Source organism: Burkholderia sp. Ac-20344 (assembly GCF_017104975.1).
Lineage (GTDB): Bacteria > Pseudomonadota > Gammaproteobacteria > Burkholderiales > Burkholderiaceae > Burkholderia.
Genome location: NZ_JAAGPP010000039.1, coordinates 1 through 57671, shown reverse-complemented (window position 1 = coordinate 57671; position 57671 = coordinate 1). Strand labels below are relative to the sequence as shown.

The following is a 57671-nucleotide window of genomic DNA, read 5'->3' as shown; positions in this document are numbered from 1 at the left end:
CGGCCGGCAACTGGATCAAGGTCGTGCAGCGTGTGCCGGTCGTGATCGCGCTCGAGCCGCGCGATCTCGCCGCGCATCCGCTGCGCGTGGGGCTGTCGATGCGCGCGACGGTCGACACGCACGACCGCAACGGGCACGCGCTCGACAGCGAGCCGCCGACACCGGCCGTCAGCACGCGCGTGCACGACGGCGTCGCGAGCGACGCAGAACGCGCCGCCGCCGCGATCATCCGGGAAAATCAGGGCGGGTAGCGCCTGCCCACGGGAAGGGAGGCCGGTCGCCAGGATCGGCCCGCCCCGGCGCGTCCCGCCACGCGCGCAACCTTCCCGTCGTTTCCCGCCCGACTTTCGCCTTTCCGCCATCGATGTCGGCGCCGTTCAAACGCGTGTCGCGTTTGAGACATCGGCGCCCCTGCCTCCCGGACTACTCTCGAACAGCACGTTGCGCGTGCGCCGCATGAGCCGGCGTACCGCGGCGTCATCCAACGAGACATGGAGACAATACGATGAGCAGCAATCGAGGTGTCGTCTATCTTGGGCCGGGCCAGGTCGAAGTCCAGAAAATCGATTATCCGAAGATGGTCGATCCGAGCGGCCGTGCGATCGGCCACGGCGTGATCCTGAAAGTGGTCAGCACGAACATCTGCGGTTCCGACCAGCACATGGTGCGTGGCCGCACGACCGCGCCGGTCGGCCTCGTGCTCGGTCACGAGATTACGGGCGAGGTGGTCGAGATCGGCCGCGACGTCGAGACGCTGAAGCTCGGCGATCTCGTGTCGGTGCCGTTCAACGTCGCCTGCGGCCGCTGCGCGATGTGCAAGGACACGCATACGGGCGTGTGCCTGAACGTGAACCCGTCGCGTGCCGGCGGCGCCTACGGTTACGTCGACATGGGCGGCTGGATCGGCGGCCAGGCCGAGTACGTGCTCGTGCCGTACGCGGATTTCAACCTGCTGAAATTCCCCGACCGCGACCAGGCCATGGCGAAGATCCGCGATCTGACCTGCCTGTCCGACATTCTGCCGACCGGTTATCACGGTGCGGTGAGCGCGGGCGTGAAGCCGGGTTCGACGGTCTATATCGCGGGTGCGGGCCCGGTCGGGATGGCGGCGGCCGCATCGGCGCGCCTGCTCGGCGCGGCCGTGACGATCGTCGGCGACATGAACGCGGAACGTCTCGCGCATGCGCGGGCGATGGGGTTCGAGACGGTCGACCTGTCGAAGGATGCATCGCTCGGCGAGCAGATCGAACAGATTCTCGGCGTGCCCGAGATCGACTGCGCGGTCGACTGCGTCGGCTTCGAGGCGCACGGCCACGGTTCGTCGGGCCACTCGGAAGAAGCGCCTGCGACGGTGCTGAACTCGCTGATGGAAATCACGCGGCCGGCCGGTGCGATCGGCATCCCGGGCCTGTACGTGACGGACGATCCGGGCGCGAAGGACAAGGCCGCCCAGCACGGCAGCCTGAGCATCCGCTTCGGCCTCGGCTGGGCGAAGTCGCACTCGTTCTTCACGGGCCAGACACCGGTGCTGAAGTACAACCGCAACCTGATGCAGGCGATCCTGTTCGACCGGCTGCCGATCGCGAAGATCGTCAACGTCGAAGTGATTTCGCTCGACCAGGCGCCGGAAGGCTACAAGAAGTTCGACGGCGGCGCGCCGCGCAAATTCGTCATCGACCCGCACGGGCTGCTGGCGGCGTAACGCGACCGACCACCACGCGGTAATCGAAGGGGCCGGGGCGTTCAAGCGCCTCGGCCCTTCGTGCGTTCGGGAAGCGTGCGCTCAGTGCCCGCGATCGAGCCGGGCGAGAAGCTCACGCGTGAACGATCGACCGGGCGGCATTCGTCCGGCTCCGTTCACGCGGTGCGCTCCATCGCGGCGTCGTACTGACCGCGGCAGGCCGCACCGTTCAGGCGTGCGCGCAGCAGCAGCGCCTCCTGCGCGGCGCGTACGTTGGCCGCCTGTCCCTTCCACGCGGCCAGCGGCGGCTCCTGCAGCGCGCGTCCATATGAAAAGCTCAGCAGCCACGGCCGCCCGGCAAGGCGATTCATCGCGTCGAGATGCGCCGTCGCTTCCTCGGGCGTCTGTCCGCCGGACAGGAAGAAGATGCCGGGCACTTCGGCCGGCACGGTGCTGCGCAACAGGCGCACCGTCGCCTCTGCGACTTCGGCGGGGGCCGGCTGTGCGGTGTGCGTGCTGCCCGCGACGACCATGCTCGGTTTGAGCAACATGTGCGCCAGCACGACCCGGTGCCGGTGCAGCGCGTCGAACACGGCGTGCAGCACGGCGTCGGTCACTTGCGCGCAGCGGCCGATCGAATGATCGCCGTCCATCAGTACTTCCGGCTCGACGATCGGCACGACACCGGCCTCCTGGCAGATCGCCGCATAGCGCGCCAGCGCTTCGGCGTTGGCCTTGATCGCCGCATGGCCCGGCAGCGTGGCGGACACGTTGTACACCGCGCGCCATTTCGCGAACCGTGCGCCTTGCCGCTGGTAGCCGTCGAGGCGCTCCGCCAGCCCATCGAGCCCTTGCGTGATTTCGTCGCCGGGCGCGAGCGCGAGCGGAATCTTGCCCGCGTCGACCTTGATGCCGGGCACGATCTGCTGGCGAGCGGCGAGTTCGGGCAACGGCGTGCCGTCGTTCGCACATTGCCCGAGCGTCTCTTCATACAGGATCACGCCGCTGACGAATTCACCGAGGCCCGGCGTCGACAGCAACAGGGTGCGCCATGCGCGGCGGTTTTCTTCGGTCGATTCGACCCCGATCGTCTTGAAGCGCTTCGCGATGGTCGGCCCGCTTTCGTCGGCCGCCAGCAAGCCTTTGCCATCCTGAACGAGTGCCTGGATCGTCGCCTGGAGTGCGCTCTCGGTGCTCATGGAATTCCTCCGCTGAAACCGCCACGCGGCCGTGCCGGCCGCCCGCTGTTCACTTCGTCACTTCGTCACGCCGCCTTCCGATTTCATTCTTTGTCGCGCACCGGCCAGAACGCAAGGCGCGTGCCGCGCCTGATCGGCACGCGTTCGGGTGGCATCGTCCATGCCCGGGCCGGTGCGTGCGGGCCGGTGCGTGTGCCGTTGCCGCGAGGCCAGTGCACCGATGGTCTGCATCGCGTGTTCGACCGCGGGCGTCCACGGTCGGCCGTCGTTGACGCGCACGGATGGAAATCACGCGACCGGCCGTTTTTGCCGTGGGGCGCGGAGCAGGGTATGCGCGCTCAGTGGCCGCGATAGAGCTGCGCGATTTGCGTATTGCCAGTGGTGGTGCGTCGTGTATGCGCGGTGTGCAGGCGCACGCGGCGGGCTGCGTGAGCGCGATGCCCGGAAGCGTGGTTGCCTTTCCCGTCCGTCACGCGAACCGTGCCGGCGTGTAGCCGGTCGGGCGCGCGTATCGGCGGCGCGGCTTGTGCAATCACCGTCCGTCCGGCGGATTCGCCAGCATCCGGGTTGCTCGGTCGGGCGGGCGTCACCCGCGTTCCGTCAGTCGAATGAAACGGATAGACGGGTGCCGGCAAGACCGGCAGCACGGGATCGTTCGACGCGTACGGGCCGGCATTGGGCGCCGTTGCGACCGAATCAGTCGAACCGCGACAAACGGGATCGACCTTGCACGTCCGGTCGACCGTCACGTAGCCGCCGACCAGCAGCACGAGCGTCAGCATGCTCAGGATCGGCGCGCTCGACGCGCGCGGCCGCCGGAACGCCGCATTGCGAAGCGCCCGCGCGACGCGAGACGACCACGTGTGAAAGGAGTGCGCCGCATGCTTGGCATGCGTGTCGTCCGATGCACCGCGAATCGGATCGAACGGCCCGTTCCACTGGCCGCAGACGGGGCAGTGCTCGAGCGCGCGGAACGCCACGAAGCCGCATTCCCTGCAGCGGCAGCAGGCGGTGCGCCGCGCTTCGACTCGCGCGTTCAGGAGCGCGCGCCAGCCATCGCGCGCGCGGATTGTGTGGTTGGGCAGGACTCGCATCGCACGAAGCGGGCGGGCGGCGTCAACGGGGCGAACGTTCGCCGGTCGTCACGATCCTTTCCTGCAAGGCAGGCGATCGGCCCGTGCCGGAATCCGGCGGAGCGTGCGTCGTCGATCGTCGTTCGCATGCGGTGCTCATGGGATTCTCCGTGACGTCGGGTGCGCGGAACACGTTCGTCCGTGGTGGCCTACCGCTTCATTCTTGGTCGCCCGCTAGTGAAACGCAAGGCACAAGCAGCCCGCCGCGATTCGTCGGATCCGCACTAGCCGTTCGGTCGCTGCCGGGCCGCGAGTGTTCCGATGGTCTCCATCGCATGCTCGACGGCGGGCGTCCACGGCCGGCCGTAATTGAGCCGAAGATAGCGGCGAAATCCGCCGGTCGCGGAAAAGATCGGCCCCGGCGCGATGCTGACGCCGCTTTCCATCGCGTCGTCGAACAGGTGCATCGCGTCCACGCGCGGCGGCAGTTCGATCCACAGGAAATACCCGCCGCGCGGCGCGAACACTTCGGTGCCGGCCGGAAAATACGCGTGCACGGCCGCCAGCATCTGCGCCTGGTGCGCGGCGAGATTGCGGCGCAGCTTGCGCAGGAAGCGGTCGTATGCACCGTCGCGCAGGTAGCTCGAGATCGCCATCTGCGCGGGCACGTCGGCCGCCGGCGCGCTCGCGCCTTTTGCCTGACGGATCTGCCGCACGTAGCGTCCGGCCGCGACCCAGCCGATCCGGAATCCGGGCGCGAGGCATTTCGAGAACGAACCGCAATGCAGGACGAGCCCGCTGTCGTCATACAGTTTGGCGGGGCGCGTGGGTGCCGTCCCGAAATGCAGCTCGCCATACACATCGTCCTCGATCAGCGGCACGTTGCGTGCCGCGAGCAGGTCGACCAGCGCGCGCTTGCGCTCGTCGGTCAGCGTCGCGCCGGTCGGGTTGTGGAACGAGGTCATGAACCAGCAGGCACGCACCGGATGCGTGTCGAGCGCTTGCTCGAGCGCGTCGAGGTCGAGGCCGGTGCGCGGGTCGACCGGAATCTCGACGGCCTTCAGGTGCAGGCGCTGTACGGCCTCCAGGGCTGCATGGAACGCGGGTCGCTCGATCGCGACGATATCGCCCGGGCGGGTCAGCGCCTGCAGGCTGAGCGTCAGCGCTTCGAGCGCGCCGGTCGTGATGACGATCTCCTCCATCGGCAACGCCGCGCCTGCCTTCAGGTAGCGCAGCGCGATCTGGCGGCGCAGCCCGTCGTGGCCGGGCGGCGCGCCGGACAGCAGGGCCGTGCGATCCATGTTGCGGGCCGCCGACGCCATTGCGCGCCACAGGCTGCTCATCGGGAATAGCGAGTAGCTGGCGAAGGCCGAGCCGAGCGGAACGATGCTCTCGCATTTGAGGGAGTCGAGCAGGCGGAACAGCGCATCGTCGTTGTCGACTGGCGCGGTAGCCGGTTTACGGGGCGGTTCGTGGCCGAACCGCACGTGCCTGTCTTCGAGGTTCGCAACGAAATATCCGGACCGGGCGCGCGCGACGATCAGACCCTCGCTTTCGAGCGCGTAGTACGCGCGAAACACGGTGGACGGGCTCACGCCATACGCGCGACAGGCGGCGCGTACGGTGGGGATGCGCGTACCGGCCGCCAGGTCGCCGCGCCGGATGGCCTCGGCGATCGTCTGTGCCAGCGCCGCATATCGCTTCATGCTGCCCCCCGGCCGCTCGAAGCCTCGCTGAAAAAAGAGTAGCACGGCACCCGTCGCGCGCAATCCCGTCGACGCTGATTCGTATGTTTTGGGTGGCCTCTGATCCTTTTCTTTCGTCTGACAAGCGGGCATCCTAGCGCACGCTTTGTTCCCGATGTCCGATCGATACGGAGTCCACGCCACCCCGCGGTGTCCGTAGCGCCCGCGCATCCCGTGCGGGACCTTGTCTGCGGCGTCCTCCTTACCTTACCCGGAATCATTCAGCGTGAAATCGAAGACCCTTATTGCGGGCCTGATGGCCGGCCTCGCCCTCGGCGTGTCCGGCGGCGCGGCACAGGCCGCCTGCATCAGCAATCCCGCCGCCCAGCCGAACGCGACGTTTCCCGCCGCACTGACCGGCAAGCTCGTCTATCACAGCTACGTCAAGTACGGCGACGGCACGAGCCAGCTGTTCCTCTACGACTTCTCGGCCCATACGCTGACGCAACTGAGCAAGAGCACGTGGGGCATCACCGACCCGATGAACGGCGTGTTCAGTCCCGACGGCAAGTGGCTTGCATTCATGGGCATCCGCAACGGCGCATGGAACGTGTTCATGCTGCAGCTCGGCGCCGGCACGCCGCCCGTCAACCTGACCAACAGCACGGGCGCCACGCGCAACGAGGATCCGAAGTTCAGCGCGGACGGCAAGACGCTCGTGTTCAAGCAGAACGGCGACGTCAAGCAGGCCACGCTGTCGTACACGAGCGCGGGGCCGGTGTTCACGTCGGTCATGAGCCTGACGAACGCGCCATCCGGCGCCGAATATTCGATGCCGTTCCTTGCGCCGGATGCGAGCGCCGTGTACTACGCGACCGGCACCGGCGCGAACATGGGGCTGATGAAGCGCACGCTCGCGACCGGCGCGATCGCCACGTTCGATGCCCCGGCCGGGCTGCAGACGTACTACCCGATCGTGCGTGGGGACGGCATGGTGTTCTATGCGCGCTGGAAGGACAGCGGCCAGGCCGACCAGATCTATACGAAGACGGCGGACCCGGCGTCGACGCCGAACGCGTTGCCGATCAACGACTGCGTGAGCAACAACTCGGATCCGGCGCCGGTGAGCGGCACGAACTACGTGTTCTTCTCGTCGACGACGGCGGGCGGCTATCAGCTCTACGTCGGCGACGTGACGACCGGCCAGCGCTGGAGCCTGTCGCAGTTCGGCGTGAACGCCGACACGACGAAGGCCAAGCTCGGGGCGAGCTACTACGGCGGCCCGGCCGCCGCGCAGCCGACCCTGCTGTCGCAGGGCCACCCGGCTGCCGCGTCGGCGAGCTACAACGCATCGCTCACGCCCGACAAGGCGTTCGACGGCAACACCACGAGCACGCGCTGGGATTCACCGGAAGGCACGGGCGTCGATCCGCAATGGATCTCCGTGGATCTCGGTGCGACGAAGAGCATCAGCAGCATCGATCTCTACTGGGATGCGGGCGCGCTCGTCTACCAGATCCAGACGTCGAACGACAACGCGAACTGGACGACGATCTACTCGACGAACAACGGCGTGTCGTATGGCCACGTGACGCTGCCGAACCTGAACGTGCATGGCCGCTATGTGCGGATGTATGGCACGAAGCGCGCGACGCAGTGGGGCTACTCGCTCGACGAAATGCAGGTGTGGGGATCGTAAGCGCAAAGAAAAAGCGACCGTCGAGGTCGCTTTTTTTTCATGCGTCGATCGCTGCGCCGCTCACGCATGCAGCACATGCGCCGGAAAGACGGGGCTGGCGCTCGACGCACCCTGCGCAAGCGGCGCGACCTGCTTGCGGCGCTCGCGGGTCGGCGCGACGCCGAACGCATCGCGATAGCTCTTGCTGAAATGGCACGCCGACTGGAAGCCGCACGCCATCGTGATGTGCATGATCGACATGTCGGTCTGCAGCAGCAGTTCGCGCGCGCGGCGCAGCCGCAGCGTCAGGTAGTAGTGCGTCGGCGTCATCCCGAGGTGTTCGCGGAACAGGCGCTGCAGTTGCCGCTGCGACATGTTCGCGAGCCGCGCGAGCTCCTCGCGCGACAGCGGCTCCTCGATGTTGTTCTCCATCAGCGAGATCACTTCGAACAGCGACTTGTTTGCGGAGCCGAGGCGCGCGACGAGCGGCATGCGTTGCTGCGCGCTCGTGTCGCGTACGTGTTCGACGATGAACTGCTCGGCGATCTGCGTGACGCGCGGGGTGCCCACGCGCGCGGCGATCAGGTTCAGCATCATGTCGAGCGGCGCGACGCCGCCCGTGCACGTGATGCGGTCGCGGTCGATCACGAACAGTTCCTTCAGGAAGCGCGTGTCCGGAAACTCCTCCTTCAGCGCCGACATGTTCTCCCAATGGATCGCGCACGCATAGCCCGCGAGCAGCCCCGACTTCGCGAGCGCATAGGTGCCCGTGCACAGGCTGCCGAGCGGTAGCCCCATGCGCGCGAAGCGGCGCAGTGTCGACAGATGGGCGGCCGTGGTCGCGCGTTGCACGTCGACGCCGCCGCACACGAACACGATGTCGGGCTGCCCCACGCATTCGGCCGGGCCGGTGTCGACCGTCAGGCCGTTGCTCGCGGTAACCGGGCCGCCCTCCGGGCTGATGACCGACCAGCGGTAGAGCGGCTGGCCGCTCAGGTAGTTCGCCATCCGAAGCACCTCGATCGCATTGGTGAACGCGATCATCGTGAAGTTCGGTAACGGCATGAACGCGAAGTGGGACAGCGACGCTGTGCGGTCGGGCGACATGGGGAGCGTTCCTTGAATCTCTAATAGCTTTTGTGCCCGGGGCACGGATCGGGCAACGATATTGTGTGAGTCAGCGCAACAAGCGTGCCATACGGCTAAACCCTAGATCCATACGTCGTCTGGCCGGAAGTCGCATGCTGCACTGCACCGAATCCGGGACGCGGTGCACCCCGGCCGGGCGGCAATCGCACCGCTGGCGTGCCAGTTCATAGGTGAACTGCCGGAGGCGGTTTGCTTGGTCATCCGAAAAAGCACGACCGGTCACTTGTATAAAACGGACGCGGATGGCGGAAAAGGCAAAGAACGCGTCTAAATTCATCAATCCGCCGAAAATCCGAACGACAAGAATAGAGCCGTCGGCAGCCTTGTACTGGACGAGCGGGAAACCCAGGCAGGGCGGGCCTTGAGCTTCGGTTTCAGCCCCTTATTCTTCGTCACGGACGCACTATGTCGAACACCCAGCCTTTCTTCTCGCAGCCCCTCGCCGAGCGCGACGCGCCGGTGCGCAGCGCCATCCTGAAGGAACTCGAGCGTCAGCAGTCGCAGGTCGAGCTGATCGCGTCGGAAAACATCGTGTCGCGTGCCGTGCTCGAGGCGCAAGGCTCGGTGCTGACCAACAAGTACGCGGAAGGCTATCCCGGCAAGCGCTACTACGGCGGCTGCGAGTTCGCGGACGAAGTCGAGGCGCTGGCGATCGAGCGCGTGAAGAAGATCTTCAACGCCGGCTATGCGAACGTGCAGCCGCACTCGGGCGCGCAGGCGAACGGCTCGGTGATGCTCGCGCTGGCGAAGCCGGGCGACACGGTGCTCGGCATGTCGCTGGACGCCGGCGGCCACCTGACGCACGGCGCGAAGCCGGCGCTGTCGGGCAAGTGGTTCAACGCGGTCCAGTACGGCGTGAACCGCGACACGATGCGGATCGACTACGACCAGGTCGAAGCACTCGCGCACGAGCACAAGCCGAACCTGATCATCGCCGGCTTCTCGGCATACCCGCGTGCGCTCGACTTCGCACGCTTCCGCGCAATCGCCGACAGCGTCGGCGCGAAGCTGATGGTCGACATGGCGCACATCGCCGGCGTGATCGCCGCGGGCCGCCACGCGAACCCGGTCGAGCATGCGCACGTCGTCACGTCGACCACCCACAAGACGCTGCGCGGCCCGCGCGGCGGCTTCGTGCTGACCAACGACGAGGAGATCGCGAAGAAGATCAACTCGGCCGTGTTCCCCGGCCTGCAGGGCGGCCCGCTGATGCACGTGATCGCCGGCAAGGCCGTCGCGTTCGGCGAAGTGCTGCATGCGGACTTCAAGACCTACATCGACAACGTGCTCGCGAACGCGCAGGCGCTCGGCGAAGTGCTGAAGGCGGGCGGCGTCGATCTCGTCACGGGCGGCACCGACAACCACCTGCTGCTGGTCGACCTGCGCCCGAAGGGCCTGAAGGGTGCGCCGGTCGAGCAGGCGCTGGAGCGTGCGGGCATCACCTGCAACAAGAACGGCATTCCGTTCGACACCGAGAAGCCGACCGTCACGTCGGGCATCCGCCTCGGCACGCCGGCCGGCACGACGCGCGGCTTCGGCGTCGCGGAATTCCGCGAAGTGGGCCGCCTGATCCTGGAAGTGTTCGATGCGCTGCGCGCGAACCCGGAAGGCGACCACGCGACCGAACAGCGCGTGCGCCGCGAGATCTTCGCGTTGTGCGAACGCTTCCCGATCTACTGATCCGACCGACCCGACAATACTGGAGCAACACATGAGCACGCTGCATCAAGACAGCATCATCATCGACGGGCTGAACATCTCGAAGTTCGAGAAGCCGGTGTTCGAAGACATGCGCAAGGGTGGCATCACCGCCGCGAACTGCACGGTGTCGGTGTGGGAGAACTTCACCAAGACCGTCGACAACATCGGCGTGATGAAGAAGAAGATCCGCGACAACAGCGAGCTGCTGACGCTGGTGCGCACGACGGAAGACATCTTCCGCGCGAAGAAGGAAGGCAAGACCGGCGTGATCCTCGGTTTCCAGAACGCGCATGCGTTCGAGGACAACATCGGCTACATCGAGGCGTTCGCCGACATGGGCGTGCGCGTCGTGCAGCTCTGCTACAACACGCAGAACCTGGTCGGCACCGGCTGCTACGAGCGTGATGGCGGGCTGTCGGACTTCGGCCGCGAAGTGATCACCGAGATGAACCGCGTCGGCATCATGGTCGACCTGTCGCACGTCGGCGGCAACACGTCGTCGGAAGCGATCGCGTTCTCGAAGAAGCCGGTGTGCTATTCGCACTGCCTGCCGTCGGGCCTGAAGGAGCATCCGCGCAACAAGAGCGACGAACAGCTGAAGGAGATCGCCGATGCGGGCGGCTTCGTCGGCGTGACGATGTTCGCGCCGTTCCTGAAGCGCGGGATCGAAGCGAACATCGACGACTACATCGAGGCGATCGACTACGTCGTGAACCTGATCGGCGAAGACGCGGTCGGCATCGGCACGGATTTCACGCAGGATTACGCGAAGGAGTTCTTCGACATGCTGACGCATGACAAGGGCCGCTATCGCCAGCTGACGAACTTCGGCAAGATCATCAACCCGGACGGTATCCGTACGATCGGCGAATTCCCGAACCTGACGGCCGCGATGGAACGCCACGGCTGGAAGGAGTCGCGTATCCGCAAGATCATGGGCGAGAACTGGGTGCGCGTGTTCAAGGACGTGTGGGGCGCGTAAGCGCCGCGAACGCCAGACCGCTTTACCGCTTCACCGTTAGCGATTCAACAAAAAAAATCGGGACGTGCCTGCGCAAGCCGCGCAGGCACGCGGACGATGTCGCGCCTGCGCACTGAGCCGCGCGGCCAATTTCCTCACGGAGTCACCACGATGCAACCGCAACTGCCGATCAACGTCGATCCCGATACCGGCGTCTGGACCACCGACGCGCTGCCGATGCTGTACGTGCCGCGCCACTTCTTCACGAACAACCACGTCGCTGTCGAGGAAGCGCTCGGCGTCGAAGCGTATGCCGAGATCCTCTACAAGGCCGGTTACAAGTCCGCCTACCACTGGTGCGACAAGGAAGCGAAGCTGCACGGTCTGACCGGCATGGCCGTGTTCGAGCACTACCTGAAGCGCCTGTCGCAGCGCGGCTGGGGGCTGTTCTCGATCATCGAGGCCGATCCGGCCAGCGCGCGCGCGAAGATCGAGCTGCGCCACTCGTCGTTCGTGCTCCAGCAGCCGGGCAAGGAAGGCAAGCTCTGTTACATGTTCGCGGGCTGGTTCGCCGGCGCGATGGACTGGGTCAACGACACGACGCCGGAAGGCAAGGGCGCACCGCGTGCGCAGTCGAAGGAAGTGCAGTGTGCGGCCGAGCATCACGACCACTGCGTCTTCGAAGTGTCGCCGATCGCGCACTGATGCGCTGACGTAACGGCACAGCAACACACAACACCCGCAACACGAGACATTCGAACGCCAGAGGTCGCCTGCGATGCGTTATCCCCACCTGTTCAAACCCATGCAGCTGAACCAGCTGACGCTGCGCAACCGGATCGTCAGCACCGCGCACGCGGAGGTGTATGCCGAGCCGGGCGGCCTGCCGGGCGACCGCTATATCCGCTACTACGAAGAAAAGGCGAAGGGCGGCGTGGGCCTCGCGATCTGCGGCGGCTCGAGCCCCGTGTCGATCGACAGCCCGCAGGGCTGGTGGAAATCGGTGAACCTGTCGACCGACAAGATCATCGATCCGCTCACGCGCCTCGCCGACACGATGCACAAGCACGGCGCGAAGATCATGATCCAGGCGACGCACATGGGCCGCCGCTCGTCGTTCCACGGCGAGCACTGGCCGCACCTGATGTCGCCGTCGGGGGTGCGCGAGCCCGTGCACCGCGGCAACGCGAAAATCATCGAGATCGAGGAAATCCGCCGCATCATCGGCGATTTCGCGGCCGCCGCGAAGCGCGTGAAGGCCGCCGGCATGGACGGCATCGAAATCTCGGCCGCCCACCAGCACCTGATCGACCAGTTCTGGAGCAAGCGCTCGAATCATCGCACCGACGAATGGGGCGGCAGCCTCGAGAACCGCCTGCGCTTCGGCATCGAGGTGCTGACGGCCGTGCGTGAAGCGGTGGGCAAGGACTTCTGCGTCGGCCTGCGGATGTGCGGCGACGAATTCCACGAGGACGGTCTCGATCACGAAGCGCTGAAGGAAATCGCGCAGGCGATGTCGGAGACGGGCCTGATCGACTACCTGAGCGTGGTCGGCTCGGGCGGCGATACGCACAACACGATCGCCAACTGCATGCCGCCGATGGCGCTGCCGCCGGAGCCGTTCGTGCACCTCGCGGCCGGCATCAAGTCGGTGGTGAAGATTCCGGTGATGCACGCGCAGAGCATCCGCGATGCGGGCCAGGCCGAGCGTCTGCTCGCGACCGGCATGATCGACCTGGTCGGCATGACGCGCGCGCAGATCGCCGATCCGCACATGGTGATCAAGATCCGCGACGGCCGCGAGGACGAAATCAAGCAGTGCGTCGGCGCGAACTACTGCATCGACCGCCAGTACAACGGCCTCGACGTGCTGTGCATCCAGAACGCGGCGACGTCGCGCGAATCGACGATGCCGCACATCATCGAGAAGTCGCGCGGCCCGAAGCGCAAGGTCGTGGTGGTCGGCGCGGGCCCGGCGGGCCTCGAGGCGGCGCGTGTCGCGAAGCTGCGTGGCCACGACGTCGTGCTGTTCGAGAAGAACGCCGAAGTGGGCGGGCAGGTGATGATCGCCGCGAAGGCGCCGCAGCGCGAACAGATGTCGGGGATCATCCGCTGGTTCGACATGGAAACGAAGCGCCTGGGCGTCGACCGCCGTCTCGGCGTGGCCGCCGACGAGAAGATGATCATGGCCGAGAAGCCGGACATCGTCGTGCTCGCGACGGGCGGGTCGAGCTTCACGTGGCAGGTGCCAGCCTGGGGCGTGGCCGAAGGGCTCGCCGTCAGCTCGTGGGACATCCTGACCGGCAAGGTCGAGCCGAAGCAGAACGTGCTGCTGTTCGACGGCGTGAGCACGCATGCGGGCGCCGGCGTGGCCGACTTCATGGCGAGCCGCGGCTCGAAGGTCGAGGTCGTCACGCCGGACGTGAAGGTGGCCGACGATTGCGGCGGCACGACGTTCCCGATCTTCTATCGCCGCCTGTATGCATTCGGCGTGATCCCGACGCCGAACACGATGCTCGATCGCGTCTATGAAGAGGACGGCAAGATGATCGCCGTGCTGCGCAACGAGTACACGGAAGAACTGGAAGAGCGCGCCGTCGACCAGGTGGTGATCGAGAACGGTTCGTCGCCGAACGACGAGCTGTACTGGAAGCTCAAGCCGGAATCGGTGAACCGCGGCCAGATCGATCCGCACACGCTGTTCGCGGCCGAGCCGCAGCCGTGCCTGTCGGAAGAACTCGGCAACGGCCGTTTCCTGCTGTTCCGTGTCGGCGACTGCATCTCGATGCACAACGTCCACGGGGCGATCTACGACTCGCTGCGTCTCGTGAAGGATTTCTAAACGATGAACCCGTCCTTCCTCATTACCGCCCTGTTGTGGCTGTCGGTGGCGGGGCTCGCGTTCGCGGTCGCGAAGCGCTCGTCCTACTGGCGTCTGGGCCGGGCCACCGCGCCCGGCGCGTTCGGCGTCGCGAACCTGTTCGCGATCCCGAAGCGCTACTTCGTCGACCTGCACCACGTGGTCGCCCGCGATCCGTACATCGCGAAGACGCACGTCGCGACGGCAGGCGGCGCGATCGGCGCACTCGCGCTGGTGTTCGTCAACTACGGCCTCGCGATCTACTCGCCGTGGCTCGACAAGCTGATCTTCCTGTCGGCGCTCGCGATGCTGGTCGGCGCGGTGTTCGTGTGGCGCCGCCGCGCGGCCAAGGACGTGCCGGCCCGCCTGTCGCGCGGCCCGTGGAATACGCTGCCCTGGCTGCTCGGCTCGTTCGCGCTCGGCCTCGTGCTGTTCATGCTGGTACCGACCGGTGCGATGTCGGGTGCATTCGCGGTGCTCTGCGCGCTGCTGATCGGCGTCGGTGCATTCACGATGACGGTTGGCGCCGCGAAGGGCGGCCCGATGAAGCATGCGATCGCCGGCCTGCTGCACCTGGCATTCCACCCGCGCCAGGAGCGCTTCGCAGCCTCGCGCGAATCGTTCACGGGCAACGGCACGGCCACGCCGCCGACCGCGCTGAAGCTGCCGGACATCGAGCATCAGGAGTACGGCGTCGAGAAGCCGGTCGAATTCCGCTGGAACCAGCTGTTGAGCTTCGATGCGTGCGTGCAGTGCGGCAAGTGCGAAGCCGCGTGCCCCGCGTTCGCGTCGGGCCAGCCGCTGAACCCGAAGAAGCTGATCCAGGATCTCGTCGTCGGGATGGCGGGCGGCACCGATGCAGCGTACGCGGGCAGCCCGTCGCCGGGCCTCGCGGTCGGCCAGCATCGCGGCGAGCCGAACGGCCCGATCGTGTCGGGCCTGATCGAAGAGCAGACGCTGTGGTCGTGCACGACCTGCCGCGCCTGCGTGCAGGAATGCCCGATGCTGATCGAGCACGTCGATGCGATCGTCGACATGCGCCGCAACCGCACGCTCGTGCATGGCACGGTGCCGGGCAAGGGCCAGGAAGTGCTCGCGAACCTGCGCGAGACGGGCACGATGGGCGGCTACGATACCGCCGCGCGCTACGACTGGTCGGTCGACCTGAGCGCGCCCGTCGCGCAGCCGGGCAAGCCGGTCGACGTGCTGTTCGTCGCGGGTGAAGGTGCGTTCGACATGCGCTACCAGCGCACGCTGCGCGCGTTCGTCAAGGTGCTGAACAAGGCGGGCGTCGACTATGCGGTGCTCGGCTCGACCGAAACCGATACGGGCGACGTCGCACGCCGGCTCGGCGACGAAGCAACGTTCCAGCAGATGGCGAAGCGCCTGATCGGCACGCTCGGCACGCTGTCGTACAAGCAGATCGTGACGGCCGACCCGCACGTGATGCACAGTCTGCGCAACGAATACCGTGCGCTCGGGCTGCGCGTGACGGTCAAGCACCATACGACCTACCTCGCCGAACTGGCCGACAGCGGCAAGATCGTGCCGAAGGCCGTCGAGGCGCTGCAGGAGAAGCGCACCACGTATCACGACCCGTGCTACCTCGGCCGCTACAACGGCGAGACGGAAGCGCCGCGCAAGCTGCTGAAGACGATCGGCATCCAGGTCGTCGAGATGGAGCGCAACGGCATGCGCGGCCGCTGCTGCGGCGGTGGCGGCGGTGCGCCGCTGACCGACATCCCGGGCAAGCAGCGCATTCCCGACATCCGCATCGCCGATGCACGCACGATCGGCGCGGACGTGGTCGCGGTTGCGTGCCCGAACTGCACGGCCATGCTCGAAGGCGTCGTGGGCCCGCGCCCCGACGTGCTCGACGTCGCCGAACTCGTTGCCGCCTCGCTGGAGTGAATCGATGAACACGATCAAACGAATCGATCCGCGCCGGCCGTTCATCATCACGGCCGCGGGCCTGAAGCGCATCACGCTCGGCGAGGAAGGCAGCGCCGATGCGAACGCCGCGCACGGGGCCGCGCACGGTCATGGCGCAGCGGCCGCGAAGCCGCGGCGCGCGGTGCAGGACCCGAAGCACGTGATGCTGGTGGTCGCGCACAGTGAACGCGGCGCACTCGACGATCATTCGCGGCAGGCAATTGCCGCCGCTGCCTTGCTCGCCGACGCGCAGACCGAAGTCGCGCTGCTCGCGTTCGGCGAGCTGAAGGACGACGTGGCCGAACTGGGCGTCGACAAGCTGCTTGAACTCGCCGGCTTCGATCGCCGTGCGTTCGACCCTGAAAGCGAATTGCAAGCGCTGCAGGCATGCGCTGCGGCACTCGCGCCGAAACACGTGTTCGTGCCCGACAACGCGACGGGCGACGGCGATCTCGGCCGGCGTTACGCGGCGGCCGCCGGCGCGAGCGTCGCGACCCACGTCGTCGAGATCGACGCGAAGCATGTCGGCGCGTATGCGCAGGCCGGGCGCGCGTTTGCCACCCGTGCGCTGCCCGACGTGATCCTGCTCGCACAGAACGCGGTCGACGCGAAGCTGCCGTTCGTCGGCGCAGGCGAGCGTCTTGCCACCGATTTCATCCGCCCGGCGCATGACGCCGTGCAGCCGTACCGCGATCTCGGTCTCGACGAAATCGACGCGGCCCAGGTCGCGCTCGAAGAAGCCGATTTCATCGTGTCGGCCGGCAACGGCGTGTCCGACATCGGCGCGTTCGAGCGGCTGGCCGGCGTGTTCGGCGCGGCGATCGGCGCGAGCCGCGTCGCGGTCGACAACGGCCACTTCACGCGCGACAAGCAGGTCGGCGCAACCGGCAAGACGGTCGAGGCGAGCGTGTACATCGCGTTCGGCATCTCGGGCGCGGTGCAGCACCTGCAGGGGATCAAGGACTGCCGCCACGTGATCGCGGTGAACCTCGACGGCAGCGCGCCGATCGCGAAGCGCGCGAACCTGACGGTGGTGGGCGACGCGCAGGGCACGATTGCCGCGCTGATCGAACAGGTGCAGGCCGCGCGCGCCGCGCGTGGCGAGTCGCCGACCGCGGTCGGCAATCGTGAACCGGAAGGAGTTGCCGCATGAACGCCCCCCGCCCCTTGCAACGCATCGCGGTGCTCGTGTCCGTCGGCCGCCATCCGGTGAGCGGCATCGCGCGCTATAGCCGCAACGACGCGGCCGCGCTCGAAACCGGCCGCCAGCTCGCGGAGCGGCATCGCGCGAAGCTCGACGTGATCCATGCGGGCGACCCCGCGAATGCGGCGCTTGCCGACTATCTCGCGCTCGGCGCACGGGAGGTCGAGGTGCTGGCCTGCCGCGACGGCGACGATGCCGTGCATGCGCTCGCCGCGCGCGTCGAAGGCTACGACCTCGTGCTGACCGGCACGCGCGCCGAGGGCGCGTACGACACCGGCATGCTGCCGTATCGCATCGCCGCGGCGCTCGGCTATCCGCTGGTCGGCTCGGCCGTCGACGTGACGGTCGACGGCGGCCGTGCGGCCGTCCGGCAATTTTTGCCGAAAGGGCTGCGGCGGCGTGTCGACGCGGCGCTGCCGGCCGTCATCGCCGTCCATCCGCTCGCCAATGCCGAGCCGCGCTACGCGTATGCGAGGCTGCGCGCCGGCGCGATCCGGCCCGCGCTCGCGGCGCCCGGCGCAGATGCCGACGCGGCCGCGTGGACGGTCGGTCCGGTCGAGCGTAAACCCGTAAAGCTGGTCGCCGCCGAGAAGCGCTCCGGGCATGCCCGGATGCTGTCCGCGACGACGACCGAAAGCCGCGGCGGCAACGTCGTAAATGAAGGGAGTTCGGTCGAAAAAGCACAAGTGATCCTCGCGTATTTGCGCGAGCATCAGCTCATCGACTACTGATTTTGATGCCTGTCGGCAAGAACCCAGGGATGCAAGGAATCCGGAGCAAACGATGAAAGTATCGGCAGACATTCGTGCACTGATCGAGCGGCGCAAGGAAGGCCACAGCCTCGAGGCACCGTTCTACACGAGCGAGGACATCTTCGCGCTCGACATGGAGGCGATTTTCCGCCAGCACTGGATCCAGGTGGCGATCGAGCCGGACATTCCCGAGCCGGGCGACTACGTGACCGTGGAACTGGGGAGCGATTCGATCCTGATCGTGCGTGACGACGACATGGCGATCCGCGCGTTCCACAACGTGTGCCGTCACCGCGGCGCGCGCCTGTGCAACGAAGACAAGGGCTCGGTCGGCAACATCGTGTGCCCGTACCACAGCTGGACCTACAACCTGACGGGCCAGCTGATGTTCGCCGAGCACATGGGCGAGAAGTTCGACCGCTGCAAGCACAGCCTGAAGTCGGTGCACGTCGAGAACCTCGCGGGCCTGATCTTCATCTGCCTCGCCGACGAGCCGCCCGCCGACTTCGCGCAGCTGCGCGCCGAGATGGAGCCGTACCTGCTGCCGCACGATCTGCCGAACACGAAGATCGCCGCACAGATCGACATCATCGAGGAAGGCAACTGGAAGCTCACGATGGAGAACAACCGCGAGTGCTATCACTGCGTCGCGAACCATCCGGAGCTGACCATCTCGCTGTACGAATACGGCTTCGGCTACCAGCGCTCCGACGCCAACGCCGAAGGCATGGACGCGTTCGCGGAAACCTGCGTGCGGCGCGGGAAGGAGTGGGCCGAGATTGGCCTGCCGTCCGCCGAGATCGAGAAGCTGCTCGACGTGACGGGTTTCCGCACGCAGCGCCTGCCGCTCGATCGCCACGGCGAATCGCAGACGCTCGATGCGAAGGTCGCGTCGAAGAAGCTGCTCGGCGGCTTCGACAAGGCCGACCTCGGCGGGCTGTCGTTCTGGACGCAGCCGAACTCGTGGCACCACTTCATGAGCGATCACATCGTGACGTTCTCGGTGATCCCGCTGTCGGCCGGCAAGACGCTCGTGCGCACGAAGTGGCTCGTGCACAAGGACGCGAAGGAAGGCATCGACTACGACGTGAAGAACCTGACGGCCGTGTGGAACGCGACCAACGACCAGGATCGCGCGCTCGTCGAATTCTCGCAGCGTGGCGCGACCAGCAGCGCGTACGAGCCGGGCCCGTATTCGCCGTTCACGGAAGGTCTCGTCGAAAAATTCTCGGCCTGGTACATCGGCCGGCTCGCCGAAAAAACCGGCGAATAAGCGGAGTCTGACATGATGCGAGATGCGGCCAACTTCGAGTCGACGGACAGCCGGGTGACGCGCCCGGCGTTCTGGAACGCCCTTCCCGAGCGCTGGACGAGCGACGTCGAGGAAACGCTGGTGTGCTGCCACGTGCGGCAGGAAACGCACGACGTGAAGAGTTTCTTCTTCCGTTCGCCGCAAGGCCGCTCGTTCTCGTTCGAGCCCGGGCAGTTCCTCACGCTCGAGCTCGACATCGACGGCGAAACGATCAACCGCTGCTACACGATCTCGTCGTCGCCGGCGCGGCCGCACACGGTGTCGATCACGGTGAAGCGCGTGCCGGGCGGCAAGGTGTCGAACTGGCTGCACGACAACCTGCAGCCGGGCGCACCGGTGCGCGTGCTCGGCCCGGCCGGCGAATTCACGTGCGCGCGGCATCCGGCGCGCAAGTACCTGTTCCTGTCGGCGGGCTCGGGCGTCACGCCGCTGATGTCGATGAGCCGCGCGCACCATGATCTCGCCGAGGATCGCGACATCCTGTTCGTGCACAGCGCGCGCACGCCGGACGACATCATCTTCGCGCGCGAGCTCGACCTGATCGCGTCGAACCACACGAACTTCCGCACGTCGTTCGTCGTCGAGCGCGTCGGTGCACGCACCAACTGGCCGGGTGTCACGGGCTTCCTGACGCTGCCGCTGCTGAAGCTGATCGCACCGGATTTCATGGAGCGCGAGATCTTCACGTGCGGCCCCGCGCCGTACATGAAGGCCGTGCGCGACCTGCTCGACGAAGCCGGCTTCGATCGCAAGCAGTATCACGAGGAGAGCTTCTCGTTCGAGACGCTTGCGCAGACCGCGAGCGACGAGGTGCTCGCCGAACTCGCACCGCCGGCCGAGGGTGGCGACACCGACACGAAGCAGTACACGGTCAGCTTTGCGAAGAGCAATCGCGAGATTGCGTGCGGCTCGGAGCAGCACGTGCTGGATGCTGCGCGCCAGTCGGGCGTGCGGTTGCCGGCATCGTGCACGCAGGGCATGTGCGGCACCTGCAAGGTGAAGCTCGTGTCGGGGCAGGTCGAAATGAAGCACAACGGCGGTATCCGCCAGCGCGAGATCGATCAGGGGATGGTGCTGCTGTGCTGCAGCAAGCCGCTGTCGGATCTCGTGATCGACAAGTAGTCGAAACATGCCATCGGCTGTCCGGGCGCGTCGCGTCCGGACAAGCATCCGTCGGAAAACAACGATACCGCGGATTTGTGGTTGAAGAACCTAGAGAGGCAACGCGCACGGTGCGCATATCAAGGAGATCGACCATGAAGCTGTTCGGAAAATTGTTGTGGACCGGCGCACTGTCGGCAATGGTGGCGCTGAGCGCATCGGCGCTTGCCGATACGAAGCCCACGTTGAAGATCGGTTACGTCGAAGGCTGGGACGACAGCGTAGCGACGTCGAACGTCGCGGCCCGCGTGATCGAGAAGAAGCTCGGTTACCAGGTCCAGCTCGTGCCGGTCGCCGCAGGGATCATGTGGCAGGGCGTGGCGCGCGGCGATCTCGACGCGACGCTGTCCGCGTGGCTGCCGGTCACGCACGGCTCCTACTGGGGCGAATACAAGACGAAGGTCGTCGATCTCGGCGCGAACTTCCCCGACGCGAAGATCGGCCTGATCGTTCCCGACTACGTGAAGGCGAAGAGCATCGACGATCTGAATGCCGAGAAAAGCGGCTTTGGCGGCCGGATCGTCGGCATCGACGCGGGCGCGGGCGTGATGCGCAAAACCGACGAAGCGATCAAGAGCTATGGCCTGAACTACACGCTGATGCCGAGTTCGGGCGGCGCGATGACGGCCGAGCTGTCGCGCTCCGTCGGTGCGAACAAGCCGGTGATCGTGACGGGCTGGGCGCCGCACTGGATGTTCGCGAAGTGGAAGCTGCGCTTCCTCGAGGATCCGAAGAAGGTGTTCGGCGGTGCCGAGCATGTCGACAGCGTCGTGAATCCGGGGCTCGAGACCAAGGCGAAGCCGGTCGTCGCGTTCCTGAAGAAATTCCAGTGGAAGCCGGGTGAAATCGACAGCGTGATGCTCGCGATTCAGAACGGCTCGAAGCCGGAAGCGGCCGCCGATGCATGGATCGCCGCGCACGCCGATCGCGTGAATGCGTGGACGGAAGGCGCGCAGTAAGCTGGCGACGATTCGCCGCAATAATTAGATGAAGAGACAGTCCGGGAAAGGTCGGAAGGAATGCGAAACAATCGCACTGCGACACGACCTTATCCCGGAATTATTTTTTTGATTCTGCAAAAAAGTGCGTAAGTTGTTACACTGGCGCCCTTGTGCGGAGTCATCTGCTTTGCATCGGACCAGAGTAAGCGCTGAAGCGCTAACGCTGCTCGAGAGGAGGAATTGGATGAGTCAGACAGGACTGCGTGCGAACAGCACCAGTGATGTTGAGGCAACCATCTCACATGATTCGACGGGCCACACGCTGCATCGTGGCCTGACCTGGAAAGACGCTTTTTGGGTAACGAGCGGCGTGCCGGCAGGCGTGCTGTTCACGATCGGCGGCGTATGCGCGACGATCGGCCAGCCCGCGTGGGCGATCTGGATCGCCGCGATCACGATGGGGCTGATTCAAAGCGCGACTTATGCGGAAATATCCGGGCTATTTCCCCATAAATCGGGCGGCGCGTCCGTGTATGGCGCGATCGGCTGGGTCCGATACAGCAAGCTGATCGCCCCGGTTTCCGTGTGGTGCAACTGGCTCGCGTGGTCGCCGATGCTCGCGCTCGGTTGCGGCCTCGCAGCGAGCTATGCGCTCACGAGTCTCTTTCCCGCCGACGCGGCGGTGCTGCACTGGCAGCTCAAGGTTGCGGATCTCGGGTTCATCAAGCCGGGTCTGTCCCTGCGGATCAATGCGACGTTTATCATCGCGACGATCCTGCTTCTCATCACGTTCAAGCTTCAGCACAGCGGTGCATCGAAGGCTGCGCGCACACAGCGCATTCTCGGCATCGCATCGCTCGCGCCGCTGCTGATCGTCGGCATCGTGCCGTTCGTCACGGGCGACGTGCCGATGTCGAACCTGCTCCCGCTGCTGCCGCTCGGTCACGACGCGCACGGCAATCTCACGACCGCCACGTTCGGCACGTGGAACGGGCAGGGCGTCACGATGGCGCTCGGTGCGATGTTCATGGCCGGCTGGGCGTCGTACGGCTTCGAGACGGCCGTCTGCTACACGCGCGAGTTCCGCGATCCGCGTCGCGATACGGCCAAGGCGATCTTCTGGTCGGGCGCACTGTGTCTCGTCGTGATGACGCTCGTGCCGATGGCGTTCCAGGGCGCGCTCGGCACGCAGGCGATGCTCGATCCGTCGATCGGCGACGGCACCGGCGTCGCGGCCGCGATGGCGAAGATCGTCGGCGGCGGTGCATGGGTTGCGAATGCGGTCGTCGTGATGCTGATGCTGTCGATCCTGCTGATCGTGATGACGTCGATGATGGGTTCGTCGCGCACGCTGTATCAGGCGTCGGTCGACGGCTGGCTGCCGAAGTACCTGTCGCACGTGAACGAGCACGGCTCGCCCACGCGTGCGATGTGGACCGATCTCGGCTTCAACCTCGTGTTGCTGATGATGTCGGACTACATGACGGTGCTGTCGATCTCGAACGTCTGCTACATGCTGTTCGTATTCCTGAATCTCCAGTCGGGCTGGATCCACCGGATGGATCGCGGCAACTGGGATCGGCCGTTCCGCTGCCCGACGTGGCTGCTCGTCGCCGGCTCGATCTGCGGCTACGCGAACCTGGTGTATGTCGGCGCGGGTGCGAACCTGCAGGGTGAGGGCACGCTGCGCAACGGGCTGATCGCGATGCTGCTGATCGTGCCGGTGTTCCTGTTCCGCCACTACTGGCAGGATCGCGGCCGCTTCCCTGCGCAGATGCAGCGCGACATGGAGCTCGAAGTGCCGAAGCGCGCGATGTGGCTGAATCTGCTGCCTTACGCGGCGCTGGTTGGTGCGGGGCTGACGATCTGGTTGTCGTATTACTTTGCTTGGGTGAAGTAAGCGTCTGACTGCGGCACGCGCTGCGCGCGACGAATCCGGACGCCGCACCCGGAGCCGTCGCGCGCAGCGTCGAACTGCAAGCGATAAAAAACCGACCGGCGAGTGCCGGTCGGTTTTTTTGTATGTTGCGCGCGGAAGGAACGCGATGAAAGCGCGATGCGCTTACGGAAACACCACCGTCCGATCCCCGTTCAGAAACACGCGCCGCTCGATAAACGCCTTCACCGCACGCGCGAGCGTCAGCGATTCGACATCGCGCCCCACCGCGAGCAACTGCTCGGGCCGCAGCGCATGATCGACGCGTTCGACGACCTGCTCGATGATCGGGCCTTCGTCGAGATCGTCGGTGACGAAGTGCGCGGTCGCGCCGATCAGCTTCACGCCGCGCGCATGCGCCTGGTGATACGGCTTCGCGCCCTTGAAGCCGGGCAGGAACGAATGATGGATGTTGATCGCGCGGTTCGCGAGCTTCGCGCTCGTCTCCTGCGACAGCACCTGCATGTAGCGCGCGAGGATCACGAGCTCGGCGCCGCTCGACTCGAAGAAGTCGAGCCAATGCGCTTCCTGCTGCGCCTTCGTATCGGCCGTGATCGGGAAGTGGCGGAACGGCAGCCCGTGCTGCGCGGCGAGCGGCTCGAAGTCGGGATGGTTCGACACGATGCCGACGATGTCCATCTTCAGCTCGCCCATCCGCCAGCGGAACAGCAGGTCCGCGAGGCAGTGCTCGAGCTTCGACACCATGATCAGCACCTTCGGCCGTGCGTTCACGTCGTGGATTGCCCACTGCGTATTGCCGTCGTGGCCGCCGAGCTCGGCCGCGATCGGCCCGAACTCGTGGCGCAGCGCGTCGATCTGCAGCGATTCATCCGTCGGATGAAACACGCAGCGCACGAAGAAGTGGTTGCTGAGATCGTCGTCGAACACGTTCAGCGCATCGACGTAGCAGCGATGGCGCTCGAGAAAGCCGACGACGGCGGCGACCTGGCCGGCCGCGCTTGGGCACGACAGCGTCAAGACGAATTGATCGGGGCGTGAGTCGGCGGTCATGGGATTCCTCGGATGTCATGGGGCGCGAACCCGCGCGGCGGCGCACCGGGCGCCAGGCTACGCGGGTAGCAGGAGGCTCAAGTAAATCAGGACGATTTTGGTACGGATAGAACCAACCCGCCGTGTGGCTGGTATCGGCGCGCCAGTGCGGCCGGGCGGGCGCGCCCGGCCCGGCGGGCGTCAGGCGGATCGCTGCTGACCGGCAGGGCGGCGGTTCAGGCCGGCGAGCACGCGTCGAGCAGCCAGCGCCGGAACACGTGGGTCGCGTCCGGCTCGGGCCGCTGCGGCGGCCGCACCAGGAAGTAGCCGCGCGACGTGACGACCGGCGCGTCGACTAGCTTCACGAGCTGACCGGACGCGACGAGTTCGTCGACGAGCGGCGACCAGCCGAGCGCGACGCCTTCGCCGAGCAGCGCCGCATGGATCACGAGCGCGTAGCTGTTGAAGGTCACGCCGCGCGCGGCGGCCGCGGTATCGAGGCCGTGTGCGTCGAACCAGCCGGACCACGACAGCCAGCGCTCGGGGCGCGTCGGCTGCACGTGCAGCAGCGGCAACGCGAGCAGGTGGTCGGCTCGCGCGACGTGCGGGTGCGCGTCGCGGAACGCGGGCGAGCACACGGGCGTGACCGATTCCGGAAAGAGGCGGGCAGCCGTGCACGTCGGCCAGTGGCCGTCGCCGAACAGGATCGCGATGTCGCCATGGTCGCGCTGCGCGTCGTAATCCTGTGACGTGACGACGCGCACGTCGACGTCCGGCATCACGCGCTTCAGCCCGGCCAGGCGCGGCATCAGCCAGTAGGTTGCAAAGCCGAAGTCGGTGACGATCGTGAGCGCGCCGTGCTCGCGGCGCGCACGCAGTGTCGCGGTGGCGCCGCGCAACGTGTCGAGGCTCAGCCGCACGGCTTCGTACAGGCACTGGCCGTCGGCCGTCAGCGTGACGCCGCGCGGGCTGCGCTCGAACAGCGGCACGCCCAGTTCGGCCTCGAGCTGGAATACCTGCTGGCTCACGGCCGGCTGGGTGGAGCCGAGCTCGCGCGCGGCGGCCGTGAAGCTCGCGAGCCGGGCGGCCGATTCGAACGCGCGCAGCGCCTGCATCGACGGTAACGGTTCGGATTTCGACATAAGTCTCTCTAATGGCCCCATAAGGGCCGGACGTCTACCCGCGCGAATTCGGGCGGGCGATAGTGCATCGGACGGTGCGGCACGCGTGCGTCACGGCCGGCTTCTCGGGCGCCGTGCAACGCATTCCGTGATTCTAGCCAGCGAGGCACGCCCGCGCGGCACTTTCGTCGGGCTGCTTCCGTCATGCCGGACGTCTCGCTGCGCGAGCGGCGAGCCGTTCCACTCGAACACCGTTTTCCCCACGACTGCCGATGACGAACCCGACACCCAACATCCTGATCCTGATGGCCGACCAGCTCACGCCGTTCGCGCTGCCGGCCTACGGCAATCGCGTCGCGCGCACGCCGACGCTGGACCGTCTCGCCGCGCAAGGCGTGGTGTTCGACGCCGCGTATTGCGCGAGCCCGCTGTGCGCGCCGTCGCGTTTCTCGCTGCTGACGGGCAAGCTGCCGTCGGGGATCGGCGCCTACGATAACGCCGCCGAATTGCCGGCGCAAACGCTGACGTTCGCACACTACCTGCGCGCGGGCGGCTACCGGACGATGCTGTCCGGCAAGATGCATTTCTGCGGGCCCGACCAGCTGCACGGCTTCGAGGAGCGGCTCACGACCGACATCTATCCGGCCGATTTCGGCTGGGTGCCCGACTGGGACAGCCCGGCCGAGCGGCCGAGCTGGTATCACAACATGAGTTCGGTGCTGGAGGCCGGCCCGTGCGTGCGCACGAACCAGCTCGATTTCGACGACGAGGTGACATTCGCCGCGAAGCAGAAGCTGTACGACGTCGCACGCGAGCGTGCGGCCGGGCACGATGCGCGGCCGTTCTGCATGGTCGTGTCGCTGACCCATCCGCACGACCCGTATGCGATCACGCGCGAATACTGGGATCTCTACAGCGACGACGAGATCGACCTGCCGGCCGTGCGGCTCGATGCGGCGGAAAGCGACCCGCATTCGCAGCGGCTGCGCTTCGTCTGCGAGAACGACCGCACGCCGCCCACCGACGCGCAGATCCGCGCCGCGCGCCGCGCCTACTACGGCGCGACGTCCTACGTCGATGCGCAGTTCGGCAGCGTGCTGGCTGCGCTCGAACAGTGCGGATTCGCCGACGACACCATCGTGATCGTCACGTCCGACCACGGCGACATGCTCGGCGAACGCGGGCTCTGGTACAAGATGACGTTCTTCGAGGGCGGCTGCCGCGTGCCGCTGATCGTCCATGCGCCGGGCCGCTTCGGCGCCGCGCGCGTGCGCGGGCCCGTGTCGCACGTCGACCTGCTGCCGACGCTCGTCGACCTCGCCGGCGCCGCGCCGGCCGGCGGCTGGCCCGACCCCGTCGATGGCGCGAGCCTCGTGCCGCACCTGCACGGCACGCCGGCGCACGACGTCGCGCTCGGCGAATACCTGGCGGAAGGCGCGATCGCGCCGGTCGTGATGATCCGCAGCGGCGCCTGGAAGTACGTGCATTGCCCGGCCGATCCCGACCAGCTCTACAACCTCTCCGACGATCCGCGCGAGCTGACGAACCTCGCCGGCACGCCGGAAGCCGCCGACGTGCTCGCCGCGTTCCGCGCACAAGCCGCGCAGCGCTGGAACCTGCCCGAACTGGACCGGCAGGTGCGCGCGAGCCAGCGGCGCCGGCGCTTCCATTACGCGGCGACGACGCAGGGCCGCATCCAGGCGTGGGACTGGCAGCCGTTCACCGACGCGAGCCAGCGCTACATGCGCAACCACATCGAGCTCGACACGCTCGAGGCGATGGCGCGCTTTCCGCGTGTCGGGCGCTGAGCGTCCCGCATCGCGACTCATGACAAACGACGGAGGAAGCGGACGATGGAACGGCAATGCAATGCAGCAATCCGGATCGGCGCGGCGCTCGCCGCGGCCGCGTGCCTGATGACGACGCAGGCCGCGCACGCGGCCGACCCGCAGACGTGCAGCGACGTGAAGATGGCGGCGCCCGGCTGGACCGACATCGATGCGACGAACGCGATGGCGGGCGTCGTGCTGAAGGCGCTCGGCTACCGGCAGGACGTGGCGAACCTGTCGGTGCCGATCACGTACCAGGGGCTCAAGAAAGGGCAGGTCGACGTGTTCCTCGGCAACTGGATGCCCGCGCAGGCGCCGCTCGTGAAGCCGTTCGTCGACGAGAAGTCGATCGACGTGCTGCACGCGAACCTGAGCGGTGCGAAGTTCACGCTGGCCGTGCCCGACTATGTCGCGGCCGCCGGCGTGCATACGTTCGCCGATCTCGCGCGCTATGCCGACCGCTTCGGCGACAAGATCTACGGGATCGAGCCCGGCGCGCCCGCGAACCAGAACATCAAGCGGATGCTGTCCGACCATGCGCTCGGCCCGGCGAACTGGTCGCTCGTCGAATCGAGCGAGACGGGCATGCTCACGCAGGTCGAGCGGGCGGTGCGCGACAAGCGCTGGATCGTATTTCTGGCGTGGGAGCCGCACCTGATGAACACCAAGTTCCACCTGACCTACCTGTCGGGCGGCGACGCGTATTTCGGCCCGAACTACGGCGGCGCGACGGTCAACACGGTGACGCGTCCGGGCTTTGCCGGCCAGTGCGCGAACCTCGCGCGCCTGTTCCGGCAGATGACGTTCTCCGTCGACGTCGAGAACCGGATGATCGCCGACATGCTCGACCACAAGACGTCGCCCGCGCTCGCGGCGCAGCATGCGCTGAAGGCCGACCCGGCGCTGGTCGCCGGCTGGCTGGACGGCGTGACGACGGCAACCGGCGCACCGGGCCTGCCGGCCGTGCGCGCGGCCCTCGACGGGCGCTGATTTCCTCCCTCCGGGCGGCCGGTTTTACCGCGCCGCCGGTCTACGTGTTTTCCCGACCGGTCGCATTGTGACCATTTAGTGTCGCCTTCAGACGGGTGACGGGAAATATGGGTTTGTATTTTTCGCCAATGGCTGCGTTATTGCGGAAAGCGAAATACCGAAGCCAGTAGGCGTATCGAATTCGAATCCACCGGCGCATCGCGGCACGCGCCGGGACGAGATTCTATCCATCGAACGGTTCAGGGAGGGTGGTCGATAATGAAGCACACGAAAGTTGCCGTAGCCGCCGCGCTTGCATGCGCGGCCTGCATTCCCGCCATCGGGCATGCGCAGAGCAGTGTGACGCTGTACGGGATTCTCGACGCGGGCATCACGTACGTGAACAACACGGGCGGTTCGCACGTGGTCAAGTTCGACGACGGCGTCGCGTACGGCAACCGCTTCGGCCTCAAGGGCACGGAAGATCTCGGCGGCGGCCTGAAGGCCGTGTTCACCCTCGAGAGCGGCTTCCGTCTCGGCAACGGGCAACTCGGCTTCGGCGGCGCCGAATTCGGCCGGCAGGCATACGTCGGCCTGCAGAACGACTGGGGCACGCTGTCGTTCGGCAACCAGCTCGACATCACGAACGAACTCGTGTCGATCTACAACATCTCGGCATGGGGCAGCGGCTACGCGATCCACCAGGGCGACTTCGACCGCTTCAACGGCGACCGCCTGCCGAATTCGGTGAAGTTCCTGTCGAACGACCTGAGCGGCTTCAAGTTCGGCGCGATGTACTCGTTCGGCAACGTCGCGGGCAACTTCCATCGCAACAGCGCATGGAGCGCGGGCGCGAGCTTCACGAAGGGCGACTTCTCGATCGGCGCCGCGTACACGCGCCTGAACAACCCGAACGGCATCTACGCGTTCGACCCGTACGCGATGATCGGCACGCACACGTTCCTCGGCCAGCAGACCGTCACCGTCGACCCGGCGACCGGCGCACGCACCGACCTGTTTGCGAACACGCCGATGAACGTCGACAGCCAGGGCACCTTCGGCATCGGCACGAGCTACACGATCGGCAAGCTGACGCTCGACGGCAACTTCTCGTACACGACGATCAAGGGCTTCGGCCAGTCGTCGCACATGCAGGTCTATGAAGGCGGCGGCTTGTACCAGTTCACGCCGGCATTGAGCCTGATCGCCGGCTACCAGCACACGCGCTTCGAAGGCCATCACTGGAACCAGGGCACGGCGGGCCTGCATTACCTGCTGTCGAAGCGCACGGACGTGTACATCTCCGGCGATTACCTGCGCGCGTCGCAAGGCGTGGACGCGGTGGTCGGCTACAGCTTCACGCCGTCGACGACGCAGACGCAGGCCGACGTGCGGATCGGGATGCGGCATTCGTTCTAAGCGGGGTGGTGTGGGGCGGCGACGTCTTCAGCGAGCGGTCTCTCTTTGGCGCGAACCGAGGTTCGCGCTTTTTTTTTGATGGGTGCGAGCGGGCGTGCGATCCGTTCGGCCGGTGCCGGCCGCCCGGCCATCGCCCCGGGATCGTCACCGGGAACACGGCGGTTCGACGGTATTGACCATTGCCGTCTATAGGCGCTAGCATCGTCCCCATGCTTAATCGCGCCATGTTCCTCTCCTCGCTGATCCGTGCATGTTGTCAGAACGTGCCAGGGGGACATTGCGTCTAGCGAACTCGCTAAACTTTCAAGCAATCGCCTTCAGGCCGCCTGTGATGCAAAACAGGCGGCCTTTTTGCTTTTGGGCCGACACTTTCGGGACGGAGAAACTCGATGCCGCTTGCGCTGTATGACACCTGGTCGCGTACCGTGCGCCCGTTCACGCCAATCCGGGCCGGGCAGGTCGGCATGTACTGCTGCGGCCCCACGGTCTACGACGATGCCCACATCGGCAACCTGAGAACCTACGTGTTCGAGGATCTCCTGCGCCGCGTATTGCAGCGCAACGGCTACGAGGTCCGGCACGTCGTCAACATCACCGACGTCGGCCACCTGACTTCGGATGCGGATGAAGGCGAAGACAAGATGGAGAAGGGGAGCCGCCGGACCGGCGAATCGGCGTGGGCCATCGCCCGGCGCTACACCGACGCGTTCGTCAGGGACTGGCGCGCGCTCCACCTGCTCGAGCCGACGGTCTGGTGCCGCGCCACGGATCACATCGCCGAACAGATCGCGTTCATCGACACGCTCGACCGGGCCGGTTACGTGTATCGGACGGACGATGGCCTCTACTTCGACACCAGTCGGCAGGACGACTACGGTTATCTCGCGCGGCTGGACCGCGCAGGGTTGCAGGCGGGCAAGCGGGTTGCGCTGGGCGGGAAGCGGAGCATCACGGATTTTGCGTTGTGGAAGTTCAGCCCGGCCGGCGTCAAGCGGCAAATGGAATGGGACAGCCCGTGGGGGCGCGGCTTTCCGGGCTGGCATATCGAATGTTCGGCGATGTCGGCGAAGTATCTCGGGACGTTGTTCGATATCCATTGCGGCGGCGAGGATCATATCGCCGTGCATCACAGCAACGAGATCGCGCAGACGCGGGCAGCCCACGGCACGCAGCTCGCGAACTACTGGATGCACGGGCACTTCCTGACGCTCGATGCCGAGACGAAGATGTCGAAGTCGAGCGGCGACTTCGTCCGTCTGCAGACCTTGCAGGGCCGGAATGTCGATCCGCTCGCGTACCGTTACCTGTGCCTGACGGCCCATTATCGAAGCAAGCTGCATTTCACATGGGCGTCGCTCGATGCGGCGCAAACCGCGCTGAATCGACTTCGGCACCTCCATGCCGGCTGGCCGGACGGCGGGCGCGTCGATGCGGATTTCGCCGCGCGATTCGACGCCGAAGTGAACGAGGACCTGAACCTGCCCAGGGCGCTCGCGGTGCTGTGGGATCTGGTCAGGAGCAACCTGCCGCCCGCGACCCTGAAGGCGACCGTGGACAGCTTCGACACCGTGCTTGGCCTCGGTTTGCGCGACTGGAGGCCGGTTGCGTTCGACGTTCCGGAACACGTCCGTGTGTTGCTCGGTGAACGTGAGCGCGCGAGGGCGGACAAGGACTGGGCGCAAGCCGACCGGATCCGGGAAGCGTTGAGCGCCGAGGGCTGGAGAGTCGAGGACACCCAGGGAGGCCAACGCCTGTTCGGTATCGCCGTGGGCCCGGCCGATACGCGTATCCCGCCTGCCTGCATCAGAAGATGAGGTGTCCGCACTACGACCCGGCGGCCGCGATCGGCGCGGCCGCCGGAATCGTCAGTTCCCGCACCCGCGGCCCGTTTCCCGCGGTTGGCATATCATCGCGATTTCGCCGCGTCTGCACCGTTGTCGCGCGCACGCGTCGGCGTGTGCGGTCGTTTCCCGAACGGTCCGGGCGCGCAGCGCCGACCGCCGAGACCTCGATGACCGACTCCGTGCCCGACCCCAGTCCTTTATCCCCGCTACCTGCCAACCTGTTCCGCCACGTCCCGTTCCAGCGCTTCTGGGGCACGCGCGTGATGTCTTCCCTGGCTTTCCAGATCCTGTCGGTTGCAATCGGCTGGTACGTGTACGCGCTCACGCACAGCGCGTTCGCACTCGGTCTCGTCGGCCTCGCGCAGTTCGTGCCGATGTTCGCGCTGACGCTCGTCGTCGGGCAGGTGGCCGACCGCTACGATCGCCGGCGTATCGCGACGATCTGCCAGGGCGTCGAGGCGCTGGCTGCCGGCGTGTTCCTGCTCGGCGCCGCGCAAGGGTGGCTGGCCGCGCCGGCCGTGTATGCGCTCGCGGCGATCGTCGGCACGGCGCGTGCGTTCGAGTCGCCGTCGGTGTCGTCGCTGCTGCCGGCCGTCGTGCCGCGCACCGACCTGCCGCGCGCGACCGCGCTGTCGACGTCCGCGAACCAGGCCGCGCAGATCCTCGGGCCCGCGTTCGGCGGGCTGCTGTACGGTGTCGGCGCGCCCGCCGCGTTCGGCACGAGCGTCGTCGCATTCGCGATTGCGGCGGTGCTGAGCGGAACGATTCCGCTGCGCAGCGCGCCGCCCGCCCGCGAGCCGGTCACGCTGCGCTCGGTGTTTTCGGGCATCGCGTTCATCCGGCGCGAGCCGGCGATTCTCGGCGCGCTGTCGCTCGACCTGTTCGCGGTGCTGTTCGGCGGCGCGACCGCGTTGTTGCCGATCTACGCGCGCGACATCCTGCAGGTCGGGCCGTGGGGGCTCGGTGCGCTGCGTGCGGCGCCCGCGGTCGGCGCACTCGCGGGCACGTTGTGGCTGACGCGATTTCCGCTGAAGGGGCGGCCGGGCCGCGCGATGTTCGGCGGCGTGATCGCGTTCGGCATCGCGACGATCGTGTTCGGGCTGTCGCGGCACTTCGCGCTGTCGCTCGTGGCGCTGGCGGCGCTCGGCGCATCGGACGTGGTCAGTGTCGTCGTGCGGCTGTCGCTCGTGCAGCTGCGCACGCCCGACGACATGCTCGGGCGCGTGAGTGCGGTCAATTCGCTGTTCATCGGCACGTCGAACCAGCTCGGCGAATTCGAGTCGGGCGTGACGGCCGCGTGGTGGGGCGCACCGGCCGCGATCGTCGTCGGCGGTACCGCGACGATCCTGGTCGCGCTCACGTGGATGCGGTTGTTCCCGCAACTGCGGAACATGACTTCGCTGGAGCGGGAGCGTTGAAGCGACGCCGACGCTGTTTCATGTCAGATTATTTCAAATGCCATTCGATATTCAATCGAATGGCTTTCGTTGCTCGGTGCGATCAATTGTCTGATTAATAAAAAGGATCGTCCGAAGCTGGAATCGGCTCGATTCAGGCACCTCGGAACCCGCGCGAACCGGTCGGTTCCGCAATGCCGTGTCAAGGAAGTGCCTGATCCGTCAATGGCTTACTGTTCAAGGGATTGCGGGCATTTCTCATCAGAAGAATGCTGGCCTTTAATTACGAAATCCATTCAATAAATTACAAATTGGCTTCTGTAATTTTTCGAAACGATATTCATTGGTATGACAAAGTTTCTGAAATTGAAACAAATGGAAATACATGAAATGATATCGATTCTCATTTTCATGGTCGGTCGGGCAAGCCCGTCGATCACTCGTCAACCGTAGCCAGCTAGCGCCGCCCTCAGCCTGATTCGGGACGGCCAGTCAGCCAACGTATCCGTGCCTCGTGCGCGCCCCATCGCGCGTCCACGCGGACGGTTTTCCCGACTGGATTTCCATGCCGAACAGGACCCCGCTCGCGAGCGCGCTCGCGCTGGCCTTTGCCATGCCTATCGTTTCGCCCGCGCTCGCTCAGGGCGCGCCCGCCGTCGACGCGAACCCCGTTGCCGACGCAAAGCCCGCCGTGCGCACGCCCGACACGCTGCCGGCGATCAGCGTGTCGGGGCAGGCCGAGCATCAGGACTTCCAGGCGGAACGCTCGACCGTCGGCGCGAAAACCCCGACCGCGCTGCGCGACATTCCGCAGTCGGTCACGGTGATCAACAAGGCCTTGATGGAATCGCAGGGGCTCACGTCGTTCCAGGACGCGCTGCGCAATGCGCCGGGCATCACGATCGGCGGCGCGGAGGGCGGGCAGATCGGCAACAACATCAACCTGCGCGGCTTTACCGCGCAGAACGACATCTATCTCGACGGCTTCCGCGATCGCAACCAGTACTACCGCGACACGTTCGATCTCGATTCGGTCGAGGTGCTGTACGGCCCGTCGTCGATGCTGTTCGGGCGCGGCTCGACGGGCGGCGTGATCAACCAGGTATCGAAGAAGGCGAATCTGAAGCCGTCGGCCGAGGTGTCGACGACGATCGGCACCGACGATCGCTACCGCACGAGCATCGACCTGAACCGGCCGCTCGGTGCGACGTCGGCGTTCCGCATCAACGCGTTCGGCCAGTCGCTCGGCTCGACCCGCGACGTGATGAAGAACAAGGACTACGGGATCGCGCCGGAGCTGCGCTTCGGCATCGGCACGCCGACCGAGGTCACGCTGTCCGCGCTGATCCAGCACAACTACGACATGCCGGACTACGGCGTGCTCGCGGTCAACGGCCATCCGGCGCCGGTGTCGAAGCACACGTTCTACGGCCTCACCGACGACCGCACGATCCAGGACGTGCAGACGGTGTCCGCGCGCATCGACCATCGCGTCAACGATGCGCTGACGATCAGCAACCGCACGTCGTTCTCGCACTCGATGACGGATGCGCGCGAGACGGCGGCGAACGCGGTGCTGACCGGGCCGCTGTCGTCCAGCACCGCGCTGACGAACGGCAACTACACGTCGTTGCCGATGTCCGCGCTGTACGTGCGGCTCGCGAGCCACGATCGCGTGATCGAGAACCATTCGGTCGACAACGACACGATGGCGCATTTCAAGTTCGACACGGGGTTCGTGAAGCATGACCTGATCGCAGGTGTCGAGGTCGGCCACGACAGCTACACGAACCAGGCGTACACGCGCAGCGGCCTGCCGATCCTGTCGCTGATCAATCCGGCCTATCTGGCGTCGACGGCCACCAACGCGACGCAGACGCCGGCCAACCATGCCGAATCGGGCGCGACGACGCTCGCTGCGTACATGAACGACACGGTATCGATCGGCCGCGACTGGAAATTCGTCGGCGGGCTGCGCTGGGATCGCTTCCAGGCGCATCTCGCGAACACGGTGAGCGCGCCCGGCTATGCGTCGCAGACGAACTATTTCACGAGCGTGCGGGCCGGCGTGATCTACCAGCCGACCGAATCGCAGTCGTACTACTTCTCGTATGGCACGTCGTTCAACCCGTCGCTCGAGACGCTGACGGTCACGAACAACACGCAGAACCTGTCGCCCGAACACACGAAGTCATACGAGGTGGGCGGCAAGTGGGACCTGCTGAACGACAACCTGTCGGTCACGTCGGCGCTGTTCCAGCAAGAGAAGAGCAACGCGCGCACGCAGACGTCGACGGGCGAATACCTGCTCGAAGGCGATATTCGCGTGCGCGGCTTCCAGGCGAGCGTGACGGGCCACATCACGCCGAAGTGGCAGGTGTTCGGCAGCTACACGTACATGAACGGCGTAATCCTGAGCGCACGCGACGGCACGCAGGGCAAGACGCTCGCGAATACGCCGCGCAACACCTTCACGCTGTGGACGACGTATGCGTTCACGCCGCACTGGGAAATCGGCGGCGGTCCGACGTACATGTCGGGACGCTACGCGGCGAACACGGACTACGTGCAGGTGGGCGGCTATACGCGCTGGGATGCGACGGCTGCGTATCACGCGAAGCAGTGGGACCTGCGGCTGAACCTGCTGAACCTGACCAACAAGTTCTATTACGATGCGCTGATCCAGTCGGACGGCGGCCGCGCGGTGCCGGGCGTCGGGCGCACGTTCCTCGCGACGCTCGACTACCGGTTCTGAGCGATACGCACGCCGCCGCGGCATTCGATGAAAAAGGTGGAACGATGCTTGTACACATCCCGAACGTGCTGACGCCCGAACAGGTGCGCATGGTGCGCGACCGGCTCGATCGTGCGGGCGACGCGTGGGTCGACGGCCGCGCGACGGCCGGCTACACGGGCGCGCCGGTCAAGCGCAACCAGCAGATCGCCGAACATTCGCCGGTCGCGCGCGAGCTGGGCGACGTGATTCTCGCGGCGGTCGAGCGCAATCCGCTGTTCATCAGCGCGGCGCTGCCGAACCAGGTCTATCCGCCGCTGTTCAACCGCTACGAAGGCGGAATGACGTTCGGCAGCCACGTCGACGGCGCGGTGCGCGTGCTGCCGAACGGCGTGAAGCTGCGCACCGACGTGTCCGTCACGCTGTTCCTGTCCGCACCCGACGAATACGACGGCGGCGAACTCGTGATCGAGGATGCGTATGGCGTGCAGCAGGTCAAGCTGCCGGCTGGCGACCTGATCGTCTATCCGGCGACGAGCCTGCATCAGGTCACGCCGGTCACGCGCGGCGTGCGCGTCGCGAGCTTCTTCTGGGTGCAGAGCCTCGTGCGCAGCGATGCGCAGCGCGCGCTGCTGTTCGACATGGACACCGCGATCCAGCGGCTCAATGCCGGCGGCGCCGATACGCAGGCGTGCCGCAGTCTCGTCGGCTGTTATCACAATCTTTTGAGAATCTGGAGCGAAACGTGAGCGTTGCCGATCCCATCGAAATCGACGCGGCGCCCGCGTCGCGCTCTGCGCCGGGTGCGCGTCCGGCCGGCTCAGGCGGCACACGATCGCGCCGCGGCATGTTCATCAAATGGCTGCGCAAGGTGCACGGCTGGGTCGGACTGTGGGGCGCCGCGCTCGGCTTGCTGTTCGGGTCGACGGGGTTCCTGCTGAATCACCGCGCGCCGCCGCTGCGGATTCAGACCGGCGCGCCGCAGGTCGAGACGTTGCGGCTCGACGTGCCCGACCCGGAACCCGCGTCGCCGCAAGCACTCGCGCAATGGTTGCGCGGGCAACCGGATATGCATCTGCCGGAACGCATGGGGCGTGTGCAGAAGGAGCCCGAACATCCGGTCGCGTGGGGCGACCGCGAGACCGTGCAGCCCGAGCACTGGCAACTCGTGTTCGCGTCGCCGCGCGAGAGCGTCGCGGTCGACTACTGGGTCGGCAGCGACACGATGACGCTCAAGCGCACCGGCAACGGCACGCTCGCGTGGCTGACGAACCTGCACAAGGGCGTCGGGATGAGTATCGGCTGGGTGCTGCTCGTCGATACGCTCGCGGGGGCGTTGATCCTGCTGTCGCTGACGGGCGTGCTGCTGTGGACCGAACTGAACAGGCGCAAGACCGTCGGCGCGGTGCTCGCGATCGGCTCGATCGTCGCGATCGTGTGGGCGGCAGGCGCGTAACGGTTGACTGTCAGGCGCCGGCGTCGCGTGCGACCTGCACGGCCGTGCCGTAGCAGATGACTTCCGTGACGCCCGCCCCGATCTCCGTCGAGTCGTAGCGCATCGCGACGATCGCATTCGCGCCGAGCTTGCGCGCGTCGCCGAGCATCTTGTCGAACGCTTGCTGGCGCGCCTTCTCGCACAGCGACGTATAAAGCGTGATGTTGCCGCCGAAGAGGGTTTGCAGCGACGCGCCGAACGAGCCGACGATCGAGCGCGAGCGCACGATGATGCCCTGTGCGACGCCCAGCGAGCGGACGGTCGTGTGGCCGGGCAGGTCGAACGCGGTCGTGACGCGTTCGGGCGTGAGATCGCCGAACGAGCGGGAGATATCGGTCATGGCATTGCACCGTGTTGCTGAAGTGAACGAATGACGATTCTAGCCGGAACGGCAAACGGGCTCGCCCGGCTTCGAACGGGCGCGCCCGTGCCGCGCACCCGTTCCGCCGGACCCGGTCGTGGCCGGGTCAACGCTTGACGGTCGCGCTGCCGTTCCCGCCCAGATCGACCGCATACGCCAGCGCCAGCTTGCCGAACTTCAGCGCATGATTCGCCTGGCGATCCGAATTCTCCAGCGTGTCGTTCACGGTATGGATATACGGACTGTCGTTCTGGTCGGCCTCGAACGGGAACGACGCCGGATACCCTTGCGCATTCCACGACGCATGATCCGAGCACGCATACCCGCACTGCGACGTGCCGATCGCGAGTTCCGGCAGGTAGGTCTTCGCCAGGTTCGTCAGGTAGGTGTTCTGCGACGCGTTCGTGTAGTCGGTGATCAGGTAGATGTCCTTCGGATCGCCCTTGTAGTTCGTCATGTCGAGCTGCAGCACGCCGACCACGTTCGCATTTTGCGTACGGAACTGCTTCGCGATCGCTTTCGAGCCGAGCAGCCCGGCTTCCTCGGCTGCGTACCCGACGAACTTGATCGTCCGCTTCGGCTTGTAGTTGTTCGCCAGCAGCACGCGCAGCGCTTCGGTCAGGCTCGCGATGCCCGACGCATCGTCGTCCGCGCCGGGCGAGCGCGTGTTCTCCGTCGTGCGGCCGACCGTCGAATCGAGGTGGCCGCCCAGCACGATGGTGCCCGCGGCCGGATCGCTGCCGCGGATCGTCAGGATCACGGATTTCTGCGGGAAGCCCGTGTGCGTAAACTGCTCGACGGTGATGTCGGTGCGCGAACCCGCCAGCTGCTTCCACTGCAATGCAAGCCAGTCCGACGCGGCGACGCCGTGCGACGTCGTGTAGTAGCGGTTCGTGAAGCCGGACAGCGACGTGATCGTGCCGACGATGTTACTGGCCTGCAGTTGCTGGATCCACGTGCCGATCTGCGGCGCGTTCGATACCTTGTACACGGCGGTGGCCTGCTTCGCGAGCGTCGGCGGCAACGGCTGCAGTGCCTGGCGCGCGTCGTCGAACGAGTCGTGCACGACGTAGCCGGGCCCGTGGCCGCGCGTATGGTGGACGGCGTGGGCCAGCTCGCCGAGTCGCGAATCGTCGATTTCGACGACGTGAACGGTTTCGCGGCGCGCGGCGCCGTCGGCCGTCTTGCCGGCGTCGAGGGTCGTGCTGTATTGCGCGGTGGCGCTGGCGTCGATGCGTTGCAACTGGCGGAACGCCGTGTCGCCGAGGGTGATCCACACCGGCGTCGCATGCACGGCGGCGGTCAGCAGCATGCCGCCCAGCGCGGCGCTCAGGCGGGTCGGTTTCAGAGTAGGCATGTTCGATCTCGTGAGGATGGCGATGTCGAGGAAGAGGGCGCGCCGCAGGTCGTGCGATGCGCCCCCGCCTGCTGCGGAATTACGACTTCTTCGGTACGGTCACGCCGTACGTGCAACTCTGGTTGTACGCATTGCCGATCGCGGTGAGCTGCGCGCTGCTGTAGCCGAGTGCGGAGGCGGCCGTCAGCACGGCCTGCGCGGCGGCCTTCTGGTTGGTCGAGCTGTTGGTCATCGACAACCCCTTCAGGAACGCCTTGTCCATCGCCTGCGCACCGATCGCGTCGCGCGCGACGAGGTTGCACGAGGCCCAGTACTGGCCGGCCGTATGGATCTCCGCGCCGCGCGCCTGAGCATAGGTACGCCCGACGTTCCAGTTGGTCACGCGTCCGCCCCAGAACTCGTTGTGACCGTCCCAGTTGTAGACCCATTGGTACTGCGCATCCGACGGGCTCCACTGGTTGAAGTCGCGGCTGTACGCGGCGGCGAGATAGTCGCCGGTGCCTTCCGACAACCCTTCCTGCTGCGACAGGCCGCCGTTCGTCACCCAGTCGTGGATGCCGTGGCCGAGCTCGTGGATCACGACGTCCGCATCCTCCGCGTCGTCGACGCCGCCTTGCCCGAAGGTCAGCCGGCCGCTGCTCGACGAGTACGACGAGTTGTCGTCGCCCGATTCGCCGTGCGGGTCGTACTGCACGCCCCCTGTGTACTGGTACGGCATCGCCTTGATGCCGAGCGTCTGGTTCACGTAACGCAGGAACGTGTCGATGTGGAAGTACGTGTTCACGGCCTCGAAATACAGGTTGCCGCGCGCGAACTCGAACGCGGGCGTCGACTGCACGGGGCATGCCTTGTCGAGCGGCGCATCGAAATCGACGCAGGCGGCATACGGGCCCGACAGCGAGTAACGCCCACCCGACAGCGCAAGGTCCTTCAGCGTCACGCGCACGCGCGCGGCGGTGAGCTGCGACGAATCGGTGTCGTTGCTGTCCTTGTAGCCCGTGCTGCCGTAGCTGCTTTTGGTCGGCGACAGCGGGTCGGGCCGGAACACGAAGCCCGTGCCGTCGGTGGCGTAGAACGCCTTGTCCTCGGCGCGCAGCACTTCGCCGCTGCCCGAGTCGATCAGCAGTTCCCAATCGCCTTTCGGGCCGTCGTTCGGGCGGCCGCGCACTTTCCACACGATATGCGTGCCGGTCTTGTCGACGAAGGCGACGAGCTGCGCATCCAGATTCGTGAAGCCGCTCACGCCGAGATACGCGCGTGCGCGGTCGAGCGCCTGCTGCTGGTCGACGGCCTGCGACTTGCGCGACGTCGCGACCACGCCGTTGATCGTGTTGCTCGCGACGTACAGGATGCGGCCGTCCTTCGCGACCGTCACCGCGATATCGCTGCCGTACACGGGCAAGCCGGCTGCCTGCTGCTGCAGGCGCACGACGGTGAAGTCGGCATCGCTGCGCTCCGACGTAACGACGAGGCTCGCGAGCGCGGCCGCGTCGAGCCCGAGCTGCGTGGCCTGCGACGCGACGAAGTCGCGCGCGGTGGCGGCGGGCGTCGTGGCGGTCTTCTTCGCGCGATACGCGGGGTTGTACAGCGTGACGGCGACGCCGTCCGCGCGGAACTGCCCGGCGGCCGTATCGGCCTTGGCGGCCGGCGGCGCGACGCCGCGCGTCAGGCTTTCGCGCAGGCTCGTCGCTTGCGGATTCGAGACTTTCGTATCGGCCGCGGTGCCGCCGACGATGCCGAAACCGAGCGCGAGACCCAGGGCGAGCGGCAGTGCTTTGCGTGATGTCTGCATACGTGATCCTCATCTCAACGGTTGGACACGCCCGCGCGTTCGTGGCGCGCAGGCACGACACGGCCCGCGCGCCGGTTCGATGGAACCGGTGCGGCGAAGCGGTGTTGGGAGTGTCGACTGACTAAGGAACCCTAAATGTCAGGTCGAAAAGAAACGGGCGGGCGAAGAGCGGGGGGAGCGGACGAAGAAGCGAACGGCAGGCAGGTGCGGCGACGGCGAATCGAGCATCGTCATGTCATACCCCTCGGATCGGATCGATATCGGTTGATAGCCCACGTGGCGCCACGCGCGTCGAGATGCAGCACGCGTGTCGTTAGGCTGCCTATCTAACTTTTTTTGGTATGTTACAGAATATTTTCAACGACATTCCAATTTATTTTCGACGACCGCTTCGGTCCGTCGATCAATCGCCGGCATTGTTCAGCGAGCGGCGGGAAACGCTGCCGGAACGCGGAATACCACGCCGGATTGTGCTTAAAACCCGCGACGATCAGCGCGTCGCGCGCCGGTCGCTGCGCGGGCTCAAGCCGAATCGCGCGCGATATGTGCGCGAAAAATGCGACGGCGATTCGAACCCGCACGCGACGCAGACCGATGTGATGCTCATGTCGGTCTGCTGCAGCAGTTCACGGGCGCGATCGAGCCGCAGGTTCAGGTAGAAATGCGTCGGCGTGTCGTTCAGCGTCGCGCTGAACAGCCGTTCGAGCTGGCGCCGCGTGATCGAGACTTCCTGCGCGAGCGCATCGGAGCCGAGCGGGTTTTCCATGTGCCGCTGCATCGTGCCGATCACCTGGATCAGCTTGCGGTTGTGCACGCCGTAGCGTGCGGCGATCTCGAGCCGCTGGCTGTCCGAGCGCTGCCGGATCCGGCTGACGACGAACTGCTCGGAGATCGCCGCCGCGAGATCGGCGCCGTGCCGCCGCCCGATCAGGTCGAGCATCATGTCGATCGATGCGGTGCCGCCCGCGCACGTGATGCGCCGGTCGTCGATCTCGAACAGCTCCTGTGTCGCGTTCAGGCCGGGGTAGCGTTCGCGGAACGCGGCCAGTGCTTCCCAGTGCAGCGTGAGCGGTTGCGACGCGTCGAACAGCCCGGCTTCCGCGAGCACGAAACTGCCCGTGTCGATGCCGCCGAGCGTTGCCCCGTGACGGTGCTGGCGGCGCAGCCAGTCGCCGATCGCACGCGTGTAGCACACGAGCGGATCGAAACCCGCGACGACGAACACCGTATCGACCTTGTCGACATCCGCGCACGCGGCTTCGGCGGCGACCGGAATGCCGTTGCTGGCGGCGACGGGCGCGCCGTCGGCGCTGATCACGTGCCAGCGATAGAGCTCGGTGCGAAAGCGGTTCGCGACCCGCAGCGGCTCGACCGCGGACATGAAGCCGAGTGCGGAGAAGCCGGGCAGCAGCAGGAAGTGGAAATCCTCGGGCATCGGGGCAGGGGATGGTATCCGGTGGTCGTCGCGCATCGCACGGGGCGGCGAGCGGACGGGCATGCGCCGCGGCTGGTGCACATGCGCCGAACGGTCAGCGGGAGATTATCGCGGGTTTTGCGCGGCTTCAGCGCGTTTTTGCGCCACGCACGGACCGGCGCGCGGTGGTCGACGGCAACTCGCCGAACTGCGCCTTGTACGCGTTCGCGAAATGCCCGAGGTGGATGAAGCCCCAGCGCGCGGCCGCGTCGCTGATCGGCAGGTTGGCCTGCCGCGTATCGAGCAGCATCCGCCGTACTTGCGACAGGCGCAGCGAGCGTACGTAATGCAGCGGGCTGGTCTGCACGACCGACTGGAAGCTGTTCTGCATCGTGCGCCGGCTCACGCGCAATTGCGCGCACAGGCTCAGCACGTCGACCGGTGCTTCGGGATGGCCGATCACGTAGTCGTGCACGCGGCGCACGATGTCGGCGCGGCACGCGTGCGTGAGACGGTTCGACGGCTCGGGCATCCGGTACGTGAGGAGATCGACGAGCGCGTTGCCGATCTCGCCGCGCAGTTCGCGCTGCGCGCGTGCGTCGCGATAGGTATCGGGTGCCGACAGCACCCGCTCGAGTTGCGTGGCGATCTGCACGCTCGCGCGCATCAGCACGGCGGTGGGCATGTCGGCGACACCGCGCCGCAACGCGGCTTCGTCGAGGTGGACATCGGCTGCATCCTCGACCTGCTGCATCAGTTCGCCATCGGCGACGACGCCGATCAGCGACATGTCGTCGGGCGAATGCAGCTCGAACGGCGCACCGCCACGCGCCATCACTATCATGCCGCGGTCGATGCGCGCGCCGCCGAATGCGAACGCACCCGAGCCGGTGAGCGGCATGCCGAACACCGTATGGTCGTGCGGCAATCGTCCGCGCTGGATGATCCGGACGTTGGCGGTTTCCTGGAACAGCTGCACGCCATCCAGCACCGCATGCTTGACCGCGCTGCGATACGCGCCGGAGCCGATCTGGTCGTAGCGCTGGTTCCAGCCGCGCAGCGCCTCGGCATGCCGGTCCGCGTTGTCGAACCTCTCGTGGAACACGAACACAGCGCCTCCGGGTGCGTCGTTCAGGACCGCGCAAGATTAAACCGACCGCGCGGTCGGCGCAATAAGGGGGAGCGCTATTCCACGCGCATTTCTCAGAGGGTCGGAAGCTGCCGGCCGACGCGGCTTTCAGGCGGTTTTCCACTATCCCGAATCGGCACGCACGCGGTGCCGGTCCGGGTGCTGACCGGATTTATTGTCGAACTACAGTCGCCCCACATCACGTGATTCCCCAACTGGAGGCGACATGAGGACAAGGCGACGAACCGCGGTGCTCGCGGCGACGCTGGCGTTCGCGGCGGCATGGGCCGGAAGCGCGAACGCGACGGAAAAGCCGGAGGAACTGGTCGTGCAGAAGATGCCGCCGTGGCATCCGCACGAGGTCTATATCGTCGACATCTCGATGCCGTCGATGACCGACGGACGCATCTACGCGTACGACGCCGATGCGAAGAAGCTGCTCGGCCAGATCGACGGCGGCTTCGGCCCCGGCTTCGCGATCTCGCCCGATCACAGGACGAGCTTCGTCGCGACGACCTACTTCTCGCGCGGCTCGCACGGCACGCGCACCGACGTCGTCGAGATGACCGACAACACGACGCTCGATCACGCAGGCGAGATCGTGATTCCGGCGAAGCATGCGCAGCACGTGCCGTCGCCGTACAACACCGCGTTCAGCGCGGACGGCAAGCGGCTGTACGTCGCGAACATCACGCCGGCCGCATCGGTGACGGTGATCGACGCGGTGTCGAAGAAGGTGCTGTCGGAGATCGACACGGCGGCGTGCGTGCTCGCGTATCCGTCGGGCAACGACCGCTTCACCGCGCTGTGCGAAAGCGGCAAGGCGCTGACCGTCACGCTCGATGCGAACGGCAAGGAAACGAAGCGCGCGATGTCGGATGCATTCATCGACGTGGACAAGGATCCGGCGTTCGTGAACGCGTCGCGCTACAAGGGCGACTATCTGTTCACGACTTATGGCGGCAATGTGCGCAGCGCCGATTTCAGCGGCGACAAGCCGGCGTTCGGCAAGCCTTGGCCGCTGTTGACGGACGCCGAGCGTGCCGAAGGCTGGCGCCCGGGCGGCATGCAGCAGACGGCCGTGCAGGCGCGGCTGAACCGCTACTACGTGCTGATGCACAAGGGCGGCGACGGCTCGCACAAGGATCCCGGCACGCAGGTGTGGGTAGTCGACCTGAAGTCGAAGCAGCGCGTCGCGCGCTGGGATCTCGCGCAGCAGAAGGTCGATCCGCTCGTGTCGATCCAGGTCAGCGACGACGACAAGCCGCTGTTCTACGGGCTGACGGCGACGTCCGACCTGGTCGTGATGGATGCGCGCACGGGCAAGCTGCAGAACGTCGAGAAGCAAATCGGCAATACGTCGACGCTGCTCGTCAACCCGTGAGGCCGCGATGACGCTCGATCCTGTCCTTGCCACCAGCGCGCAGGCCGGCGCTGCCGTCGTCGTGCTGCTCGGCGCCTTCGCGAAGATGCGCCGGCCCGCCGCGTTCAGCCAGGCGCTCGCCGGCTACCGGCTGTTGCCCGATGCGCTGACCGCACCCGTCGCGTTCGCGATTCCGCTCGCGGAAGCCGTCGGCGCCGCGGCGCTGCTGTTTCCCGATACGCGCACGGCCGGCGCGATCGGCCTGATCGCGTTGCTCGTGGCCTTCGCCGCCGCGATTGCGATCAATCTCCTGCGCGGCCACACCGACATCGACTGCGGCTGTTCCGGCTTCGCGGCGGCGCGCGCGGACGCACCGCGCGGCATCGGCTGGCTGCACGTCGGGCGCGCGCTGCTGCTCGCCGCGCTGGCCGCGACCGCGCTCGTCGAACCGGGCGCACGCGCGGTCGTGTGGTTCGACTACCTGACGCTGTTCTTCTCCGTGCTGTTGATCGTCTGCGCGCTGCTCACCGTCGACGTGCTGCTCGCCAACGGTCCGCGCCTTTCCCACCTGAGGAATTCATGATGCAAACCGCTCTCACCGTTTCCACCGCCCTGCTGTGGGTGGCCGTCCTCGCGCTCGGCGCGATCTGCCTCGCGCTCGTGCGCCAGATCGGCATCCTGTACGAACGCATCATGCCGGCCGGCGCATTGATGATCGACAAGGGGCCGGCGGTCGGCGCGATCGCGCCGACGTTCGAACTGACCGACATTCGCGGCTCGCAGGTGAAGGTCGGCGGCATCGATGCATCGGGCAAGGCGACGCTGCTGTTCTTCCTGTCGCCGACGTGCCCCGTCTGCAAGAAGCTGCTGCCGCTGCTGCCGTCGCTGCAGGCGAGCGAATCGACGCCGGTGAACATCGTGCTCGCGAGCGACGGCGATGCAGACGAACACACGCGCTTCGCGCGCAAGCACGACCTCGGGCGCTTCCCGTACGTGCTGTCGCAGGAACTCGGCCTCGCATACCAGATCGGCAAGCTGCCGTACGCGGTGCTGCTCGACGAAACCGGCACGGTGCGTGCGAAGGGGCTCGTCAACACGCGCGAGCATCTCGAGAGCCTGTTCGAAGCGAAGGAGCGCGGCGTCGCATCGCTGCAGCAGTTCGTGCACGGCGATCACAGTCACGACGCGCACGCGCAGCACGCATGACCGGCCGACTGTCTTTCAACGTCAAGGGAGAACAACGACATGGGCCTGTTTGATTCATGGTTCGAGCGGTCGGCGCGCGGCGTCGCGCAGCATAGTTCGCGGCGCAGCGCGATGGCGAAGCTCGGCAAGGTGCTGGTGGGATCGGCGATGCTGCCGCTGCTGCCCGTCGATCGCACCGCGTATGCGGCCGAAGCGGCGTCCGGCGCCGCCGCATCGGGAGCAAGCGACGACCCGATGAGCTGCGACTACTGGAAATACTGCGCGATCGACGGCTGGCTGTGCAGTTGCTGCGGCGGCACGTCGAGCAGTTGCCCGCCGGGCACGACGCCTTCGCCGATCACGTGGATCGGCACGTGCCGCAATCCGCACGACGGTTCGGACTACATCGTGTCGTACAACGATTGCTGCGGCAAGACGTCGTGCGGAAAGTGCTTCTGCAATCGCAACGAGCGCGAGAAGCCGCTGTACAAGCTGTCGCTGAACAACGACATCAACTGGTGCATGGCCAACGGAAATTCGAACTATCACTGTTCGGTTTCGGTTCTGCTGGGAGCGGCAAAACAATGAAAGGGAAGCAAGCGGGAAAGATTGCCGTCGCATGCATGACGGCCGTGGCGGCCTTCGCGTTGGCGGGCGCCGCCGGCGCGCAGGAAACCGTGCATTACCCGGCCGGCAAGAGCCTGTTCGACGCGCAGTGCGCGGTGTGCCACCAGGCGGGCGGCAGGGGGCAGGACGGCCTCGCGCCGCCGCTGACCAGGTATCCGGGCAAGTACGCGACGGCCGAGCCGGGGCGCGCGCAACTGGTCGCGACGCTGCTGCACGGGATGTTCGGCGAGATCAAGGTGGACGACAAGCGCTACAACTTCAAGATGCCGTCGTTTGCGAGCGCGAGCGATGACGACATCGCGCACGTGCTCAACTACGTCGTATTCGATCTCAATGCGCAGCACGGCGACGCGAAGCCGTTCACGGCGGCGGAGATCCGTGCGGCGCGCGCGAAGGCGATGGACGGCACGGCCGTTCATGCGCAACGCGAAGTCGTCATCAAGGGGCTCGGCCTGTGAAGCGCGCCTGCGCGTCCCGTGTCGGCGACGCGGCGCCGCGCACGCGGTGCGCGGTGTCGTCGCGGCTCGTCGGCAGCCTGTCGCGTCGCCTGGCGTCGCTGCTGATGCTTGCCGGGGCGGTCGTCAGCCTGAGCGCGGCACCTGCGCATGCCGAAGGTCAGGCCGATGCGGCGCTCGCGCGGCAGCACTGGGTGCTCAACTGCATGGGCTGCCACACGGCGACGGGCGGCGGCATCTCCGGCAAGGTGCCGCCGCTCGCCAACTCGCTCGGCTATTTCACGCATCTGCCGGCCGGGCGCGAGTACGTGATGCGCGTGCCCGGCGCGTCGAACTCGGCGCTGTCGGACCAGGATCTGGCCGACGTGCTCAACTGGGTGCTCACGACGATGAACCACGACGCGCTGCCGCGCGACTTCAAGCCTTATACGGCCGCCGAAGTCGCCGCGCACCGCCGTCCCGCCATTTCCGACGTCGCGACCGTGCGCGCCGGCCTCGTTCGCGCGTTGCAGGCACGCGGGATCGACGGCGTCGCCGATCGCTACTGACCGACCCATTCAGGAAATCGAGGAATCAAGAAGATGGAGACGAACGAACATTTCCCGCTGCTCGACGCCACGCGCGCGTTTCTCGCGAAGCCGAAGAAAATGCTGATCGGCGCCGAGTGGTGCGATGCGGCGTCGGGCCGCCGGCTCGACGTCGTGAACCCGGCCGACGGCACCGTGCTCGCGCATGTGCCCGAAGCGGACGAGCATGACGTGCAGCAGGCCATCGCCGCCGCACGGCGCGCATTCGACGCGGGGCCGTGGCGCTCCGCGAAGACCACCGACCGCGCGCGCCTGCTGCTGGCGCTGGCCGACCTGATCGACGCGAATGCGCGCGAGCTGGCCGAAATCGAGTCGCTCGACAACGGCAAGCCGGTGACGGTGGCGCAGGGGCTCGATGTCGCGATGGCCGCGCAGTGCTTCCGCTACATGGCCGGCTGGGCGACGAAGATCGAAGGCAGCGTGATCGATGCGGGCATGCCGTACTTGCCGGACAGCGAGATCTTCACCTATACGCGCAAGGAACCCGTCGGCGTCGTCGGCGCGATCATTCCGTGGAATTTCCCGCTGCTGATGGCGGCGTGGAAGCTCGCGCCCGCGCTGGCCACGGGCTGCACCGTGGTGCTGAAACCCGCCGAAGATACGCCGCTCAGCGCATTGCGACTGGGCGAGCTGATTCAGGAGGCCGGTTTCCCGGTCGGCGTCGTCAATATCGTCACCGGCTACGGTCACACGGCCGGCGCCGCGCTGTCGCGCGATCCGCGTATCGACAAGATCGCGTTCACGGGCTCGACGCAGACGGGCAAGACGATCGGCCACGCGGCGCTCGACAACATGACGCGGATGTCGCTCGAACTCGGCGGGAAGTCGCCGGTGATCGTGCTGCCCGACGTCGATCCCGACAAGGCCGCACTGGGCGTGGCGAACGCGATCTTCTTCAACCAGGGGCAGGTGTGCACGGCCGGGTCGCGCGCATACATCCATTCGAAGGTGTTCGACGACGTGATCGAACGCGTCGCGAAGATCGCCGCGAGCCTGAAGATCGGCCCGGGGATGGATCCGTCGACGCAGATCGGCCCGCTCGTCTCGGCGAAGCAGCGCGAGCGCGTGTGCGCCTATATCGACTCGGGTTTCGGCGAGGGCGCCCGTGCCGCCGCGGGCGGCCGCGCGATCGACGGCCCCGGCTTCTTCGTCGAACCGACCGTGCTGATCGATACGACGCAGGCGATGCGCGTCGTGCGCGAGGAGATCTTCGGGCCGGTGCTCGTCGCGATGCCGTTCGACGATGTCGAGACGGCCGTGCAGCTCGCCAACGACACGCCTTACGGTCTCGGCGCGAGCATCTGGTCGAACGATCTTTCTGCGATTCACAAGCTGATCCCGCGTATCGCGGCCGGCACGGTGTGGGTCAACTGCCACTCGCTGCTCGACAACGCGATGCCGTTCGGCGGGATGAAGCAGTCGGGTTTCGGTCGCGAACTCGGCCGCGCGGTGATCGACCAGTACACGGAAAGCAAGTCGGTGATGATGAACTACGCATGAGCGCAGCGGTGCGCGCGTGCGCTTCGTCGAGCTGCCGGTCGAGCCGGCGGTGCTGGCGGACGCGTTCGTGCCGGTCATCGGGGAACAAAAAAAAACGCCAACCCGGAACGGGCTGGCGTTTCGCCTGGCGATGACCGGTATCAGAACTGGTTCATCGTGTTGTCCTTGCCTGCCGCCTTCAGCGCGGCTTCGCCGCTGAAGTATTCCTTGTGATCGTCACCGATGTCCGAGCCGGACATGTTCTGGTGCTTCACGCAGGCGATGCCCTGACGGATTTCCTTGCGCTGCACGCCGGCCACGTAGCCCAGCATGCCCTGGTCGCCGAAGTATTCCTTGGCCAGGTTGTCGGTCGACAGCGCGGCGGTGTGGTACGTCGGCAGCGTGATCAGGTGATGGAAGATACCTGCTTCACGCGATGCATCGGCCTGGAACGTGCGGATCTTCTCGTCGGCCAGCGCTGCCAGTTCCGTCTCGTCGTATTCCACGCTCATCAGCTGCGCACGGTCGTAGGCCGACACGTCCTTGCCTGCTGCCTTCAGCGCGTCGTACGCCTGCTGGCGGAAGTTCAGCGTCCAGTTGAACGACGGGCTGTTGTTGTACACCAGCTTCGCGTTCGGGATGACCTTGCGGATCTCGCTGACCATGCCGCCGATCTGGGCGATATGCGGTTTTTCGGTTTCGATCCACAGCAGGTCGGCGCCGTTTTGCAGCGACGTGATGCAGTCGAGCACGCAGCGCGCTTCGCCCGTGCCGGCGCGGAACTGGAACAGGTTGCTCGGCAGGCGCTTCGGACGCAGCAGCTTGCCGTCGCGCTTGATGACGACGTCACCGTTGCCCAGTTGGTCGGCCGACAGCTCTTCGCAGTCGAGGAACGCGTTGTACTGGTCGCCGAGGTCGCCCGGCGTGCTGGTCACGGCGATCTGCTTGGTCAGGCCGGCGCCGAGCGAGTCGGTGCGGGCCACGATGATGCCGTCGTCCACGCCCAGTTCCAGGAACGCGTAGCGGATCGCGCGGATCTTCGCGAGGAAGTCCTCGTGCGGCACGGTGACCTTGCCGTCCTGGTGGCCGCACTGCTTCTCGTCGGACACCTGGTTTTCGATCTGGATGCAGCATGCGCCTGCTTCGATGAACTGCTTGGCCAGCAGGTACGTGGCTTCCGCGTTGCCGAAGCCGGCGTCGATGTCGGCGATGATCGGCACGACGTGCGTCACGTGGTTGTCGATCTTGTCCTGGATCGCGGCCTTCGCGGCAGCGTCCTTGGCGGCGTCCAGCTCGCGGAACAGGCCGCCCAGTTCCCGGGCGTCGGCCTGGCGCAGGAACGTGTACAGCTCGCGGATCAGCGCGCTGACCGAAGTCTTTTCGTGCATCGACTGGTCCGGCAGCGGGCCGAACTCGGAGCGCAGCGCAGCGACCATCCAGCCGGACAGATACAGGTAGCGGCGTTCGGTGCTGTTGAAGTGCTTCTTGATCGAGATCATCTTCTGCTGGCCGATAAAGCCGTGCCAGCAACCCAGCGACTGCGTGTACTTGGCCGGATCGGCATCATAGGCGGCCATGTCGGCACGCATGATCTTCGCGGTGTACTTGGCGATGTCCAGGCCCGTCTTGAACTTGTTCTGGGCACGCATGCGGGCGGCGTACTCGGGGCTGATCGCATTCCACGCGCTGCCGTGGTTTTCCTTCAAACCGGCAACTGCCTTGATGTCGTCTTGATACTGGGCCATGTCAATCTCCTGGGAGCAAAGCGCGTTTGAGTAACTGGTTGAGCGTGCCCGCTACGTCTGTCGAAGCGAACTGCATGGGATAAATAGTAACGCCGCTCGTCGGGCTTTCGGCGATGTCTTATATAAGACATAAGACATTATTTTTGCTTGATTTTCAATGGGTTACGTCGTGATTTTTGCGATGTAAAACATGTTTTCAAGCGACGAAAAGGCGGCGGCGCGGGAATTCGACGTGGATTCCGCAATACGAAACGCGCTTTCGGCTGCTGGAGACCGGGCCAGCTTCACATGTGCTCGTGACACCCGTTCGTCGGTGCGGCGCGAGCAGCGCGGGCCCGAAGCCGCACCGGCACCCCGTTCGTGACCGGCAGAAGCGAAGGCGTCGCGCCGCATGTGGACAAGCCAGATCAATCGGGAATTCGCATGAAATCCCCACCTGGCAAGCCTCTCAAGAAACCTAGTGGTTTCCACTCATAGTCGCAAATAGTCAAGAACAGGTCGCCGCCGGTCTTCTTGCGGCCAATATGGCTCGTTACTTTTACTCCCACGATGCAGGCCGGGCACACCCCGCGTACCGGCTGCCGCGAGTCCAACCGGGAGGATACGAACCATGAAGTCGACGAAGATCGCCGCGCTTGCCGCGGCCGTGCTGGCGACCGGCGCGTTCACGCACACAGCGCTTGCCGAAACGGATGCCGCGACCTGCCGCACCGTGCGTTTCGCGGATATCGGCTGGACCGACATCACGTCGACCACGGCGCTCGCGTCGACCGTGTTCGAGGCGCTCGGCTACAAGCCGACCACGACGATCGCGTCGGTGCCGATCTCGTTCGCCGGCCTGAAGAGCAAGCAGCTCGACGTGTCGCTCGGCTACTGGTGGCCCGTGCAGCAGAAGCAGCTCCAGCCGTTCCTCGACAGCAAGTCGATCAACGTCGTCGAACCGCCGAACCTGTCGGGCGCGAAGGCGACGCTCGCGGTGCCGAGCTACGAATACCAGGCCGGCCTGAAGACCTTCGAGGACATCGCGAAGCACCGCGCGGAACTCGACGGCAAGATCTACGGGATCGAGCCGGGCAGCAGCGCGAACGCGACGATCCAGAAGATGATCGACACGAACCAGTACGGGCTCGGCGGCTTCAAGCTCGTCGAATCGAGCGAAGCCGGGATGCTGGTGACGGTCGAGCGCGCGGTCCGCGAGAAGAAGTGGGTCGTCTTCCTCGGCTGGGAGCCGCATCCGATGAACATCCAGCTGAGCATGAACTACCTGTCCGGTGGCGACGCGGCGTTCGGGCCGAATTACGGCGAAGCGCGCGTGTACACGCTCACCGCCCCCGACTTCATTTCACGCTGCCCGAACGCCGGCAAGCTCGTCACGAACCTGCGCTTCTCGACGCAGCTCGAGAACCAGCTGATGCAGTCGGTGATGAGCAAGACGAAGCCGGCCGACGCCGCGAAGGCGTACCTGAAGAAGAACCCGCAGGTGCTCGATCCGTGGCTCGCGGGCGTCAAGACGTTCGACGGCAAGGACGGGCTGCCGGCCGTGAAGGCGTATCTCGGCCTGTGACGGCCCGCGCGCCGCACCCGGCGCGCCCCGACGAAACCCCCGCAATGCGACCCAACCCGATTCAAACGAGGCAACCAGCATGAACCACGAAGTCATCATCACCTGCGCCGTCACCGGCGCCGGCGATACGGTCGGCAAGCACCCGGCGATTCCGGTCACGCCGAAGGAGATCGCGGCCGCCGCGATCGAGGCCGCGAAAGCCGGCGCGACGGTGGCGCACTGCCACGTGCGCGATCCGCAGACGGGGCGCGGCAGCCGCGACCCGAACCTGTACCGCGAAGTGGTCGACCGCATCCGCTCGGCCGACGTCGACGTGATCATCAACCTGACAGCCGGCATGGGCGGCGATCTCGAGATCGGCCCGGGCGAGGACCCGATGCGTTTCGGCAAGGGCACCGACCTGGTCGGCGGCCTCACGCGCCTCGCGCACGTCGAGGAACTGCTGCCCGAAATCTGCACGCTGGACTGCGGCACGCTGAATTTCGGCGACGGCGACTATATCTACGTATCGACGCCCGCGCAGTTGCGCGCCGGCGCGAAGCGCATCCAGGAACTCGGCGTGAAGCCGGAGCTGGAGATTTTCGACACGGGCCATCTGTGGTTCGCGAAGCAGTTGCTGAAGGAAGGGCTGCTCGACGATCCGCCGTTGTTCCAGCTGTGCCTCGGCATTCCGTGGGGCGCGCCGGCCGACACGGGCACGATGAAGGCGATGGTCGACAACCTGCCGCCGGGTGCGCACTGGGCCGGCTTCGGGATCGGCCGCATGCAGATGCCGATGGTCGCGCAGGCGATGCTGCTCGGCGGCCACGTGCGTGTCGGCCTCGAAGACAACATCTGGCTCGATCGCGGCGTGCATGCAACCAACGGCACGCTCGTCGAGCGCGCGCGCGAGATCGTCGAACGGCTCGGCGGCCGCGTGCTGACGCCGGCCGAAGGCCGCCGCAAGCTCGGCTTGCCCGCACGTGGCGAGCGTCCGCTCGAACGCCGTGCGGCCGCCGAGTTCGCGTGAGCGGATTTACCGACTGATCGATATGACGCGGCGGCACGCACGGGCGCGGCCGCCCACCGATTTCCCCTGATTTGAAGGATGCGTTGACATGGCTGTGAAGACCGACATCAAGACGTTCGCCGCCATCGGCACCGGCGTGATCGGTAGCGGATGGATTTCCCGCGCGCTCGCGCACGGTCTCGACGTGGTCGTCTGGGACCCCGCGCCGGGCGCGGAAGAGCGGCTGCGCGCGAACGTCGCGAACGCATGGCCCGCGCTCGAACGCGTCGGCCTCGCGCCGGGCGCCGATCCCGCGCGGCTGCGTTTCGTATCGACGATCGAGGCGTGCGTCGCCGATGCGGATTTCATCCAGGAAAGCGCGCCCGAGCGCGAGGCGCTGAAGCTCGAACTGCACGAGCAGATCAGCCGTGCGGCGAAGCCCGACGCGATCATCGCGTCGTCGACGTCGGGGCTGCTGCCGACGGATTTCTACGCACGGGCGACGCATCCGGAGCGCTGCGTGGTCGGCCATCCGTTCAATCCCGTCTACCTGCTGCCGCTCGTCGAAGTGCTCGGCGGCGCGCGCACGTCGCCGGAAGCGGTCGAGGGCGCGATGGAGATCTATCGCAAGCTCGGCATGCGGCCGCTGCACGTGCGCAAGGAAGTGCCGGGCTTCATCGCGGATCGCCTGCTCGAAGCGTTGTGGCGCGAGGCGCTGCACCTCGTCAACGAAGGCGTCGCGACGACCGGCGAGATCGACGATGCGATCCGCTTCGGCGCGGGCATCCGCTGGTCGTTCATGGGCACGTTCCTGACCTACACGCTCGCCGGCGGCGACGCGGGCATGCGACACTTCATGCAGCAATTCGGCCCCGCGCTCGAACTGCCGTGGACGAAGCTGGTCGCGCCCACGTTGACCGACGCCTTGATCGACAGCGTCGTCGAAGGCACGACCGAACAGCAGGGCACGCGCAGCATCAAGGAACTCGAGCGCTATCGCGACGAGTGCATCACCGAGGTGCTGAAGTCGATCGCCGCGGTGAAGGCGCGGCACGGGATGCGATTCGAAGACTGAGGACGAGAGACGATGACGGGCGATACCCCGCTGACGATTTACCGCGACGTGGTGCGGCCCGAATGGGTCGACTACAACGGCCACCTGCGCGATGCGTTCTATCTGCTGATCTTCAGCTTCGCGACCGATGCGCTGCTGGATCGCATCGGCCTCGACGACGCCGCGCGCCGCGAGCGGGGCCGCTCGGTCTACACGCTCGAAGCGCACGTGAACTATCTGCACGAGATCAAGGAGGGCACGCAGGTGCGCGTCGATGCGCGCGTGCTCGCGCACGACGCGAAGCGGCTGCACCTGTACCTCGAGCTGTTTGCGGACAGGCATGACGATGCGGTATCGGCGAGCGAGCAGATGCTGCTGCACGTCGATACGCGCGACGGCGCGAAGTCGGCGCCGTTCGACGACGACGTGGCCGCACGCGTGGCCGAGCTGCATGCATTGCAGCGCGATTGCGCCGCGCCCGCGTATGCGGGCCGCGTGATCGGCCTGCCGCCGCGCCGCTAGCGGGCGCGAACTTTCAACCGCGGAGCGCACACGATGCTCGAACCGGAAATCGCGGCGTTCGTTGCAGCCGTCGACGCGTGGTATCCGGCCGACGCGGCGGCGCGCTCGCCCGACGAGCAGCGCCGCCTCTACGACCGCTTCGCGGCCGAATGGACACCGGCCGCGCTGCCGGCCGGCATCGTGCAGCAGGACGCCGTCTGGCATGCGCCCGACGGCCGCGCGATCGCGCTGCGGCGCTACACGTCCGCGCATGGCACGCCGCGCGGCACGGTGCTGTTCTTTCATGGCGGCGGCTTCGTCGTCGGCTCGCTCGACAGTCATGCACTGATCACCGCGCAACTGGCGGCCGATACGGGGCTCGACGTGATCGCGGTCGACTACCGGCTCGCGCCCGAGCATCGCGCGCCGGCCGCGCTGGAAGATTGCCTGGACGTCACGCGCGCCGCGCGCGACGCACGCTGGCCGTTCGGGCCGTGCGTGCATCCGCTGACGCTCGCGGGCGACAGCGCGGGCGGCATGCTCGCGGCGGCGGTGGCCACCGCGTTGCGCGAGGCGGGCGAAGGCGGTGTCGACGGCATCGCGCTCGTCTATCCGATGCTCGGATTCGAGCCGCAATCGCCCGCGCGCGAAACGGAAGCGCATGCGCCGATGCTGACGCTCGACGACGTCCATCGGTATCGCGCACTGTATTGGGAAGGCGGCCTGTCCGACGCGCTGGGCGACGGCAACCCGCTGCTGCGCGCGTCGGTGCCGCTCGCGGCTTCGCGTTTCGACAGCCTGCCGCCCGTGCTCGCGATCGGCGCGGAACACGATCCGCTGCGCGACGATGCGCGCGTGTACGTCGAACGGATTCGCGCGGCCGGCGGTGCCGCGCACTACTGGATGGGAGAGGGGCTGGTGCACGGCTGCTGGCGCGCGCTCGGAACGAGTCCGCAGGCGGCGCGGCTGCACCGGACGGTCGGCGGGTTTCTGCTCGCACCACAGGCGTAGCGGGCGTTTCCGGGAGGCAACGATGCAGGCAGTGCAACACCGTATCGAGGACTGGCGGACGTTTTCGGCCGATGCGGCCATTGCGGCCGCGACGATTGGCGACGGCGCGGTGGACGTCGAGTGGAGCGACACGCGACGATCGCCGTTTCATTTCGACTGGCTGCGCGACAACTGCGCGTGTTCCGCCTGCGTGCATGCCGTCACGCGCGAGCAGGTGTTCGAGATCGCCGACGCGCGCGAGGATCTCTCCGCGCTCACGGTGCACGTCGAAACCGACGGCGCGCTGCATGTCGAGTGGAACGACGGACATCGCAGCGCGTGGTCGCCGGGCTGGTTGCGCGCGCATGCGTATGACGATGCGTCGCGTGCGGAGCGCCAGGCCGCGCACGGGCGGCACGTGTGGGCCGGCGACGATGCGACGGCCATCGGCGTGTTCGCGTGGTGCGACGTGATGGAGGACGACCGCGCCTTGCTCGCGTGGCTCGCCGCGTTGCAGCGCACGGGGCTGACGCTCGTCGAAGGCGTGCCGGCCGAGCGTGGCCGTGTCGACGAAATCGCGCGCCGCGTCGGCCTGATCCGCGAGAGCAATTTCGGCGTGCTGTTCGACGTCGAATCGAAGCCGCGCCCGGACAGCAATGCGTATACGTCGCTGAACCTGCCGCCGCATACCGATCTGCCGACCCGCGAGTTGCAGCCGGGCGTGCAGTTCCTGCATTGCCTCGCGAACGACGCGACCGGCGGCGACAGTGTGTTCCTCGACGGCTTTGCGCTTGCGGATGCGCTGCGGCGCGAGCATCCGGCCGATTTTGACCGGCTCGCGTCAACGCCGTTCGAGTTCTGGAACAAGAGTGCGAACAGCGATTACCGCTGCTCGGCGCCGGTGATCGGGCTCGATGCAAGCGGCAACGTCACCGAGGTGCGTGTCGCGAACTTCCTGCGCGGGCCGCTCGATGCGCCGGCCGGCTCGGTCGCGGCCGTCTATCGTGCGTACCGGCGGTTCCTCGCGCTGGCGCGCGAGCCGCGCTTTCGCGTGCAGCGCCGGCTGCGGGCGGGCGATATGTGGGCGTTCGACAACCGGCGCGTGCTGCATGCGCGCACCGAGTTCGATCCGTCTACCGGCCGCCGGCATCTGCAGGGCTGCTATGTCGATCGCGACGAACTGCTGTCGCGGTGGCGGGTGTTGTCGCGTTCGGTGCCCGCCGCGGCCGCGCCGCGCTGACGGGCGTGCCCGGCTTCATCCTGCCCGCACGCATACCTCGCAGATGATGAAAAAGCGCCCGGACGCCAGGCGCCCGGGCGAAGCCACCCGTTGTCGGGCGGCGGAGGTATGCGTTTCATAAAAAAGGACGAGCCCCGCAAGGGGGCTCGTCCTGACTTTGCTGCTTCATCGCGCGACGCGCGGCGCCCGCCGAGGGCGCATCGGCTTACTGGCCGAAGAAGATCGAGTCGCGGGCGTTCGACGATGCAGCCGGGGCGCCCGAGTGGACGGCCGGAGCCGGTTGTGCGCCGTAGCCGCTGGTGTCGGCACCATGAACGCGCGCTTCGGCGCTCTGGATGTCGTTCGGGTAGTACGGGCTCGACAGGCCCGGCTTGTAGCCGGCTTTTTCGAGCTGAACCAGTTCGTTGCGCACTTGAGCGCGGGTCACGGTGCTTTGGGCGAATGCGCCAAACGAAGCGGACAGGGCGGCAGCGGCAACGACTGCGGAAACGAGCGATTTCATGATGACCTCCGGTGTTTTATTGAGTTCGCTCTTGACACCATGTCTTAAGCGATTGATCAAATCTTAGTCATCGGAGGGTTCAGGGTAAACGCTGATTTTGACGATAAATTGTTTCCTGCGTGGTAACAGTGGCGCGTCGAATCAGGCTTTCAACCGGCTTTCTTTTCGGTTGATGTAATAAGTATGAGGAATGTTGCGGCGGGCGATGCGCGGTTCAGTGCGCCTCGGCCGCCGTGTCGAACGGCCGGCCCGGCGGGCGTCCGGCCGGCGCGCCCGCGCTGAGGAAGCGCACGCCCGTCGCGGCTTCCGATGCTA

Annotated in this window: 49 protein-coding genes (1 of these 49 running past the window's edge); 35 read left to right on the top strand and 14 right to left on the bottom strand. The window is 66.5% G+C overall.

All coding sequences use genetic code 11. From position 1 onward, the window contains the following. Positions 1 to 251, top strand: partial view of an efflux RND transporter periplasmic adaptor subunit gene (locus G3N64_RS15015; RefSeq protein WP_205784661.1) — the 3' end only. The gene continues 940 nt to the left of window position 1, outside the view; 251 of the gene's 1191 nt are visible here — the last part of the coding sequence; its start codon lies off the left edge, out of view; the stop codon is at positions 249 to 251. Positions 252 to 505: 254 nt separating this feature from the next. Beyond that, positions 506 to 1702: a formaldehyde dehydrogenase, glutathione-independent gene (fdhA, locus tag G3N64_RS15010; protein ID WP_039369545.1), complete on the top strand. Its 1197-nt coding sequence runs from the start codon at positions 506 to 508 to the stop codon at positions 1700 to 1702. Between the two features lie 155 nt (positions 1703 to 1857). Here the strand turns inward: fdhA and G3N64_RS15005 are convergent, their stop codons facing one another. The 3 genes from G3N64_RS15005 to G3N64_RS14995 form a co-directional block, all read right to left on the bottom strand. Beyond that, positions 1858 to 2880: a class I fructose-bisphosphate aldolase gene (locus tag G3N64_RS15005; RefSeq protein ID WP_205784660.1), complete on the bottom strand. Its 1023-nt coding sequence runs from the start codon at positions 2878 to 2880 to the stop codon at positions 1858 to 1860. Positions 2881 to 3218: 338 nt separating this feature from the next. Further along, positions 3219 to 3662, bottom strand: coding sequence for a helicase (locus G3N64_RS40405; RefSeq protein WP_346778818.1), 444 nt, complete (start codon positions 3660 to 3662; stop codon positions 3219 to 3221). Between the two features lie 575 nt (positions 3663 to 4237). Next, entirely contained in the window at positions 4238 to 5659 is a 1422-nt protein-coding gene (locus G3N64_RS14995; RefSeq protein ID WP_205784658.1) for a PLP-dependent aminotransferase family protein, read from the bottom strand. 265 nt (positions 5660 to 5924) lie between these two features. Between G3N64_RS14995 and G3N64_RS14990 the strand changes: the two genes are divergently transcribed. Further along, positions 5925 to 7337 carry a discoidin domain-containing protein gene (locus G3N64_RS14990; RefSeq protein ID WP_205784657.1) on the top strand — a complete coding sequence of 471 codons (1413 nt, stop codon included), beginning with the start codon at positions 5925 to 5927 and terminating at the stop codon, positions 7335 to 7337. A gap of 60 nt (positions 7338 to 7397) precedes the next feature. On the opposite strand, the gene G3N64_RS14985 is transcribed toward G3N64_RS14990, so the two are convergent. Beyond that, positions 7398 to 8423: a GlxA family transcriptional regulator gene (locus tag G3N64_RS14985; protein WP_205784656.1), complete on the bottom strand. Its 1026-nt coding sequence runs from the start codon at positions 8421 to 8423 to the stop codon at positions 7398 to 7400. A 447-nt stretch (positions 8424 to 8870) separates the two neighbouring features. Between G3N64_RS14985 and G3N64_RS14980 the strand changes: the two genes are divergently transcribed. The 11 genes from G3N64_RS14980 to G3N64_RS14930 all read left to right on the top strand — a co-directional run bounded on the left by G3N64_RS14980 (position 8871) and on the right by G3N64_RS14930 (position 23189). Further along, positions 8871 to 10145 carry a serine hydroxymethyltransferase gene (locus tag G3N64_RS14980; protein ID WP_085038768.1) on the top strand — a complete coding sequence of 425 codons (1275 nt, stop codon included), beginning with the start codon at positions 8871 to 8873 and terminating at the stop codon, positions 10143 to 10145. 31 nt (positions 10146 to 10176) lie between these two features. Beyond that, positions 10177 to 11148, top strand: a complete 972-nt coding sequence (locus G3N64_RS14975) for a dipeptidase (protein ID WP_137909749.1) — start codon at positions 10177 to 10179, stop codon at positions 11146 to 11148. A gap of 150 nt (positions 11149 to 11298) precedes the next feature. Continuing rightward, entirely contained in the window at positions 11299 to 11832 is a 534-nt protein-coding gene (locus tag G3N64_RS14970; RefSeq protein ID WP_006488993.1) for a DUF5943 domain-containing protein, read from the top strand. 73 nt (positions 11833 to 11905) lie between these two features. Further along, complete coding sequence (locus G3N64_RS14965; RefSeq protein WP_205784655.1) at positions 11906 to 13969, top strand: NADH:flavin oxidoreductase; 2064 nt, start codon at positions 11906 to 11908, stop codon at positions 13967 to 13969. A 3-nt stretch (positions 13970 to 13972) separates the two neighbouring features. Beyond that, positions 13973 to 15898 (top strand): (Fe-S)-binding protein, encoded by a 1926-nt coding sequence (locus tag G3N64_RS14960; protein ID WP_205784654.1) that lies wholly within the window; start codon positions 13973 to 13975, stop codon positions 15896 to 15898. 4 nt (positions 15899 to 15902) lie between these two features. Continuing rightward, complete coding sequence (locus tag G3N64_RS14955) at positions 15903 to 17072, top strand: electron transfer flavoprotein subunit alpha/FixB family protein (protein WP_205784653.1); 1170 nt, start codon at positions 15903 to 15905, stop codon at positions 17070 to 17072. Then, the gene (locus tag G3N64_RS14950; protein ID WP_205784652.1) at positions 17069 to 17854 is read left to right on the top strand and encodes an electron transfer flavoprotein subunit beta/FixA family protein; all 786 of its coding nucleotides are present in this window, start codon (positions 17069 to 17071) and stop codon (positions 17852 to 17854) included. Before G3N64_RS14955 ends, G3N64_RS14950 begins: the two co-directional genes overlap by 4 nt. A 52-nt stretch (positions 17855 to 17906) precedes the next feature. Continuing rightward, complete coding sequence (locus tag G3N64_RS14945; RefSeq protein ID WP_205784651.1) at positions 17907 to 19148, top strand: aromatic ring-hydroxylating dioxygenase subunit alpha; 1242 nt, start codon at positions 17907 to 17909, stop codon at positions 19146 to 19148. Between the two features lie 12 nt (positions 19149 to 19160). Further along, positions 19161 to 20309 (top strand): hybrid-cluster NAD(P)-dependent oxidoreductase, encoded by a 1149-nt coding sequence (locus G3N64_RS14940; protein ID WP_205784650.1) that lies wholly within the window; start codon positions 19161 to 19163, stop codon positions 20307 to 20309. Between the two features lie 134 nt (positions 20310 to 20443). Continuing rightward, positions 20444 to 21307, top strand: a complete 864-nt coding sequence (locus G3N64_RS14935; protein WP_205784649.1) for a glycine betaine ABC transporter substrate-binding protein — start codon at positions 20444 to 20446, stop codon at positions 21305 to 21307. Positions 21308 to 21533: 226 nt separating this feature from the next. After that, positions 21534 to 23189 (top strand): APC family permease, encoded by a 1656-nt coding sequence (locus G3N64_RS14930; protein ID WP_205784648.1) that lies wholly within the window; start codon positions 21534 to 21536, stop codon positions 23187 to 23189. 162 nt (positions 23190 to 23351) lie between these two features. Here the strand turns inward: G3N64_RS14930 and purU are convergent, their stop codons facing one another. Both purU and G3N64_RS14920 read right to left on the bottom strand, forming a co-directional pair. Beyond that, entirely contained in the window at positions 23352 to 24236 is an 885-nt protein-coding gene (gene purU, locus G3N64_RS14925; protein ID WP_205784647.1) for a formyltetrahydrofolate deformylase, read from the bottom strand. A 215-nt stretch (positions 24237 to 24451) separates the two neighbouring features. Beyond that, entirely contained in the window at positions 24452 to 25357 is a 906-nt protein-coding gene (locus G3N64_RS14920) for a LysR family transcriptional regulator (RefSeq protein WP_205784646.1), read from the bottom strand. A 251-nt stretch (positions 25358 to 25608) separates the two neighbouring features. Here G3N64_RS14920 and betC point away from each other — a divergent pair, with 251 nt between their 5' ends. From betC to G3N64_RS14880, 8 genes are all read left to right on the top strand, one after another. After that, entirely contained in the window at positions 25609 to 27144 is a 1536-nt protein-coding gene (gene betC / locus G3N64_RS14915; RefSeq protein WP_205784645.1) for a choline-sulfatase, read from the top strand. Positions 27145 to 27189: 45 nt separating this feature from the next. Next, a complete protein-coding gene (choX, locus tag G3N64_RS14910; RefSeq protein ID WP_205784644.1) occupies positions 27190 to 28155 on the top strand; it encodes a choline ABC transporter substrate-binding protein in 966 nt (321 codons plus the stop codon). 258 nt (positions 28156 to 28413) lie between these two features. Then, positions 28414 to 29553 (top strand): porin, encoded by a 1140-nt coding sequence (locus G3N64_RS14905; protein ID WP_205784643.1) that lies wholly within the window; start codon positions 28414 to 28416, stop codon positions 29551 to 29553. A 389-nt stretch (positions 29554 to 29942) separates the two neighbouring features. Continuing rightward, entirely contained in the window at positions 29943 to 31367 is a 1425-nt protein-coding gene (gene cysS / locus G3N64_RS14900; RefSeq protein WP_205784642.1) for a cysteine--tRNA ligase, read from the top strand. Between the two features lie 197 nt (positions 31368 to 31564). After that, the gene (locus G3N64_RS14895) at positions 31565 to 32815 is read left to right on the top strand and encodes an MFS transporter (protein ID WP_205784641.1); all 1251 of its coding nucleotides are present in this window, start codon (positions 31565 to 31567) and stop codon (positions 32813 to 32815) included. Positions 32816 to 33359: 544 nt separating this feature from the next. Further along, on the top strand, positions 33360 to 35549 hold the full coding sequence (locus G3N64_RS14890; protein ID WP_205784640.1) for a TonB-dependent siderophore receptor: 2190 nt from the start codon (positions 33360 to 33362) through the stop codon (positions 35547 to 35549). A gap of 44 nt (positions 35550 to 35593) precedes the next feature. After that, positions 35594 to 36277: a Fe2+-dependent dioxygenase gene (locus G3N64_RS14885; protein ID WP_205784639.1), complete on the top strand. Its 684-nt coding sequence runs from the start codon at positions 35594 to 35596 to the stop codon at positions 36275 to 36277. Beyond that, positions 36274 to 36984, top strand: coding sequence for a PepSY-associated TM helix domain-containing protein (locus tag G3N64_RS14880; RefSeq protein ID WP_205784638.1), 711 nt, complete (start codon positions 36274 to 36276; stop codon positions 36982 to 36984). Before G3N64_RS14885 ends, G3N64_RS14880 begins: the two co-directional genes overlap by 4 nt. A gap of 10 nt (positions 36985 to 36994) precedes the next feature. Here G3N64_RS14880 and G3N64_RS14875 read toward each other — a convergent pair whose 3' ends face one another. From G3N64_RS14875 to G3N64_RS14855, 5 genes are all read right to left on the bottom strand, one after another. Further along, on the bottom strand, positions 36995 to 37363 hold the full coding sequence (locus tag G3N64_RS14875; RefSeq protein WP_205784637.1) for a YbjQ family protein: 369 nt from the start codon (positions 37361 to 37363) through the stop codon (positions 36995 to 36997). Positions 37364 to 37490: 127 nt separating this feature from the next. Next, positions 37491 to 38741, bottom strand: a complete 1251-nt coding sequence (locus tag G3N64_RS14870; RefSeq protein ID WP_205784636.1) for a M20/M25/M40 family metallo-hydrolase — start codon at positions 38739 to 38741, stop codon at positions 37491 to 37493. Positions 38742 to 38820: 79 nt separating this feature from the next. Further along, entirely contained in the window at positions 38821 to 40533 is a 1713-nt protein-coding gene (locus G3N64_RS14865) for a M36 family metallopeptidase (RefSeq protein ID WP_205784635.1), read from the bottom strand. 490 nt (positions 40534 to 41023) lie between these two features. After that, positions 41024 to 41968 carry a GlxA family transcriptional regulator gene (locus G3N64_RS14860; protein ID WP_166962216.1) on the bottom strand — a complete coding sequence of 315 codons (945 nt, stop codon included), beginning with the start codon at positions 41966 to 41968 and terminating at the stop codon, positions 41024 to 41026. A 127-nt stretch (positions 41969 to 42095) separates the two neighbouring features. Continuing rightward, the gene (locus G3N64_RS14855; RefSeq protein ID WP_205784634.1) at positions 42096 to 43058 is read right to left on the bottom strand and encodes a helix-turn-helix domain-containing protein; all 963 of its coding nucleotides are present in this window, start codon (positions 43056 to 43058) and stop codon (positions 42096 to 42098) included. Positions 43059 to 43302: 244 nt separating this feature from the next. On the opposite strand from G3N64_RS14855, the gene G3N64_RS14850 reads away from it, so the two are divergent. The 7 genes from G3N64_RS14850 (at position 43303) to G3N64_RS14820 (ending at position 48793) form a co-directional block, all read left to right on the top strand. Further along, positions 43303 to 44460, top strand: a complete 1158-nt coding sequence (locus G3N64_RS14850; RefSeq protein ID WP_205784633.1) for an amine dehydrogenase large subunit — start codon at positions 43303 to 43305, stop codon at positions 44458 to 44460. Positions 44461 to 44467: 7 nt separating this feature from the next. Continuing rightward, a complete protein-coding gene (locus G3N64_RS14845; RefSeq protein WP_205784632.1) occupies positions 44468 to 45022 on the top strand; it encodes a MauE/DoxX family redox-associated membrane protein in 555 nt (184 codons plus the stop codon). Further along, positions 45019 to 45645 carry a methylamine dehydrogenase accessory protein MauD gene (gene mauD / locus G3N64_RS14840; RefSeq protein WP_205784631.1) on the top strand — a complete coding sequence of 209 codons (627 nt, stop codon included), beginning with the start codon at positions 45019 to 45021 and terminating at the stop codon, positions 45643 to 45645. Before G3N64_RS14845 ends, mauD begins: the two co-directional genes overlap by 4 nt. Positions 45646 to 45684: 39 nt before the next feature. Then, positions 45685 to 46212, top strand: coding sequence for a methylamine dehydrogenase light chain (locus G3N64_RS14835; RefSeq protein ID WP_205784630.1), 528 nt, complete (start codon positions 45685 to 45687; stop codon positions 46210 to 46212). Then, positions 46209 to 46709, top strand: a complete 501-nt coding sequence (locus tag G3N64_RS14830; protein ID WP_205784629.1) for a cytochrome c — start codon at positions 46209 to 46211, stop codon at positions 46707 to 46709. Before G3N64_RS14835 ends, G3N64_RS14830 begins: the two co-directional genes overlap by 4 nt. A 104-nt stretch (positions 46710 to 46813) precedes the next feature. Then, positions 46814 to 47254 carry a cytochrome c gene (locus tag G3N64_RS14825; protein ID WP_241020975.1) on the top strand — a complete coding sequence of 147 codons (441 nt, stop codon included), beginning with the start codon at positions 46814 to 46816 and terminating at the stop codon, positions 47252 to 47254. A gap of 33 nt (positions 47255 to 47287) precedes the next feature. Continuing rightward, positions 47288 to 48793, top strand: a complete 1506-nt coding sequence (locus G3N64_RS14820) for an aldehyde dehydrogenase family protein (protein WP_205784628.1) — start codon at positions 47288 to 47290, stop codon at positions 48791 to 48793. A gap of 140 nt (positions 48794 to 48933) precedes the next feature. Here G3N64_RS14820 and G3N64_RS14815 read toward each other — a convergent pair whose 3' ends face one another. Beyond that, positions 48934 to 50517 carry an isocitrate lyase gene (locus tag G3N64_RS14815; protein WP_085038736.1) on the bottom strand — a complete coding sequence of 528 codons (1584 nt, stop codon included), beginning with the start codon at positions 50515 to 50517 and terminating at the stop codon, positions 48934 to 48936. 162 nt (positions 50518 to 50679) lie between these two features. Next, positions 50680 to 50928, bottom strand: coding sequence for a hypothetical protein (locus G3N64_RS14810; RefSeq protein WP_205784627.1), 249 nt, complete (start codon positions 50926 to 50928; stop codon positions 50680 to 50682). A 199-nt stretch (positions 50929 to 51127) separates the two neighbouring features. Between G3N64_RS14810 and G3N64_RS14805 the strand changes: the two genes are divergently transcribed. The 6 genes from G3N64_RS14805 (at position 51128) to G3N64_RS14780 (ending at position 56854) form a co-directional block, all read left to right on the top strand. Next, positions 51128 to 52081 carry a choline ABC transporter substrate-binding protein gene (locus G3N64_RS14805; protein ID WP_205784626.1) on the top strand — a complete coding sequence of 318 codons (954 nt, stop codon included), beginning with the start codon at positions 51128 to 51130 and terminating at the stop codon, positions 52079 to 52081. Between the two features lie 79 nt (positions 52082 to 52160). After that, on the top strand, positions 52161 to 53090 hold the full coding sequence (locus G3N64_RS14800; RefSeq protein ID WP_205784625.1) for a 3-keto-5-aminohexanoate cleavage protein: 930 nt from the start codon (positions 52161 to 52163) through the stop codon (positions 53088 to 53090). 88 nt (positions 53091 to 53178) lie between these two features. Further along, on the top strand, positions 53179 to 54144 hold the full coding sequence (locus G3N64_RS14795) for an L-carnitine dehydrogenase (protein WP_011354221.1): 966 nt from the start codon (positions 53179 to 53181) through the stop codon (positions 54142 to 54144). A 12-nt stretch (positions 54145 to 54156) separates the two neighbouring features. Next, the gene (locus tag G3N64_RS14790; protein ID WP_205784624.1) at positions 54157 to 54645 is read left to right on the top strand and encodes a thioesterase family protein; all 489 of its coding nucleotides are present in this window, start codon (positions 54157 to 54159) and stop codon (positions 54643 to 54645) included. Positions 54646 to 54678: 33 nt separating this feature from the next. After that, complete coding sequence (locus G3N64_RS14785) at positions 54679 to 55635, top strand: alpha/beta hydrolase (RefSeq protein ID WP_205784623.1); 957 nt, start codon at positions 54679 to 54681, stop codon at positions 55633 to 55635. Between the two features lie 22 nt (positions 55636 to 55657). Then, positions 55658 to 56854 (top strand): TauD/TfdA family dioxygenase, encoded by a 1197-nt coding sequence (locus G3N64_RS14780; protein WP_205784622.1) that lies wholly within the window; start codon positions 55658 to 55660, stop codon positions 56852 to 56854. Positions 56855 to 57059: 205 nt separating this feature from the next. On the opposite strand, the gene G3N64_RS14775 is transcribed toward G3N64_RS14780, so the two are convergent. Then, positions 57060 to 57356 carry a DUF4148 domain-containing protein gene (locus G3N64_RS14775; RefSeq protein ID WP_205784621.1) on the bottom strand — a complete coding sequence of 99 codons (297 nt, stop codon included), beginning with the start codon at positions 57354 to 57356 and terminating at the stop codon, positions 57060 to 57062. Positions 57357 to 57671: the final 315 nt, after the last annotated feature.

Coding starts and splice junctions, on each gene's coding strand:
- fdhA (WP_039369545.1), top strand. CDS start 506: ATGAGCAGCAATCGAGGTGTCGTCTATCTTGGGCCGGGCCAGGTCGAA.
- G3N64_RS15005 (WP_205784660.1), bottom strand. CDS start 2,880: ATGAGCACCGAGAGCGCACTCCAGGCGACGATCCAGGCACTCGTTCAG.
- G3N64_RS40405 (WP_346778818.1), bottom strand. CDS start 3,662: ATGCTGACGCTCGTGCTGCTGGTCGGCGGCTACGTGACGGTCGACCGG.
- G3N64_RS14995 (WP_205784658.1), bottom strand. CDS start 5,659: ATGAAGCGATATGCGGCGCTGGCACAGACGATCGCCGAGGCCATCCGG.
- G3N64_RS14985 (WP_205784656.1), bottom strand. CDS start 8,423: ATGTCGCCCGACCGCACAGCGTCGCTGTCCCACTTCGCGTTCATGCCG.
- G3N64_RS14980 (WP_085038768.1), top strand. CDS start 8,871: ATGTCGAACACCCAGCCTTTCTTCTCGCAGCCCCTCGCCGAGCGCGAC.
- G3N64_RS14975 (WP_137909749.1), top strand. CDS start 10,177: ATGAGCACGCTGCATCAAGACAGCATCATCATCGACGGGCTGAACATC.
- G3N64_RS14970 (WP_006488993.1), top strand. CDS start 11,299: ATGCAACCGCAACTGCCGATCAACGTCGATCCCGATACCGGCGTCTGG.
- G3N64_RS14965 (WP_205784655.1), top strand. CDS start 11,906: ATGCGTTATCCCCACCTGTTCAAACCCATGCAGCTGAACCAGCTGACG.
- G3N64_RS14960 (WP_205784654.1), top strand. CDS start 13,973: ATGAACCCGTCCTTCCTCATTACCGCCCTGTTGTGGCTGTCGGTGGCG.
- G3N64_RS14955 (WP_205784653.1), top strand. CDS start 15,903: ATGAACACGATCAAACGAATCGATCCGCGCCGGCCGTTCATCATCACG.
- G3N64_RS14950 (WP_205784652.1), top strand. CDS start 17,069: ATGAACGCCCCCCGCCCCTTGCAACGCATCGCGGTGCTCGTGTCCGTC.
- G3N64_RS14945 (WP_205784651.1), top strand. CDS start 17,907: ATGAAAGTATCGGCAGACATTCGTGCACTGATCGAGCGGCGCAAGGAA.
- G3N64_RS14940 (WP_205784650.1), top strand. CDS start 19,161: ATGATGCGAGATGCGGCCAACTTCGAGTCGACGGACAGCCGGGTGACG.
- G3N64_RS14935 (WP_205784649.1), top strand. CDS start 20,444: ATGAAGCTGTTCGGAAAATTGTTGTGGACCGGCGCACTGTCGGCAATG.
- G3N64_RS14930 (WP_205784648.1), top strand. CDS start 21,534: ATGAGTCAGACAGGACTGCGTGCGAACAGCACCAGTGATGTTGAGGCA.
- purU (WP_205784647.1), bottom strand. CDS start 24,236: ATGACCGCCGACTCACGCCCCGATCAATTCGTCTTGACGCTGTCGTGC.
- G3N64_RS14920 (WP_205784646.1), bottom strand. CDS start 25,357: ATGTCGAAATCCGAACCGTTACCGTCGATGCAGGCGCTGCGCGCGTTC.
- betC (WP_205784645.1), top strand. CDS start 25,609: ATGACGAACCCGACACCCAACATCCTGATCCTGATGGCCGACCAGCTC.
- choX (WP_205784644.1), top strand. CDS start 27,190: ATGGAACGGCAATGCAATGCAGCAATCCGGATCGGCGCGGCGCTCGCC.
- G3N64_RS14905 (WP_205784643.1), top strand. CDS start 28,414: ATGAAGCACACGAAAGTTGCCGTAGCCGCCGCGCTTGCATGCGCGGCC.
- cysS (WP_205784642.1), top strand. CDS start 29,943: ATGCCGCTTGCGCTGTATGACACCTGGTCGCGTACCGTGCGCCCGTTC.
- G3N64_RS14895 (WP_205784641.1), top strand. CDS start 31,565: ATGACCGACTCCGTGCCCGACCCCAGTCCTTTATCCCCGCTACCTGCC.
- G3N64_RS14890 (WP_205784640.1), top strand. CDS start 33,360: ATGCCGAACAGGACCCCGCTCGCGAGCGCGCTCGCGCTGGCCTTTGCC.
- G3N64_RS14885 (WP_205784639.1), top strand. CDS start 35,594: ATGCTTGTACACATCCCGAACGTGCTGACGCCCGAACAGGTGCGCATG.
- G3N64_RS14875 (WP_205784637.1), bottom strand. CDS start 37,363: ATGACCGATATCTCCCGCTCGTTCGGCGATCTCACGCCCGAACGCGTC.
- G3N64_RS14870 (WP_205784636.1), bottom strand. CDS start 38,741: ATGCCTACTCTGAAACCGACCCGCCTGAGCGCCGCGCTGGGCGGCATG.
- G3N64_RS14865 (WP_205784635.1), bottom strand. CDS start 40,533: ATGCAGACATCACGCAAAGCACTGCCGCTCGCCCTGGGTCTCGCGCTC.
- G3N64_RS14860 (WP_166962216.1), bottom strand. CDS start 41,968: ATGCCCGAGGATTTCCACTTCCTGCTGCTGCCCGGCTTCTCCGCACTC.
- G3N64_RS14850 (WP_205784633.1), top strand. CDS start 43,303: ATGAGGACAAGGCGACGAACCGCGGTGCTCGCGGCGACGCTGGCGTTC.
- G3N64_RS14845 (WP_205784632.1), top strand. CDS start 44,468: ATGACGCTCGATCCTGTCCTTGCCACCAGCGCGCAGGCCGGCGCTGCC.
- mauD (WP_205784631.1), top strand. CDS start 45,019: ATGATGCAAACCGCTCTCACCGTTTCCACCGCCCTGCTGTGGGTGGCC.
- G3N64_RS14835 (WP_205784630.1), top strand. CDS start 45,685: ATGGGCCTGTTTGATTCATGGTTCGAGCGGTCGGCGCGCGGCGTCGCG.
- G3N64_RS14830 (WP_205784629.1), top strand. CDS start 46,209: ATGAAAGGGAAGCAAGCGGGAAAGATTGCCGTCGCATGCATGACGGCC.
- G3N64_RS14825 (WP_241020975.1), top strand. CDS start 46,814: ATGCTTGCCGGGGCGGTCGTCAGCCTGAGCGCGGCACCTGCGCATGCC.
- G3N64_RS14820 (WP_205784628.1), top strand. CDS start 47,288: ATGGAGACGAACGAACATTTCCCGCTGCTCGACGCCACGCGCGCGTTT.
- G3N64_RS14815 (WP_085038736.1), bottom strand. CDS start 50,517: ATGGCCCAGTATCAAGACGACATCAAGGCAGTTGCCGGTTTGAAGGAA.
- G3N64_RS14805 (WP_205784626.1), top strand. CDS start 51,128: ATGAAGTCGACGAAGATCGCCGCGCTTGCCGCGGCCGTGCTGGCGACC.
- G3N64_RS14800 (WP_205784625.1), top strand. CDS start 52,161: ATGAACCACGAAGTCATCATCACCTGCGCCGTCACCGGCGCCGGCGAT.
- G3N64_RS14795 (WP_011354221.1), top strand. CDS start 53,179: ATGGCTGTGAAGACCGACATCAAGACGTTCGCCGCCATCGGCACCGGC.
- G3N64_RS14790 (WP_205784624.1), top strand. CDS start 54,157: ATGACGGGCGATACCCCGCTGACGATTTACCGCGACGTGGTGCGGCCC.
- G3N64_RS14785 (WP_205784623.1), top strand. CDS start 54,679: ATGCTCGAACCGGAAATCGCGGCGTTCGTTGCAGCCGTCGACGCGTGG.
- G3N64_RS14780 (WP_205784622.1), top strand. CDS start 55,658: ATGCAGGCAGTGCAACACCGTATCGAGGACTGGCGGACGTTTTCGGCC.
- G3N64_RS14775 (WP_205784621.1), bottom strand. CDS start 57,356: ATGAAATCGCTCGTTTCCGCAGTCGTTGCCGCTGCCGCCCTGTCCGCT.